Annotated in this window: 44 protein-coding genes and 2 pseudogenes (2 of these 46 cut by a window edge); 24 read left to right on the forward strand and 22 right to left on the reverse strand. The window is 72.1% G+C overall.

The annotated features are described in order from the left end of the window. The 4 genes from P2Q00_RS22970 to P2Q00_RS22985 form a co-directional block, all read left to right on the forward strand. Positions 1–1,369, forward strand: partial view of a SpoIIE family protein phosphatase gene (locus P2Q00_RS22970; RefSeq protein WP_275774536.1) — the end only. It extends 1,508 nt beyond the left edge of the window; only the last 1,369 of its 2,877 coding nucleotides appear in the window; its start codon lies off the left edge, out of view; it ends in the stop codon at positions 1,367–1,369. Between the two features lie 136 nt (positions 1,370–1,505). Then, positions 1,506–3,053, forward strand: a complete 1,548-nt coding sequence (locus P2Q00_RS22975) for a sugar ABC transporter ATP-binding protein (protein ID WP_275774537.1) — start codon at positions 1,506–1,508, stop codon at positions 3,051–3,053. After that, positions 3,050–4,156, forward strand: a complete 1,107-nt coding sequence (locus P2Q00_RS22980; RefSeq protein WP_275774538.1) for an ABC transporter permease — start codon at positions 3,050–3,052, stop codon at positions 4,154–4,156. The genes P2Q00_RS22975 and P2Q00_RS22980 overlap by 4 nt, the downstream gene beginning before the upstream one ends. 56 nt (positions 4,157–4,212) lie before the next feature. Continuing rightward, a complete protein-coding gene (locus P2Q00_RS22985; protein WP_275774539.1) occupies positions 4,213–5,373 on the forward strand; it encodes a substrate-binding domain-containing protein in 1,161 nt (386 codons plus the stop codon). Between the two features lie 19 nt (positions 5,374–5,392). Here P2Q00_RS22985 and P2Q00_RS22990 read toward each other — a convergent pair whose 3' ends face one another. Both P2Q00_RS22990 and P2Q00_RS22995 read right to left on the reverse strand, forming a co-directional pair. Next, positions 5,393–7,891 (reverse strand): SpoIIE family protein phosphatase, encoded by a 2,499-nt coding sequence (locus P2Q00_RS22990; protein ID WP_275774541.1) that lies wholly within the window; start codon positions 7,889–7,891, stop codon positions 5,393–5,395. Positions 7,892–8,391: 500 nt separating this feature from the next. Next, positions 8,392–8,841 (reverse strand): hypothetical protein, encoded by a 450-nt coding sequence (locus tag P2Q00_RS22995; RefSeq protein ID WP_275774542.1) that lies wholly within the window; start codon positions 8,839–8,841, stop codon positions 8,392–8,394. 355 nt (positions 8,842–9,196) lie between these two features. Here P2Q00_RS22995 and P2Q00_RS23000 point away from each other — a divergent pair, with 355 nt between their 5' ends. Together P2Q00_RS23000 and P2Q00_RS23005 are read left to right on the forward strand one after the other, a co-directional pair. Next, entirely contained in the window at positions 9,197–10,459 is a 1,263-nt protein-coding gene (locus P2Q00_RS23000) for an MFS transporter (RefSeq protein ID WP_275774543.1), read from the forward strand. 48 nt (positions 10,460–10,507) lie between these two features. Beyond that, entirely contained in the window at positions 10,508–11,869 is a 1,362-nt protein-coding gene (locus P2Q00_RS23005; RefSeq protein WP_275774544.1) for an MFS transporter, read from the forward strand. 143 nt (positions 11,870–12,012) lie between these two features. Here the strand turns inward: P2Q00_RS23005 and P2Q00_RS23010 are convergent, their stop codons facing one another. From P2Q00_RS23010 to P2Q00_RS23030, 5 genes are read right to left on the reverse strand one after another with little or no spacing between them, the layout of a single operon-like run. Beyond that, positions 12,013–12,795 carry a class I SAM-dependent methyltransferase gene (locus P2Q00_RS23010; RefSeq protein ID WP_275774545.1) on the reverse strand — a complete coding sequence of 261 codons (783 nt, stop codon included), beginning with the start codon at positions 12,793–12,795 and terminating at the stop codon, positions 12,013–12,015. Further along, positions 12,792–13,742 carry an HTTM domain-containing protein gene (locus P2Q00_RS23015; RefSeq protein ID WP_275774546.1) on the reverse strand — a complete coding sequence of 317 codons (951 nt, stop codon included), beginning with the start codon at positions 13,740–13,742 and terminating at the stop codon, positions 12,792–12,794. Before P2Q00_RS23015 ends, P2Q00_RS23010 begins: the two co-directional genes overlap by 4 nt. Beyond that, complete coding sequence (locus tag P2Q00_RS23020) at positions 13,735–14,076, reverse strand: hypothetical protein (protein ID WP_275774547.1); 342 nt, start codon at positions 14,074–14,076, stop codon at positions 13,735–13,737. Before P2Q00_RS23020 ends, P2Q00_RS23015 begins: the two co-directional genes overlap by 8 nt. Before the next feature lie 20 nt (positions 14,077–14,096). Continuing rightward, positions 14,097–14,675 (reverse strand): DUF5825 family protein, encoded by a 579-nt coding sequence (locus tag P2Q00_RS23025; protein ID WP_275774548.1) that lies wholly within the window; start codon positions 14,673–14,675, stop codon positions 14,097–14,099. Further along, entirely contained in the window at positions 14,657–16,585 is a 1,929-nt protein-coding gene (locus P2Q00_RS23030; protein ID WP_275774549.1) for a RiPP maturation radical SAM C-methyltransferase, read from the reverse strand. Before P2Q00_RS23030 ends, P2Q00_RS23025 begins: the two co-directional genes overlap by 19 nt. Positions 16,586–16,624: 39 nt before the next feature. Here P2Q00_RS23030 and P2Q00_RS23035 point away from each other — a divergent pair, with 39 nt between their 5' ends. Next, positions 16,625–16,819 carry a hypothetical protein gene (locus P2Q00_RS23035; protein WP_275774550.1) on the forward strand — a complete coding sequence of 65 codons (195 nt, stop codon included), beginning with the start codon at positions 16,625–16,627 and terminating at the stop codon, positions 16,817–16,819. Between the two features lie 21 nt (positions 16,820–16,840). Here the strand turns inward: P2Q00_RS23035 and P2Q00_RS23040 are convergent, their stop codons facing one another. The 4 genes from P2Q00_RS23040 to P2Q00_RS23050 all read right to left on the reverse strand — a co-directional run bounded on the left by P2Q00_RS23040 (position 16,841) and on the right by P2Q00_RS23050 (position 20,235). Beyond that, on the reverse strand, positions 16,841–18,064 hold the full coding sequence (locus P2Q00_RS23040; RefSeq protein WP_275774551.1) for a cytochrome P450: 1,224 nt from the start codon (positions 18,062–18,064) through the stop codon (positions 16,841–16,843). A gap of 64 nt (positions 18,065–18,128) precedes the next feature. Further along, on the reverse strand, positions 18,129–18,215 hold the full coding sequence (locus P2Q00_RS51265; protein WP_461696010.1) for a hyalucidin A family RiPP precursor: 87 nt from the start codon (positions 18,213–18,215) through the stop codon (positions 18,129–18,131). A gap of 6 nt (positions 18,216–18,221) precedes the next feature. Then, on the reverse strand, positions 18,222–19,391 hold the full coding sequence (locus tag P2Q00_RS23045; protein WP_275774552.1) for a cytochrome P450: 1,170 nt from the start codon (positions 19,389–19,391) through the stop codon (positions 18,222–18,224). A gap of 82 nt (positions 19,392–19,473) precedes the next feature. After that, a complete protein-coding gene (locus P2Q00_RS23050; protein ID WP_275774553.1) occupies positions 19,474–20,235 on the reverse strand; it encodes an IclR family transcriptional regulator in 762 nt (253 codons plus the stop codon). A gap of 249 nt (positions 20,236–20,484) precedes the next feature. Between P2Q00_RS23050 and P2Q00_RS23055 the strand changes: the two genes are divergently transcribed. The 11 genes from P2Q00_RS23055 (at position 20,485) to P2Q00_RS23105 (ending at position 32,179) form a co-directional block, all read left to right on the forward strand. Next, positions 20,485–23,484: an AfsR/SARP family transcriptional regulator gene (locus P2Q00_RS23055; protein ID WP_275774554.1), complete on the forward strand. Its 3,000-nt coding sequence runs from the start codon at positions 20,485–20,487 to the stop codon at positions 23,482–23,484. Positions 23,485–23,528: 44 nt separating this feature from the next. Next, positions 23,529–25,244 carry an FAD-dependent oxidoreductase gene (locus P2Q00_RS23060; RefSeq protein ID WP_275774555.1) on the forward strand — a complete coding sequence of 572 codons (1,716 nt, stop codon included), beginning with the start codon at positions 23,529–23,531 and terminating at the stop codon, positions 25,242–25,244. 162 nt (positions 25,245–25,406) lie between these two features. After that, the gene (locus P2Q00_RS23065) at positions 25,407–25,877 is read left to right on the forward strand and encodes a hypothetical protein (RefSeq protein WP_275774556.1); all 471 of its coding nucleotides are present in this window, start codon (positions 25,407–25,409) and stop codon (positions 25,875–25,877) included. Positions 25,878–25,995: 118 nt separating this feature from the next. Continuing rightward, positions 25,996–26,703, forward strand: a complete 708-nt coding sequence (locus P2Q00_RS23070) for a class F sortase (RefSeq protein ID WP_275774557.1) — start codon at positions 25,996–25,998, stop codon at positions 26,701–26,703. 112 nt (positions 26,704–26,815) lie between these two features. Then, the gene (locus tag P2Q00_RS23075) at positions 26,816–28,051 is read left to right on the forward strand and encodes a SchA/CurD-like domain-containing protein (RefSeq protein ID WP_275774558.1); all 1,236 of its coding nucleotides are present in this window, start codon (positions 26,816–26,818) and stop codon (positions 28,049–28,051) included. A 74-nt stretch (positions 28,052–28,125) separates the two neighbouring features. Continuing rightward, positions 28,126–28,536, forward strand: a complete 411-nt coding sequence (locus P2Q00_RS23080; RefSeq protein WP_275774559.1) for a cupin domain-containing protein — start codon at positions 28,126–28,128, stop codon at positions 28,534–28,536. Beyond that, positions 28,533–29,801 carry a beta-ketoacyl-[acyl-carrier-protein] synthase family protein gene (locus P2Q00_RS23085; protein ID WP_275774560.1) on the forward strand — a complete coding sequence of 423 codons (1,269 nt, stop codon included), beginning with the start codon at positions 28,533–28,535 and terminating at the stop codon, positions 29,799–29,801. Before P2Q00_RS23080 ends, P2Q00_RS23085 begins: the two co-directional genes overlap by 4 nt. Then, positions 29,798–31,096: a beta-ketoacyl synthase N-terminal-like domain-containing protein gene (locus P2Q00_RS23090; RefSeq protein WP_275774561.1), complete on the forward strand. Its 1,299-nt coding sequence runs from the start codon at positions 29,798–29,800 to the stop codon at positions 31,094–31,096. The genes P2Q00_RS23085 and P2Q00_RS23090 overlap by 4 nt, the downstream gene beginning before the upstream one ends. Then, a complete protein-coding gene (locus P2Q00_RS23095) occupies positions 31,089–31,343 on the forward strand; it encodes an acyl carrier protein (RefSeq protein WP_275774562.1) in 255 nt (84 codons plus the stop codon). Before P2Q00_RS23090 ends, P2Q00_RS23095 begins: the two co-directional genes overlap by 8 nt. A 1-nt stretch (position 31,344) precedes the next feature. Next, positions 31,345–31,824, forward strand: coding sequence for an SRPBCC family protein (locus tag P2Q00_RS23100; RefSeq protein ID WP_275774563.1), 480 nt, complete (start codon positions 31,345–31,347; stop codon positions 31,822–31,824). Between the two features lie 22 nt (positions 31,825–31,846). Beyond that, a complete protein-coding gene (locus P2Q00_RS23105) occupies positions 31,847–32,179 on the forward strand; it encodes a TcmI family type II polyketide cyclase (RefSeq protein WP_275774564.1) in 333 nt (110 codons plus the stop codon). A gap of 78 nt (positions 32,180–32,257) precedes the next feature. Here P2Q00_RS23105 and P2Q00_RS23110 read toward each other — a convergent pair whose 3' ends face one another. Next, positions 32,258–33,286, reverse strand: a complete 1,029-nt coding sequence (locus tag P2Q00_RS23110) for a methyltransferase (RefSeq protein WP_275774565.1) — start codon at positions 33,284–33,286, stop codon at positions 32,258–32,260. Positions 33,287–33,335: 49 nt separating this feature from the next. Beyond that, entirely contained in the window at positions 33,336–34,394 is a 1,059-nt protein-coding gene (locus P2Q00_RS23115) for a right-handed parallel beta-helix repeat-containing protein (RefSeq protein ID WP_275774566.1), read from the reverse strand. A 205-nt stretch (positions 34,395–34,599) separates the two neighbouring features. On the opposite strand from P2Q00_RS23115, the gene P2Q00_RS23120 reads away from it, so the two are divergent. Then, the gene (locus tag P2Q00_RS23120; RefSeq protein WP_425579501.1) at positions 34,600–35,208 is read left to right on the forward strand and encodes a LuxR C-terminal-related transcriptional regulator; all 609 of its coding nucleotides are present in this window, start codon (positions 34,600–34,602) and stop codon (positions 35,206–35,208) included. A 15-nt stretch (positions 35,209–35,223) separates the two neighbouring features. Here the strand turns inward: P2Q00_RS23120 and P2Q00_RS23125 are convergent, their stop codons facing one another. The 5 genes from P2Q00_RS23125 to lanKC form a co-directional block, all read right to left on the reverse strand. After that, positions 35,224–37,053, reverse strand: a complete 1,830-nt coding sequence (locus P2Q00_RS23125; RefSeq protein WP_275774567.1) for an ATP-binding cassette domain-containing protein — start codon at positions 37,051–37,053, stop codon at positions 35,224–35,226. Further along, the gene (locus tag P2Q00_RS23130; RefSeq protein ID WP_275774568.1) at positions 37,050–37,223 is read right to left on the reverse strand and encodes a hypothetical protein; all 174 of its coding nucleotides are present in this window, start codon (positions 37,221–37,223) and stop codon (positions 37,050–37,052) included. The genes P2Q00_RS23125 and P2Q00_RS23130 overlap by 4 nt, the downstream gene beginning before the upstream one ends. Continuing rightward, positions 37,220–38,950 carry an ABC transporter ATP-binding protein gene (locus tag P2Q00_RS23135; RefSeq protein ID WP_275774569.1) on the reverse strand — a complete coding sequence of 577 codons (1,731 nt, stop codon included), beginning with the start codon at positions 38,948–38,950 and terminating at the stop codon, positions 37,220–37,222. Before P2Q00_RS23135 ends, P2Q00_RS23130 begins: the two co-directional genes overlap by 4 nt. A gap of 77 nt (positions 38,951–39,027) precedes the next feature. Beyond that, positions 39,028–39,147, reverse strand: coding sequence for a SapB/AmfS family lanthipeptide (locus P2Q00_RS23140; RefSeq protein ID WP_275774570.1), 120 nt, complete (start codon positions 39,145–39,147; stop codon positions 39,028–39,030). Between the two features lie 7 nt (positions 39,148–39,154). Further along, positions 39,155–41,770: a class III lanthionine synthetase LanKC gene (gene lanKC, locus P2Q00_RS23145; RefSeq protein WP_275774571.1), complete on the reverse strand. Its 2,616-nt coding sequence runs from the start codon at positions 41,768–41,770 to the stop codon at positions 39,155–39,157. 222 nt (positions 41,771–41,992) lie between these two features. Here lanKC and P2Q00_RS23150 point away from each other — a divergent pair, with 222 nt between their 5' ends. Then, on the forward strand, positions 41,993–43,168 hold the full coding sequence (locus P2Q00_RS23150) for a cytochrome P450 (protein ID WP_275774572.1): 1,176 nt from the start codon (positions 41,993–41,995) through the stop codon (positions 43,166–43,168). Between the two features lie 41 nt (positions 43,169–43,209). Beyond that, entirely contained in the window at positions 43,210–44,064 is an 855-nt protein-coding gene (locus P2Q00_RS23155; RefSeq protein WP_275774573.1) for an isocitrate lyase/PEP mutase family protein, read from the forward strand. A gap of 22 nt (positions 44,065–44,086) precedes the next feature. Here P2Q00_RS23155 and P2Q00_RS23160 read toward each other — a convergent pair whose 3' ends face one another. From P2Q00_RS23160 to pdhA, 4 genes and pseudogenes are all read right to left on the reverse strand, one after another. Further along, positions 44,087–44,518 (reverse strand): VOC family protein, encoded by a 432-nt coding sequence (locus P2Q00_RS23160; RefSeq protein ID WP_275774574.1) that lies wholly within the window; start codon positions 44,516–44,518, stop codon positions 44,087–44,089. 48 nt (positions 44,519–44,566) lie between these two features. After that, entirely contained in the window at positions 44,567–45,679 is a 1,113-nt protein-coding gene (locus P2Q00_RS50800) for a dihydrolipoamide acetyltransferase family protein (protein ID WP_338059335.1), read from the reverse strand. Continuing rightward, a pseudogene (locus P2Q00_RS50805) lies at positions 45,656–46,624 on the reverse strand (alpha-ketoacid dehydrogenase subunit beta); the annotation flags it as partial. The pseudogene P2Q00_RS50805 and the gene P2Q00_RS50800, both read right to left, overlap by 24 nt. A 1-nt stretch (position 46,625) precedes the next feature. Further along, on the reverse strand, positions 46,626–47,738 hold the full coding sequence (pdhA, locus tag P2Q00_RS23170; RefSeq protein ID WP_275774576.1) for a pyruvate dehydrogenase (acetyl-transferring) E1 component subunit alpha: 1,113 nt from the start codon (positions 47,736–47,738) through the stop codon (positions 46,626–46,628). Between the two features lie 251 nt (positions 47,739–47,989). On the opposite strand from pdhA, the gene P2Q00_RS23175 reads away from it, so the two are divergent. The 3 genes and pseudogenes from P2Q00_RS23175 to P2Q00_RS23185 form a co-directional block, all read left to right on the forward strand. Continuing rightward, entirely contained in the window at positions 47,990–49,288 is a 1,299-nt protein-coding gene (locus P2Q00_RS23175) for a cysteate synthase (protein ID WP_275774577.1), read from the forward strand. Next, positions 49,285–56,937: a non-ribosomal peptide synthetase gene (locus tag P2Q00_RS23180; protein WP_275774578.1), complete on the forward strand. Its 7,653-nt coding sequence runs from the start codon at positions 49,285–49,287 to the stop codon at positions 56,935–56,937. Before P2Q00_RS23175 ends, P2Q00_RS23180 begins: the two co-directional genes overlap by 4 nt. Positions 56,938–56,943: 6 nt before the next feature. Then, positions 56,944–57,671 (forward strand): annotated as a pseudogene (locus tag P2Q00_RS23185) (amino acid adenylation domain-containing protein); its annotated part runs 3,718 nt beyond the window's last position; the annotation flags it as partial.

Below are 57,671 nucleotides of genomic sequence, written 5' to 3' on the forward strand. Positions count from 1 at the left end.
GAGCGGACAGGCAGTGCTGGAACCGGACCTGAAGGCTGCCGCGGGCTGGTTCGCGCAGGACCCTGAGCACTCGGCACAGCTGCTGAGCCACGTCCACTCCCTCATCGCGGTGCCCCTGGTCGCCCGCGGCGCAGTCCTGGGCGTGGTCGGCTTCTACCGCGCGCAGGACTCGCCACCGTTCGGGGACGACGACCGGTCGCTGGCCCAGGAACTGGCCGCCCGTGCCGCACTGTCCATCGACAACGCCCGGCGCTACACGCGCGAACGCGCCATGGTCCTGGCCCTGCAGCGCAGCCTGCTCCCGCACGGTGTGCCGGATCAGGACGCCGTCGAGGTCGCCCATCGCTACCTGCCCGCCGAATCCGACGTGGGAGGGGACTGGTACGACGTCATACCCCTGTCCGGCAGCCGCATCGGGCTCTTCGTCGGCGACGTCGTCGGCCACGGCATGCTCTCCGCCGCCACCATGGGGCGGCTGCGCACGGCCGCCCGCAGTTTTGCCGAACTCGACTTCCCCCCGGACGAGGTCCTCACCCACCTCGACAAACTCGTGGGACGCCTGGACCGGGAGGACCCCGGCGCCGTGGACGCAGGCATCATCGGCGCGACCTGTCTCTACGCCATCTACGACCCGACCACACAGCAGTGCACCATGGCCCGCGCCGGCCATCCCCCGCCCGCTCTGGTCCGCCCCGACGGCACCGTGTGGTTCCCCGACCTGCCCGCCGGACCGCCGCTCGGCCTCGGCGGTCTGCCGTTCGAAGCCGCCGAGCTCGACCTCCCTGAGAACAGCCAGCTGGTCCTCTACACCGACGGGCTCATCGAGGACCGTCACCGCGACGTCGACGTGGTCCTCGATCAGCTGAGCGCCACGCTGGCCCAGGCGAACGGCACGCCCGACGAGACCTGCGAGGCGGTACTCGACACCGTGGCCCCCGCCCACCCCTGCGACGACATCGCCCTGCTCGTCGCCCGCACCCACGCCCTGGACCCCCAGCGGATCGCCACCTGGGACCTGCCCGCGGATCCGGCCCTGGTCAGCGAGGTGCGCGCCTCCGCCACCCGGCAACTGACCGACTGGGGACTCGACGAGGCCGCGTTCGCCGTTGAACTGGTGCTCAGCGAGCTGGTCACGAACGCCATCCGCCACGGCGCAGGGCCCATCCGGGTACGGCTGCTCCACGACCGCACCCTGATCTGCGAGGTCTCCGACACCAGCAACACCGCCCCGCACCTGCGCCGAGCGGCCAGCACCGACGAGGGCGGCCGCGGCCTGTTCCTCGTCGCGCAGCTGACGCAGAGCTGGGGCACGCGCTACACCCAGCAGGGCAAGGTCATCTGGGCCGAATGCGGGCTCGAGGGGGCCTGAGGCGCCGACCCCGGCGATTCGCTGCTCCGTTGGGGTCACAGCGGGCGGCCACATGTCGGAAAATGTGCAACATGTGCCGCTAATGTCACTGATGCACATCGGGAAGAACACGACAGGTCCAACCCCGGAGAGGTCCGTGCACGAGGCCCACGACACCTCTGCGCATGCGGTCCCGCCCTTCGGGGCGGAACCTCTGGTCCGTGTCCGCGGACTTGCCAAGCGCTTCGGGGGAACCCTCGCGCTCGCCGGGGTCGACCTCGATGTCCACGCCGGCAGCGTCCTCGCCCTCCTTGGTCCCAACGGAGCCGGGAAGTCCACGCTCATCAAGGTGCTCGCCGGCGTCCACCACGCCGACTCGGGGCAGGTCACCGTGGCCGGGCACCCGCTCGGGAGTCACGCCGCTTCCCGGCACATGTCCTTCATCCATCAGGATCTCGGCCTGGTGGAGTGGATGACGGTAGCCGAGAACATCGCTCTGAGCGCCGGGTATCCGCGCCGCGCCGGACTGATCTCCTGGCGGCTCACCCGAGAACACTGCACCGAGGCCCTGCGGGTCGTCGCCGGACATCTCGACCCCGACACGCCGATCTCCCGCCTCGCCCCGGCCGAGCGTTCGCTTGTCGCCGTCGCACGAGCCCTGGCGGCACGGGCGAGACTCATCGTCCTCGACGAGCCGACCGCCCGCCTGCCCGCCGCGGACTGCACCCGGCTGTTCCGGGTGCTGCACACCCTGCGCGAACGGGGGCACGGCATCCTCTACGTCACCCATCGCCTGGACGAGGTGTACGAGGTCGCCGACACCTTCGCCGTGCTGCGCGACGGGCGCCTGGTCAGCCACGGCTCGCCGGCGAGCCACACTCCTGCCCGCCTGGTGCGCGCCATCACCGGCGAGGGGCCGACCGATCACCGCCCCGCCACCACCCCGGCCGGCGGCCCGGCCATCCTGACCCTGGACGGGGTGCGCACCCCCGACGCGGGACCGGTCAGTCTGGAGCTCAGGCGGGGGGAAGTCCTCGGCCTGGTCGGCCTCACGGGCGCCGGACACATGGGCCTCGCCCGAGCCCTTGCGGGCGCCCGGCCCCTCCTCGGCGGACGGGCCCTTCTCGGCGGTCGCCCGTACCATCCCCGTACGGTCGCGGACGCCGTCGGACAGGGTGTCGCCCTCGTACCCGGTGACAGACAGCGGGAGGGTTGCCTCGCCGAGCTGACCGTACGGGAGAACCTCCTGGCCAACCCCCGGGCGGGAGGCATGTCGGCGCTGTGCTGGATCAGCCCCCGCCGCGAACGCGCCGAGGCCGGCACCCTGATCGAACGGTTCTCGGTGCGTCCCGACGACAGCGAGGCTGCCATCGCCACCCTGTCCGGGGGGAACCAGCAGAAGGTCATGATCGGCCGGTGGCTGCGGCTGGCCCTGCGCCTGCTGATCCTCGAGGAACCGACGGCGAGCGTGGACATCGGTGCCAAAGCCGCGATCCACCGCCTGCTCGACGAGGCGCTCGCCGCCGGCCTCGCGGTCCTCCTCATCTCCAGCGACTTCGAGGAGGTCGCGGGCGTGTGTCGGCGCGCCCTGGTCTTCGTCCGCGGATCCGTGACGACCGAACTGACCGGCCCGGCCCTCACGGTCACCGAGCTCACGCGGGCGGCTTCGGCCCTGCCCTCCTCCGGAACCGCGGCGAATCCGTGACCGGCTCCCCCTCTCCGGCTGCGCCCCCGCCGCGGCCGCGTCGCTCGGGACCACCGAGGCGACTCGCCCGACTGCACGGCCGTAGCGGGCAACTCATCGGCGCCTACGGCCTCCTGACCCTCACCGCCCTGCTCTTCCTGATCTTCTCCCTCACCCTGCCGCGTACCTTTCCCACCCGGGACACCGTCGACTCGATCCTGTCCAACCAGTCGATCCCGGCCGTCCTCGCACTCGCCGCGATGGTCCCCATCGTGACCGGCGCGTTCGACCTCTCCATCGGCTACGGTCTCGGCCTGGCGCACGTCATGGTGATGCAGCTCGTCGTGGGCGACGGGTGGCCCTGGCCGCTCGCCTGCCTCACGGTGATCGCCGGAGGGGGTGTCGTGGGCGTCCTCAACGGTGTCGTCGTCGAATTCGGACGGATCGATTCGTTCATCGCCACGCTCGGAACCGGCAGCATTATGTACGCGGTGACCGGATGGGTCACCGGCGGCGGCCGGATCGTCCCCGGCCCGCAAGGCCTCCCGGCCGCCTTCACCGACATCTACGACTCGACGTTCCTCGGCCTGCCGGTTCCCGCCTTTTACGTGCTCGCGCTCACGGTCGCCCTCTGGGTGGTTCTGGAGCGGCTGCCGCTCGGCAGGTACCTGTACGTCGTCGGGTCGAACCCGCGCGCCGCCGACCTGGTCGGCATCCCGACCCGCAAGTACACCGTCTACGCCTTCGCCGCGTCGGGACTGATCGTCGGCTTCGACGGAGTGCTGCTCGCGGCCCAGCAGCAGATCGGCAATCCCAGCGTCGGCCTCGACTACCTGCTGCCCGCGTTCGTCGGGGCCCTCCTCGGCTCCACCGCCATCAAACCCGGGCGCCCCAACGCCCTGGGCACCCTCGTCGCCGTCGCCGTCCTCGCCGTCGGCCTCACCGGCATCGCCCAGATGGGCGGCGATTTCTGGACGGTCCCGTTGTTCTACGGCGGCACCCTGCTCCTCGCCGTCGGACTGGCCGGCTACTCCGCTCGTCGCCGCCTGCGCACCGGTGCGGTCGTCGCCCGCGATTCGCCCGCCGTGACACAGGACGACGGCACGCCGGGCAGCCCTCCATGACCCACGCCGCGGGCACCGCCAGAGTGCCCGGGCGGCATCCTCCGCAAGGAGCTTCCGTGCACCGCAACCGCAACACCCCCACCGTCCGCAACGCGCGGTCCACTGCCACCGCCCTGGTGGTCGCGGTCTTCGTGCTGGCCGGCTGTGAACGCGGCTCGTCGAGCGGCCCGGCGCACTCCACCTCGGGTTCGAGCGGCTGCCCCGCGGCCCAGACCAGGGCCCAGGCCGCCGTCAGCCGGGCGGAGCGGACCGACATCCCCTGGAACGGACCGACCAGCGGTCCCACCGCGGTGGCCGGCAAGACCATCGTCTACGTCGCCCAGACCATGACCAATCCCGGAGTCGCGGGCGCCGCGGACAGCGTGCGGAAAGCCGCGCGCGTCATCGGCTGGCACGTCCGGGTGATCGACGGTGGCGGCACCCCCGCCGGCATCCAGGCGGCGATGAGCGAGGCCGTGGACGTCAGACCCTCGGGCATCGTCATCGGGGGCTTCGACCCGGGCTCGACCTCGCAGCAGGTGGCGCGTGCGAACGCGGCAGGCATCCCGCTCATCGGCTGGCACGCGGTCGCTTCCCCCGGCCCCAGCCGGCGCCCCAGGCTCTTTACCAACGTCACGACCAAGGTCGAGGACGTGGCCAGAGCCAGTGCGCAGTGGGTCATCTCGAGCTCCGACGGCACAGCCGGGGCCGTGGTCTTCACCGATGCCTCGATCCCCTTCGCCAAGTACAAGTCCGACCTGATCAGGAAGGAGCTGGCCACCTGCGCGGGGGTAAAGCTGCTGGCGTACGAGAACATCCCGATCCCGGATGCCAGCAGCCGTACGCCCCGGGAGATCTCCTCACTGCTCTCCCGCTTCCAGGGGAGATGGACCCACTCCGTCGCCATCAACGACCTGTACTTCGCCGATGCCGCCCCGGCGTTCCGCGCGGCCGGCAAGAAGGGTTCCGGCCCGCCCTTCAACATCGGCGCCGGTGACGGCGACCCCTCCGCCTTCCAGCGCATCAACAGCAAGCAGTACCAGGCGGCCACCGTGCCAGAGCCGCTGTCCCTGCAGGGCTGGCAGATCGTCGACGAGTTCAATCGCGCCTTCTCCGGCCGGCCGGCCAGCGGGTATGTGGCCCCCGTCCACATCAGCACGGCCGACAACAGCCACGGCGCCACGACCTGGGATCCGGCGGGATACCGGGAGGCGTACCGGAAGATCTGGGGCACGTGACAGTGGCGGCAGGGACTGGTCAACGTGGCGGGGCGTACTCGGTGAGCAGGAGCGCGATGTCGTCCGCCCTGTCGGGGGAAACGTGGCAGGCATCCCGCAGCAGCCCGTCGGCCAGTTCGTCCAGGCCACCCCCGCCAAGCCGGGCCAGCGACCCCCGGAGTCGCTCGACGTCGGAGCCGATGTCCGAGTCGCGCCTCTCGATCAACCCGTCCGTATAGAGGGCCAGGACCGACCCGGGAGCGAGACGCAGCTCCGACTCCGGAAAGCGTGCCGTCGCGTCGATGCCGAGCAGTGGGCCGCCGGGCACATCCAGGATCTTGGTGTGCCCGTCGGGCAGGCGCAGCAGGGGCGGGAGATGGCCCGCGCGGACGATGCGCACGATCCCCGAGCGGGGATGGAACTGGGCGTAGCAGCAGCTGGCGAGGAGCACCGGGTCGAGGTCCATGTGGAGCCGGTTGGTGCCGGCGACGACGTCGCTCGGTCGGTGGCCGGCGGCGATGAATGCCCGCATGGCGCTGCGCAGTTGGCCCATGGCGGCCGCGGCGGGGACGTTGTGCCCCTCGACGTCCCCGACGATCAGTGCGACTTCGTCGCCGGTGGGGATGACGTCGTACCAGTCGCCGCCGATGTCCATCCCCCTGGTGCCCGGAAGATAACGCCCGGTGACGTGCAGCCCCGGCAGAGTGGGCAGCCGGTGCGGCAGCAGCGCGTCCTGCAGGCCGCGGGCGAGGGCGAATTCGGCGTCGTAGAGTCTGGCGCGTTCCAGCGCCTGGCCGATCAGGCCGCCCAGCGCGGTGAGGACTCCGCGCTCCTCGTCGGGGAACCGGTGGATGTCGTCGAAGCCGAGAATGCAGGCGCCGACCGGGTGGTTCGAGGCGATCAGCGGCAGGAACGCCCAGGAGTTGGTGTGACCCACCATGAGCCCGGGGTAGCTCTCGCGGAGCTGCTCCCGGGACTCGACGAACAGCGGGACCCCGGAGGTCAGCGCGTCCGTCACGGGCAGCCGGGCGTGCAGCGGGGTGCCTTCGAACCGGGCGAGAAAGCGTTTCGAGTAGCCGCGCTGAGCGAGCAGGTGCAGGCGCTGTTCCTCCACCACAGCGATCGCCAGCTTCTGGCCGCCGAAGGCCGGCAGCAACTGTTCGGCGACGGCATCGAACACCTCGTCCGCGGTGGCCGCCGCGGTGAGGGCGCTGCCCAGCGTGAGCACCCGGTAGAGGGAACCCACGCGGGGGGCCGCGGGCGGAGGCGCCGAGGAGATGGGCGGCCCCTCCTCGGTGACTGGTGCACCGGGTCCGGTGCCGGCCGGTACGGGCTGCCGCACTCGTGAGGCCCATCCCGTCATGCCCTGAGCGCCCGGGTGAAGGGAGAAGACCAGCCACTCGTCCGGCGGGCGGCGGACCAGGAAGGAGACCGGTTGCTGGGAGACGGCGGCGGCCCGGTAGCGGTCCTCGTACACGGGATCGGCCAGCCAAGGCAGGATGTCCCAGGGGCGCCGGCCGAGCAGTTCGTCCTGGCGGACCCGCAGCAGATCCTCCAGGCTGTGGTTGGCGTAGGCGAGGCGTCCGTCGGGAGAGAGCGCGAAGAAACCGTCCGCGAGCCGCTCGATCGCCGCCACGGCGGCCATGCCGCTCCCGGAGTCCAGCACGGCGCCGACCAGGTGGCAAGAGGCCTCCGAGTCGTCGGGGCTCTCCGGTACCCGGCCCCACAGCTCGACGACGCGGTGTCCACCACGGCCGTCCAGGATGCGTAGGCGGTGCGCCAGTAGGTGTCCCTCCTCGACCGCGGCGCGGGCGGCGGACCCGAAACCGGGCAGATCCGCCGGCTCGATGTAGGCCGCCAGTGTGGCCGCCCGACCGTCGAACGCGCGGGGCGCAATCCCGAAGATCGCGCACAGCTCGTCGTCGGCAGTGAGGGCTCCGGTGTCGAGGTTCCAGTCGAACAGGCCCACCCGGATCGCCGGAGCGGACGGCAGCGGGACCAGTACTGGAGCCGTCCGCTCGTCGTACTCACCGAGCGTGCCGCGGGCCCGCAGTCCGGCGAGGGCGGTGCCCAGCCGGTCGGCGGCGGAGCGCAACTGCCCGCGCTGCGCCCTCGACAGTCCGGTCCCGTCCGGCCTGGGCGTCCACACCACGGCGATGGCGCCGAAGGTCCGCTCGCCCGCCCGTACGGGGACCGATGCAGAGCCGAACGGGTAGGGCAGGGCGATCGAGAGCTGGGGGAAGCGCCGCATCGTCTCCTCCGCGCCGGCCAGGTGGACCATGCGCCCGGAGCGACACGCCTCCGCCACCGGCATACGGCTGTTGACCGGGATCCGACGCCACCCGCTGAGCAGGGAGGGCGGTGTCCCGCAGGACGCGGCCACGACGAGCGAGCGATGGTCGCCGGAGAGCAGGAACACGCTTCCGGTATGTGCTCCGGTGACCTCCACGGCATGGACCACGGCCCTCACCAACGCGTCGTCGCGCTCGGGCGCTGCGCCGACACCCGCGGCGCTGAGCGGGTATGAGCTCGATGCCATACCGTTGGCCGACACGCTGCCCTCGATCATCCATGGAGTGCTTTTCCCAGTTTAGGGTCATTCGCACCTCTCTGTGGATGAATGTCGGGCCGGTATGGGTGAGCCGATTTTGTCCCCGCAGGCCAGACGGAGCGGGGGAACGTTCGCCAGGTTGCCCGATCATGAGCGAGAGCGAGTCGGCCGCCCCCGCGGAAGCTCCTCTCACCACGGATGCGGGCGTGCTCGCGCCGTTGGGGCGGCCGGCACCTCGGGGCTCGGGCGTTGGCTGCGTGTCCTGGCGGAGTGCTGGATGCGGCCCGTATTGCAAGAACCGAGCCGTGTGTACTCGCCCTGGACGTAGTCCTGTCGTGGATGCAGGGTTCCCGACGAGTTGGAAGGTTCTCTGAACCAGGGGTTGCCCTAACGGAGTTTGGCGGATACGAACAGGGACAATTTCGAGCGAAGGGTGCGGCTTTCCTTTCTGGGCGGATCGTGATCCCGGTTTGGGGCGACTGAGCCTCTCAGGCGGTTCGATCCGGAGTGGTGCCCCCGGAGGTGTGGATCGTCGTATTCGTGAAGTTGCGCCCCATGAACACCGGGGCGTGTTGTGTGCCACCGCTGATGCTGTTGTGCACCGTGCCCGCAGGATCGGGCTGGGCGGCGGGGGCGAACTCGTCGACGAGGCGCCGGAGTTCGTCGGCCGCGTCGGGGTGCTGCTCCAGCAGGCGGCGCAGACTGAACCGTAGCGACGCCGTCAGGTCGGAGGTGAGGCCCTCCTCGTCGGCGGTCCCGGTCGCCGTGACCAGGGTGTTGCGGGACTCTTCCAGTTCCCCGGCCACGGTGTCGGCCTCGCCGCCGTGTGCGAACAGCCGCACCACGCGCTGCTTCGCCTGCTCCCATGCGTCGGTGACCATGAGACCGATCACCGTCGTCGCTCCGGTTCCGACCAGCGTCACCAGTTCCGCTTCCACGGGGCTCCCTCGTTCGTTGTGAGTGGTCCTTGGCCTGTTGCTCGGGCGGCCCACCGTGAGCTTCCTGCACACGACGGCCGAGCGAAAGGCAGCCGGGAACGCCGTGATCACGGGCCGCCCGATCGCGGACGCCCTTCGAGGGTCGCACGGGCCAGGCATCGTCGTCCTCTCCGGACTCGGGGGAGTGGGCAAGACCCAAGTGGTGGCGCAGTGGGTCGACGGGACAGAGGAACTGCCCGCCTGTGAACAGCGCGACGGTTTTGGCCAATTGTGGTTCGTGTTTTGCCGGTGCCTGCATTGCTCGCCCCCGTCGTACGGACCTAGCCTGACCTGCTAAACCGTGGGAAGGGTCGGCATGCTGAAGACCGTCCGGGAGCAGGCTTCGGGTCTCACGAAGGATCAGCGCAATGCTTTTGTCGCCGCCTACCTGGGCTGGGCGATGGATGCTTTCGACTACTTCCTGGTGGTTCTCGTCTACAGCGAGATAGCCGACGACTTCCATGTCTCCCTCACCGACATGGCATTCCTCACCACCGCCACCCTGATGATGCGTCCGGTCGGTGCCCTGCTCTTCGGCATGTGGGCGGACCGCCGGGGCCGCCGGCTGCCGCTCATGGTCGACGTGATCTTCTACTCGATCGTCGGATTCGCCTGCGCCTTCGCGCCCAACTACGCCGTGCTGCTGGTGCTGCGTCTGCTGTACGGCATCGGCATGGGCGGGGAGTGGGGCCTGGGTGCGGCGCTCGCCATGGAGAAGATCCCGGCCGAGCGGCGCGGTTTCTGGTCGGGGCTGCTGCAGAGCGGCTACTCGCTGGGCTATCTGCTCGCCGCCGTGGCGTTCTTCGTCATCGAACCCGCCTTCGGCTGGCGGGGGTTGTTCGCCTTCAGTCTGGTGCCCGCCCTGGTCGCCCTGTGGGTGCGCACCCGGGTGGAGGAGAGCGAGGTGTGGGAGAAGAGCGTGGCGCTCAACCGCACCCCCGCGTATCAGGTGTTCAAGAACCCGGCGGTGCTCAAGCGCTTCGTCTACCTCGTGGCGCTGATGACCGCCTTCAACTGGATGTCGCACGGCACCCAGGACGTCTACCCGACCTTCGTCAAGAAGGGCCTGGGCCTGTCCCCGGACACCGCGATCTCCATCGCTGTGGTCTACAACATCGGCGCCATCATCGGAGGCACGCTGCTCGGCGCCTACTCCGAGAAGCTGGGCCGCCGTCGCACGATCATGGTGGCGGCGGCCGGGGGCCTGGCTGTAGTGCCCTTCTTCGTGCTGTCCACCGCCGTGGGCTGGCTGATGCTCTCCTCCTTCCTGATGCAGATGTGCGTACAGGGAGCCTGGGGTGTCATCCCCGCGCATCTGACCGAGATGAGCCCGGACGCGATCCGGGGCTTCTACCCGGGTGTCACCTACCAGTTGGGGAATTTGATCGCGGCTCTCAACCTGCCCATCCAGGAGGCCATCGCCGAGCGGCACGGCTATCCGGCGGCGATGACGTGGACCGTGGTGCCTGCCCTGGTCGTGGTGATCGCACTGAGCGCTGTCGGCAAGGAGGCCAAGGGCATCCGGTTCGGCAGCACGGGCACCCACGCCCCGAGCACCGAGGCGGCCGGCACCACCTAGCGGAACACCGATCGACACCCTGCGAGCCGCGCCGCTAGCTTCGACGACGTGGCCCATGAGGAGGATCGGCCCCAGCACGGGGAGTCCCCCAAGGCTGCGCCCTTGTGGCGCAACCGGGACTACACCCTGTGGTGGAGCGGTACGGCACTGTCCGACCTCGGCACCGGTGTCTCCACGCTTGCCTTCCCGCTGCTGATCCTTGCCACCGCCGGCTCCGCCGCGGCGGCCGGGACCGTGGGGACCTGCGCCGGCGCCGGGCTGCTGGTGGGCCTGCTGCCGGCCGGCGTCCTCGCCGACCGCCGGTCGCGCCGGGCCATCCTGATCGGGGCCTCCCTCGTCCAACTCGCCACCATGGCAACGGTCTTCTGGCTGGTGGCGGCCGAACATCCCTGGCTGCCGGCGATTGCGGCCCTCGCCCTGGTGCAGGGGCTTGCCTCGGCCGCCTTCCGGGGAGCGGCCGCCCCCGTGGTCCGGCGCGTCGTCCCCACCGCTCAGCTCAAGGCGGCCTACGCCGGCGCCGAAGCACGCGACTACGGCGCCCAGTTGGCCGGTGCCCCGCTGGGCGGGCTGCTGTTCTCGCTGGCCCGCTGGGCGCCGTTCCTCGCGGACGCCCTCTCCTTCGCCGCCGTGACGATCGCCTCCGCCCTGCTGCGCTCCGAGCTGGGCCCCGATCCCGGCACCACTGGGCCGGGGGTGCGCTCCTCGGCCCTGCGCGATCTGGGCGCGGGGCTCGCGCACATCCGGGGCCGCGCCTTCCTCCGGTACGCCCTGCTGTGGCTGGCGTTGATGAATCTGTTGCTGGGGGGCGTCGGTTTCATGTTCGTCGTCGCGCTGCGGCAGCACGGCGCGTCGTCGACTCGGATCGGTGCCGCCGAGGCGCTCGCCACGGCCTGTGCGCTGGGCGGGGCGTTGGCTGCCGGTTGGGTGGTCCAGCGTGTGCCGGGTCGTCAACTCGTGCTCGGTGTCTCGTGGATGATGCCGGTCGGGGTCGCGGCACTCGTGCCACTGGCGGGGCGCCCCTGGCTCGCGGGGCTCTGCCTGGGGGTGAGCACGGTGCTAGTCACCCCGTTGAACGTGGTGCTCACCAGCCACGTCATGGCGACGACCGAGGACGCGCTGACCGCCCGCGTCGCCTCCGCGCTGGGGTTCGCCTCGATGGGGCTGGGCTGGCTCGCCCCGCTGGTGTGCGGGGCACTGGCCGACGCGTTCGGTGCGGGCGTCCCGCTGATCGCCGTCGCCGTGGGGCTGGTGCTGATGGCGGGCGCCAACCATCTTCTGCCTGCCGTACGGGAGTTGAGCGCGGAACCCGGCGACGGCGGGGACGGCGGCGGCGAGGACGGCGGCGGTGCGGCCCGGACGGCGGAGCGGCCGCGTGATGCGGAGCCGCCGCGTGATGCGGTGCCGGACTGAGAGCCTGCGAACAAGCCCCCGCCGTCCGCCTCAAAGGCGTAGCGCAGGCGACGGTTGGTTCACCGGCTCTGTCGGTCGGTCGCCGCACGATGAGGTCCCCGACCGACGGTCGCCCGCCCCGTGACGTGATGCCGGGGAGCCGGTCAGTCTCCGGCGGATGCGCCCAGGGCGACGCAGCGGTACGTGACGGGCACGCGGCCGTCGTGCGCGGTGTCGAGACAGCGGGCCGTCTCGTGCCACAACCGTCGGCGGGATGCCTTCGGGAGCGCCAGATGGCGGCTGTCGGTGGCCAGCAGCCCGCACCACTGACGGGAGGTCAGTGTGGCCTGCCAGGGCACCACGGCCCTGCGCACGTGCGGGAAGCCGTGCGCGTGCAGCTCTTGGACGTACGCGTCGAGGTCGGACTCCGCGAGGGTCTGCCGGCCGCCCTCGCCGGTCGGCAGACCCTGCGGCAGGACGGAGACGTAGACCTCGGTGAGGTCGGCCGTGACGGCCGGGGGCAGGGCGCTGAAGTTCCAGGCGAGCAGGATCCGCCCGCCGGGACGCAGACACCGCGCGGCCCGGTCCACCCGCTCGCCCGGCCGCAGCCAGTGCCACGCCTGGCCGCACGCCACCACGTCGAACCGCCGCTCCGCCGGGTCCCACTCCTCGAAGGCGGCCACGTCGACGGCCAGCCCCTTCGCCGCGGCCACGGCCGCCATGCGCGGATCGGGTTCCAGGCCGGTGACCCGATGGCCGAGCGTGTCGAGCGCGGCGGCGAGCTTTCCGGTCCCGCAGCCGACGTCGAGAGCCTCTCCCCGCCGGTCCTCTGCGCTCTCCCCGAGCGCCTGGGTCAGCGCTTCGAGGGGATAACCGGGCCGCAGCCGGTCGTAGGCGCGGGCATGGGCGCCGAAGGAGGTGGGGGCCCAGCGCGTGGCGTGCGTCATGTCAGTGCCTCGATCAGGGTCACGAACGTGTGCGGGGGCAGGAACAGCGCGTATGTGCCCACGGCAGCCAGGCCGAAGGGCACCAGGCGCTTGGGCAGGATCGTGGTGAACGCGGTGTGCATGAGCACGCCCGCCACGACGCCGGCCGGCCAGGTGACGGGAAAGACCAGCAGGAGGGGCACCGCCGCCTCCACGCCGATGGCAGCCAGCGAGGGAAGCCGCCAGCGGCGGGCCACGACGGCGGGGTCCGCGGTGGCGAGGCGGCGGGTGAACCAGTCGGGGAAGTAGTAGTCCCGCGGTGCGCCGTCGCGTGCTTCGGCCCCCACCACCGCCAGTTGCTCGAACGTCTTCTGCAGGGCGTCCCCACTGGTGAACTGGCGGGAGGACGCCTTGAGCCAGGCGCTGCTCCAGTACACCTGGAACATCAGCACCACCACGGCCGCCTGCGGCCAGGACGGTGCGGTCCCGTGCGGTGTCGCAGGCGGCCGGAGAAACGCACGCGGGGAGGATGCGTCCAGCAGGGACTGGAGGCTGAGATAGGCGTCCGTTCCGGTCGCCACCACGAACGGCAGGCACAGCATCCCCAGGAACAGGGTGTTGAACTTGCGGTCGAAGGTGAACTCGAACATGCACCACGCGGCCACCACCCCCGCGGCCAGGGGGACGAGGACCCCCGCCGGCAGGCACAGCACCGCCACCGCCCGGGCGGCGTAGAACACCTTGAATGCGGCCGGGCTCAGCAGCAGTTTCACCGCCATCTCGTCGTGCTCGTAGCGCCAGCGCAGCAGGGACTTGGGGCGCAGGTCGAAGAAGCGCGCCATGCCGAACGCGTGGTCGGCGGTGATCTTCCACAGCAGCGCGGTCCCCAGGACCACGCGGAAGGCACACAGGGCGGGGCCGGCCACGGTGCCGTGCACCGGCAGTGCGGCCGCCAGCAGGTCAGGCACGGAGCACCCGGCCGCCGCGGACCGCGATTCTGACTGAGGTGAACGGCAGCAGCGCAACCCCCTCGCCCACCACGCGCCGTCCGTGCTCCTCCTCCAGGTAGCGCACCAGGTCGTCGAGGCCCTCGACGCTGTTGAGGAAGCCGTGGCGCGGCTCGTACGTCCACGGGCAGACGGGCTGCCCGTCGGCCGCGTCGTACAGACGGACCCGGTAGGCGTTGGTGTGGGAGAACATCGCCCAGGAGCCGAACGAGCCCGGCGGCGTGCAGAAGCCCCGCCACACCAGCCAGACCACGGCCCCGGCACCGAGCACCGCGGCGGCGACCGTGTCGACCATGTCTCCTCCAGCCGTGGGGATCACAGGAGCATGGACGGTGCCGGCCAGCGGTCGATCAACGACGGTGCCCACCAGTCGAGTTCGCCGAACCTGAGCACCAGGTGTTCGGCGCGCAGCGCATCGAGCACCTCCGGATCCACCTCGCCCGGCCGCTGCTCCTCCAGGAGCGCCACCGCCCGTACGTACGCGGGCTCGGTCAGGTCGAACCGCTGGAGCACCCCGTCGCGGCGGTCGCGGATCTGGACGAAGCCCGGACCGCGCCGCCACACGCAGCGGCCGACGTAGAAACGCTCCCGCCACTGCGCCAGCCGCTCCGCCTGGCCGCTGCCGTCCAGGGAGACGGGTGGCTGAAGATGCGTCAGATGCCGTGCCGTGAGCGCGGGGTCCGCACGCCGCCCCGCGCGCAACTGCCAGCGCACCAGCAGTCCGCGCGCGGTGGCGATGCGTACGAAGTCCAGTGCGCGCAGGTCGCGCGGGGCCGGGGTGCGCAGCTGGACGGGCTCGTCGAGGGTGACGCAGCGCACCCCGCGCTCGTAGAGGCCGCGGACCTGCCCGACGGCGGGGGAGGGGGCCGGTGGGGTCAGGAGATCGTCAGGCATGTGGGCTCCTCGGCTTGGTCCAGTGCCACCTGGTATCCGTACTCCTGCGACGAGGCGCGCCGGATGCGGCACAGCAGCTGGTTCTCGTCCGCGGTCGCGAGCTGGACGGCCCGGTCGGCGTCGACGAAGACCAGCCCCTGCCGCCGCCAGTCGGCGAGCAGTTCCCCGACGCGGTCCTCGTCCCAGCCGCCGTCCGTCCGGGCGGCGCGGCGGGCCAACTCCTTCACGGAGCGCGGGTTGTGCAGCGCCCGGAAGATCTCCGTCTCGGCCGGGTCGGACAGGGTCAGGGACCGCCATGCGAAGCCGGGACGGGAGTTGGTCAGGTGGATGCGGTCGCCGGAGTCGGTGAAGGTCAGCCGGGAGCGGGGATAGTTGTCCGTCCATTCGTCGAGGGCCGTCTCCAGGCGTTCGGCGAGCTTGTCGTCGATGCCCTGGTTGGCGGTGGTGAACAGGTAGGCCAGATCGGCCAGTTCGGACTCCGGCAGATCGTAGGTGAGGGGGTAGTGCACCTGCGGATGCCGCTCGGGAAAGCCCAGTTCGGGACGGTTGAAGTAGGGGGAGAACCGCTCCAGTGCGATGCGGTTGGCCCCCGTGGGGTGATGCAGGTGGTGCAGCGCAGGCAGCTGTTCGATCACCGGGAGGTAGTCCTCCGGGGTCTCGCCCGGGAATCCGTACAGATAGTTCCAGGCCACGGACAGGCCGTTGCTCTCCGCGTCGCGCAGGAAGCGGACGTTGAGGGTGCCGGTCACCCCCTTGTCCATGATCTTCAGGACCTGGGAGTTGAGGCTTTCGATGCCCGGCTGGACGCTGACCACGCCCGCCTCGCGCAGCCGCACGATCTGCGGCAGGTTCATGTTCGACTTGATCTCGTACTGGATGCGCAGGTCGTACGGTGCCTCGGCCAGCTTCGCCAGCACGGAGTCGAGGTAGGACATCTCCAGGATGTTGTCGACGGCGTAGAAGTCGAGGACGTGGTGGCGTTCGGCGAGCGTGAGGATCTCGGTCAGATATGTCTGCGGGGACTTGCTGCGGAAGGCCATGGCCGAGCCGTTCAGCCCGCAGAACGTGCAGTGGTGCTTCTCGCCCCACCAGCAGCCGCGGGCGCCCTCGACCACCAGCACCGGCTCATACCACGACTGCACGCGCGAACGCCCCAGCCGCTCGAAGTAGGCGTCGAAGTCCGGCATCGGGATCTCGGACGGCGCCAGCAGCTGTGCGGCCTGCGGTGTGCTCACGCTGGATCCGTCGCGGCGCAGGCACAGCCCCGGGATGCGCGGGATGTCCTCCGGCCGGCCGTCCCGCAGGGCTTCGAGCAGCTGGGGGAAGGACCGTTCGGCCTCGCCGCGTACGACGTGGTCGACGAAAGCGAAGTTGCGGTGCAGCGCCTCGCCCTGAGGGCCGTCGCAGTTGGCCCCGCCCATCACGGTGACCGTGTCCGGGGCGAGTTCCTTGATACGGCGCAGCAGGGCGAGGGAGGCGACGTTCTGCTGGAAGGTCGAGGTCGCCCCCACGACGTCCGGGGCGTCGGCGACGATCCGGCGGGCCAGGGCGTCGACGAACCCCGTGACTGTGCGATGCAGCCGCAGACAGACATCCATCCGGGTCTTGTCGACCCGCTTCTCCATCGTCCGCGTGAACTCCGCCACGCGCCAGGAGGGGTCGTCGTAGAGGGCCGAGGAGAACACCCAGTCCCCACAGCCCAGGAAATAACTCTGCAGGGAGAAGTAGTCGTAGTCCGAGGCGCCGTAACCGCCCTGCTGGTCCATCCAGTCGGCGAAGTCGATATTGGCGTACCGTGTATTCGTCTCGACATCCGGTAAGGCGTCACGGATTCGCCGTGAAAGGATTCCGAGAGCGAGGGACGGGGTGGCCAGTGTGGCCCATGGCATGGTGACCAGGGTGACCTTCATACGTCCGGTCCATTTCTGCTTTCCGGTGAAATTCCTTCGGTGGTGCTGCTCGCCGACCCCCGGCGCGACGGGAATTCCGGCCGCACCGGGGGGATGGGCACCCTTCGACATCCTTCCGGTGACGGCTCAGAAGCCGATACCGACGGTGACGACGATCTGACCGTGGTTGTTCGCCTGCGGGTCGTTGACCACTACGGTCTTCTGCATGGTTCACCTCCCTTCTGGAATCGGTGAATCGACTGGCGGACAGCCCTGTTACCGCAGAGCCAGTCGACCGCGGAAGTGCTCCGGTACCGGTGCGAACCGGAGGGCCATCGTGATGTCCTCCGGCCGTTCCACGTCCAACCGGTAGCGGGTGCAGAGGAGATGGCACAGCGCCATCAGCTGGACCGTGCCGAGGTTCGCGCCGATGCATTTCTTCGGCGCCCAGCCGAACGGCACATAACAGGTGCGGTCCGACGGGCCGTGCGGCGCGCCCGGCAGGAAACGGTCCGGGTCGAAGACGTCGGGCTGTTTCCAGATCCGCTCGTCACGGTGGATCATGTGCGGGCTCAGCAGATACCACTGCCCGGGTTCCAGGCGGGTGGCTCCCAGGTCGAAAGCGAATTTGGAGCGCCGCACCAGCAGCAGCGGCGGGCTCCACATCCGCAGCACCTCTTTCACGAACCGGTGGGTCACCGGGGCCACATGGGCGGGGGCCGCGCGGAATTCCGCCGGATCCACGGCGCACAGTTCGTCGGAGAGCCGCTGCTGCCACTCGGGATGCCGGACGAACTCGTACAGCAGGCTCGCGGCGGCCGTGCCCGGCGGGCCCCCGATGGCGGTCAGGACGGCGGTGACGACGTCCAGCGCGCGGTCCATGCCGAGCTCCGGCAGCAGATCCACGAAGGGGTCGGCGAGGTCCGGCTCGCGTCTGCGCCGGCCACGGGCGCGCTGCCGCAGGACCCTGCGCACCACCAGCCCCGAGCGCACCTGGACGCAGATGAACCGCAAGTGGTGCCAGGTGCTGCCCGGTTCGGGCGAGACCAGGCGCAGCAACTTCATCTCCAGGTCCCGGCGCACCAGTTCCGCCTCGCCGGAGGTGAGGCCGGTCAGTGCGACGGGCAGCAGCGACCGCAGCGTCACATCCTGCGTGAGCATGGTCAGGTCGACGTCCTGTCCGACCCGGGCGTCCAGGATCCGCTGCATGCGCTCGATCAGCCGGCCGTGGTGTTCGGCCGTCGCGAGGGTGTGCAGCTGGGTCAGCCATGCGGAGCGGATGCGGCTCCACTTCATCTCCGGGCTGTGCCGTCGGCGCACCATGTCGACGAGGCGGTCGTGCATCACGAACCGGTGCCAGTTCGTGGCGCTGACGTGGCGCGCCGCCTCCGGCTCGAAGATGCCGAGCCGCTGGTCGTCCACCCAGAAGATCCCGTCCTCCTGGGCGCTGCGCATCCGCATGAAACGCAGGAAGTCCTCGGGGTGTTGCGGGGTGGTCATCGTGCACGTTCCCCTCGTGGGGCGCGGGGAGCCGACCGCCGGGCGCCTCCCCGCGCAGGGCCGGTCAGATGTGGTGGTACAGGTACCAGAAGTATTCGTACTGGCCTCGGATGTTGAGGACCGACTTCGCCTTGAGGTACAGCGCGCGCATGCGGGTTCACCTCCTTTCGGGACGGTCGTCGGGGAGGCTCAGCGTCGCGGTGAACCGCGGCGGAGCCAGCGCCGGACCCACCTGGGGCCCGCCGCCGTCATGGGGGGCGACCGACACGCGCCAGTCATGTGAGAGAAGACCTACGAGGTCCTCCAGCAGCCGCACGGTGACGGTCGCGCCCGCGCAGGTGTGCGGCCCGTGTCCGAACGGCAGATACGCCGCGTCGGGCACCCCCGTGGCCCAGCGCTGCGGGAGGAACTCGTCGGGCCGCTCCCAGTGACCTGGGTGCCGGTGCACCAGATAGCTGCACACCACCAGCCGGTCCCGGGGCGTCACCCACGTCCCGCCCAGCTCCTGCACCCGGCTCGGCGTCCGGGCGAACAGCCACGCCACCGGCCACAGCCGCAGCGCCTCGCGCACCGTCCAGCTTGGTTCGGCCGCGGCGCGCTCCGGGTGCGTGCCCAGCAGATAGACCGACCAGCCCAGCGCGAAACCGACCGATCCGACCACGGCGAACAGGAAGGACAGGTAGACCTCGACGAGATCCTGCGGATCCGCCGTCGGCCCGCCCCCGTCGACGACGACGTCGACGAGGTCGCGCGGCCCGGCGGGGCCGCCGAACTGCCGCAGCCGCTCCTGCCGGGCGCACATCTCGGTGTGCAGCGCCCGCAGCGCACGGCGGCGGAAGAGCAGCCGGGAGGCGGCCGAGTGGCGCCGCCGTGCACCCGCCAGCACCGCACGGGCGACGATCGCCTCCACGGTCGTCTGCAGGTGGGCCGGGGCGTCCCGGTGCAGCAGCACCTCGCGCAGATGCCGCAGCACGAGCAGGTTCCCGGCGTCCGGCCACTCGCTGTGCGGCGCGAGCCGCTCGGCGACCAGATCGGGCAGGTCCTGGCGCCGCGCGTCGAGATGACGGCGTACCAGGTTCCGGGCCGCACGGCCGATGGTGATCTGCGCGGAACGCGGCCCGAAGACGCCGTGCCGGTTGTGGAAGAAGTCGGACGTCTCCGCGACGGCGCCGTGCCGGTTGCCCAGCACCGCTCGCACCGCCTCGGGCCCGGCCACGCACACCCCGCCCATCGCCGAGCGCCACACGTCGTGCCCGCCGTCGAACTCCGCTGTCAGCAGGGCCAGTTGGTCGCCGGGGTGGCCCTGCGAGGTCGGCGACGACTTCATGGTGCCCTCCGTAAGTGGTGGTACGGCAGTGCGGTTCCCGGTCGGCGTCACATGCGGCGCGGTGGCGCCCGATCCGACGGGCTCAGCCTGCTGAGGGGACCTCGGCCTGTCGCCCGCTGTGCCGCTGAGCGGAACGGCCGAGCCCCGCCGTGATGGCGGATGCCGCGCGGCGGGCCGGGTCGGCCAGGCGCTCCAGGCGATGGCCCGGGCCGGTCAGGACGCTCAGCGCGGCCACCGGGACGCCGTCCGCCGCGTACACGGGCACGGCGGTGCAGCACACCCCCTCCAGCACCTCCTCCCGGTCGTAGGCGGCCTCGCGCTCCCGGATCCGCCGGGCCTCGTGCGGCCAGGCCCGGGGCAGCGGACCGAGCGGCAGGCCGGGGTGGGCCCAGGCGGTCAGCACCTTGCCGGCCGCCGTGTACCACGGCCAGGTCTGCCGGTCCTCGGGCAGGGGCCGCGGGACGTCCGGGGCGGCCGACCAGTTCAGGATCAGCGTCTGCCCCTCGTGCAGTACGGCGAGGCCGACCGTCATACCGGTGACGGCCGCCAGCCGCCGCAGCGGCCGCTCGGCGGCCTTCCTGAGCCCCGGGTAGGGCTGCCAGCCATGGCCCAGTCGGAACATGCCGGGGCCGATGCGGTAGTGGCCCCCACTGCGTTCGACGGCCCCCAGCTCCGCGAGCTGGTCGAGCAGCCGATAGGCGGTCGTCTTGGGCAGACCGCACGCCGAGGCCAGCACCGTCACACCGGCCCCCTCCTCCTGGCGCAGCGCGTTCAGCAGGGCGAAGGCGCCCTCCAGGACACCGCGTCCGGCCGTCGCGGACAGCGGTCCGTCCGGGTCGGGCAAGGGCGCGCCGTCCAGCGGTCCGATCCGGGCAGGCGAAGAGGCCGTCGCTGTCGCCGTGTTCGATCGATGCACGTGTCAACCCCCGTGGTCACGTGTGAGCCCCGCGCAGTGACTGTGCGGGTCGCGGTCGCGCGTGGCCCGCACTGCGGTACCGGCGCGGGCGCCGCTCCCCCCAGGGTGGGGGTCGGGGGTGGTCCGAGATTTTGCCGAAAGCTTGTCGCCCTGCTCGGCGATGTGAGGAGACTGTGGATGCGATGTGAACGGGGGGTGGGTGCAGTGCTACGGCTGTGTCTGTCGGGACCGGTGGAAGTGCTGGTGCGGGAAGCGCCGGTGGACCTGGGGCCGCCCCAACGGCGGGCGGTATTGGCCGCGTTGGCCGTGGACGCCGGCCGGCCCGTACCGGTCGACGTGCTCATCGACCGGATCTGGGGCGCCGATCCGCCGGAGGGCGCGCGCCGCTCCCTGTATGCGCACATCGCCCGCATCCGGCGGCTGGCCGAACGCCTGGAGGACCTGGGCGACGGGCGATTACCGGTGTTGCGCCGGTCCGGCGGCTACCAACTGGACCTCGACCCCGACCTGATCGATCTGCACCGCTTCCACCGCCTGGCCGCGCAGGCGCGCGACGGCACCCAGCCCGACCGGACCCGTGCCGCACTGCTGCGCGAGGCCCTCGACCTGTGGCGCGGCGAGCCCTTCGCCGGTCTGCCCGGCACCTGGCCCGCCCGGATGCGCGAGACCTGGCGGCGGCAGCGCGTGGATGCCGCCGTACGACTGGCGGACATCGAGATCCGCGGCGGCGACCCGGCAGCCTTCGTGGGCCAGCTGGCCGACCTGCTGGACGAGTACCCGTTGACGGAACCCCTCGCGGAAGCCCTCATGCGGGCCCTGTACGCGGCAGGCGACAGCGGCGAGGCACTGCGCTGCTATGCACAGACCAGGCAGCGCCTGGTGGAGGAACTCGGTACCGAACCCGGGCGCCGGCTGTGGGAACTGCACCAGGAGATCCTCCGGGAGCGCCCCCTCGGAAACGAGCACGAGCACGAGGCGGTGCCCGCCCTCCCGGCCGCGTCGGCGACCCGGCCGCCTCCCCCCGCCCCCACCGCCCCGCCTCGGGCTGGGCGGGCGGCACCGCCCCCTCCGAGCGGCAGCGTCCCGTACACCGTCCCCGCTCAACTCCCCATGGGCGTACCGGGTTTCATCGGCCGTACCGACGAACTCGCCCGTCTGGACGCGCTGCTGGCGGACGCCGGACGGCGTCCCGCGGCGGTGGTCGTGTCGGCGCTGTCGGGCATGGGCGGAGTGGGCAAGACCGCGCTGGCGGTGCACTGGGCACGGCAGGTGCGCTCGGACTTTCCCGACGGGCAGCTGTATGTGAACCTGCGCGGCTTCGACCCCGGCGGCGCACCCCTGGCCCCGGACCGGGCCGTACGCGGATTCCTCGACGCGCTGGGAGTGCCCGCCGCCCGGGTACCCGAGTCCCTCGACGCGCAGGTGGGCCTCTACCGCAGTCTGCTGTCCGGCCGACGGGTCCTGGTGGTCCTCGACAACGCCCGGGACGCCGATCAGGTACGGCCGCTGCTGCCCGGCGCGCCGGGCTGTCTGGCCCTGGTCAGCAGCCGCAGCCCGCTGACGGGACTGGCCGCCGCGGAAGGAGCCCAGCTGCTCGCCCTCGACCTGCTCACCGCCGAGGAGTGCCGCGAACTGCTCGCCGCCCGCCTGGGTGTCGCACGGGTGGCAGCCGAGGCCGCCGCGGTGGACGAGATCGTCGTGCGCTGCGCCGGGCTGCCGCTCGCGCTCGCGGTCGTCGCCGCCCGCGCCGCCGCCCGCCCCGCCGTGCCGCTGGCCGGCTTCGCCGAGGAACTGCGCACCGCCGAGCGGATCCTGGACCCGCTGGACACCGGCGATCCGGCCACCGCGGTACGGACGGTCTTCCACTGGTCGTACCGCACCCTCAGCCCTCAGGCGTCACGCCTGTTCCGGTTCCTGGGCCTGCATCCCGGCCCCGACGCCGACCTGACGGCCCTCGCCGCCCTCGCCGGCGCCGGGGTGGGCCAGGTGCGGGCGCCGGTCGCGGAACTGACCGCGGCCCATCTGCTGATCGAGCACGCACCGCAGCGCTACACCTGCCACGACCTGCTGCGGGCCTACGCCGTCGAGCTGGTCGCCGAGCACGACGACCAACCCACGGCGGGGGCCGCGACCCGCCGCGTTCTGGACCACTACCTGCACACCGCCTACGCGGCCGACGCCCTGCTCACCCGGCGGCACCACCCGATGACCCTCGCCCCGGCCGAGCCCGGCGCCCTTTCCCGCCAACTGGCCGACTACGACGAGGCGTTGGCCTGGCTGATCGCCGAACAGGCGGTCCTGCTGTCGGCCGTGGAGCGCCCGCTGCCCGGCTTCGACGGCTACACCTGGCAGTTCGCCGCGACCCTGACCACGTTCCTGGAACGCCAGGGCAACTGGCAGGCCCTCACCGACGTCCACACCGCCGCCCTGCACGCGGCGCTGAACCACGAGGACCTGGCCGGACAGGCGGCCGGCCACCGGGGCCTGGGGCTGGCCCGCTTCCAGCTGCGCGACCCGGAGGGGGCCCGCCACCACTTCACCCGTGCCCTCGACCTCTTCCGCCGGCTGGACAACCATCCCGGTCAGGCCCGCACCCGCCAGAACCTGGCCAAGATGGCCTGGGCCCACGGAGCACCCCGTGAGGCACTGCGCCACTCGCGCCGCTCGCTGGAACACTTCCGGCTCGCCCACGACCGCGGCGGCCAGGCGGTCGCCCTCAACGACATGGGCTGGTACCTCGCCGAACTCGGCGAACTGCGGCAGGCGCTCGCCTACTGCCGGCAGGCACTGCCGCTCGTCCAGGCAACGGGCGACCTGAGCGGCCAGGCGCACACCTGGGACAGCCTCGGCTACATCCACCGCCACCTGGGCCGCCACGCCACCGCCGTGGAGTGCTACGACCGTGCCCTCGCCCTCTTCCGCAAGACGGGCGACCGCCGCAGCGAGGCGATCGGCCTCAGCTACCTCGGCGACACCCACGAGGCGGCGGGCGCGCCCGGCCCCGCCCTCGACGCCTGGCGGCTCGCCCTGGACCTGTTCGACGAACTGGGCCTCCCGGAGGCCGACACCCTGCGCACCAAAATCCGGGCACAGGCACCGGCGGACCCCGGCGCCCCCGACGCGGCAGAGCGTCGTATGAGCCATACCGACCATCGGCTCGACCTGCCCACCGGGTGACAGCCGGGTGAAGCCTGAGGTGCCGTGCGCTTCCCGGGGCATGCATGAGGATCCCGGACGGTTCCGGCCGGGATGGCGGGCACGATGCGCTGGAGGCGAGAGTGACGAAGGAACGGGCCGAGCGGGCCGGCCACGACACCCACAGGGTCCCGGTGCTCGTCGTCGGGGGCTCCCTGGTCGGCCTGTCGACCTCGTTGTTCCTGGGGCGGCTGGGGGTGCCCCACCTGCTGGTGGAGCGGCACGCCGGCACCTCCGTCCACCCGCGCGGCCGCGGCAACAACATCCGCACGATGGAACTGTTCCGGGTGGCGGGCGTCGAACCGGCCATCCAGGAGGCCGCCGCCACCCTGGCCGACAACCACGGCATCCTGCAGACGCCCACCCTGGCCGGCGACGTGGGCGAGTGGCTGTTCCGGGAGATCGACCCCGGCGGCGGACTGGCCCGCTTCAGCCCCGGCGCCTGGTGTCTGTGCAGCCAGAACGACCTGGAGCCGGTCCTGCTCGACCGTGCCCGGGCGCTCGGCGGCGATCTGCGCTTCGGCACCGAACTGATGTCGTTCGAGAGCGATCCCACCGGTGTCACCGCAGTGGTCAAGAGCCGGGAGACGGGCGAGCACACCACCGTCCGCGCGGACTACCTCGTCGCCGCCGACGGCCCCCGCAGCCCCGTCCGCGAGCAGCTCGGCATCGGCCGGAGCGGGCCCGGCGACCTGTTCCACAACGTCAGCATCACCTTCCGCTCCCGCCGCCTCGCGGCAGTCGTGGGCGACCGCCGCTTCATCGTCTGCTACCTCACCAGCCCGCACGCCGACGGTGCGCTGCTGCCGGTGGACAACCGGGAGAACTGGGTCTTCCACGCCCCCTGGCACCCCGAACACGGCGAAACGCTGGAGGAGTTCACCGACCAGCGGTGCATCGAGCACATCCGCCGCGCGGTCGGGACCCCGGACCTCGACGTGGAGATCACCGGCCGGGCGCCCTGGCACGCCGCCCAGCGCGTCGCCCGCAGCTACCGCTCCGGACGGGTCTTCCTGGCCGGGGACTCGGCGCACGAGATGTCGCCCACCGGGGCCTTCGGCTCCAACACCGGAATCCAGGACGCGCACAACCTCGCCTGGAAGCTGGCCGCGGTGCTCGGCGGCTGGGCCGGGGAGGGGCTGCTGGACTCCTACGACGCCGAGCGCCGCCCGGTGGCGGAGGCGACCAGCGCCCGCGCCGCCGACCGGTCGGCCGAGCACAGCCACCCCGGATTCACCCCACCGCCCGACACCGGCGGCGGCCCCCGGCGGGGCATCCTCAACGTCGCCCTCGGCTACCGGTACCCGCAGGGCGCCGTCCTCGGCACCGACCCCGCGGCCGCCGTCGTTCCCGAGAACCTCGACCTGAGCGGCGAGCCCGGCAGCAGGGCACCCCACATGTGGGTGCGGCACGGGGACGAACGGATCTCCACCCTCGACCTCTACGAACAGTCCCTGGTCCTGCTCAGCGACGCCGATGGCCCGAACGGATGGCACCGGGCCGCCATTCGCCTCGCCGTGGAGACGCCGGTGCCGATCAGGTCGTACCGGATGGGCACCGGACCTGGGGCCGAACTGGTCGTGCAGGGGGATGCGCACTGGACCGAGCGGCACGGGACGACACCCGGGGGTGCCGTGCTCGTCCGGCCCGACGGGTTCGTCGCCTGGCGCTCGCCCGGCCCGGAACCGGACGCCGAATCGGTGCTGCGTCAGGTCCTGAGGACCCTGCTGGCACTGGCTTGATCACCCATGGCGGCGCCCCTGGCCGATCACCCGGGCCCGTCACCCAGGTGATCGTCCCGACTGGTGGGGACGTGACGACTGACTGACGGTGGTTCACGTCGGGGTCCGGTCAAGTCAGCTGATGACGTACCAGCTGCCGGGCCTTGTCGGAAGGACGTTCCTATGCGTTCTGCTCGCATATTGCTGGCCACCGCGGCGGCCTCGGCCGTCCTCGCCATCGGCGCGCCCGGCGCGTTCGCAAGCGGTGGCGACTGGAACAACGACGACTCCTCGCACGACGGCTCCTCGCACGGCAAGGAGCACGACTGGGACCACGACCACGAGGCACCGCACGGTGGCATGCATACCGGTGGCGGTGCGCTGACCCGAGTGAACGACGACGGGGACTGGGGCGGCTCCAGGGATCCGAAGACGGACCCGGACACCTACCGGGACGACTCCTGGGGCCGGGACCACGAGCACGGCAGGGGCTCCTGGGGCGGCGGCCACGACAGGCCCAGCGGCGGTATGCACACCGGAGGCGGGGCGCTCGCCGAGCCGGCGGCGACCGGGGGCGGGCTGGCGGTGCTGGGGGTCGCCGCGGCCGGACTGTACGCGGCGCGTCGCAGGAAGCCGGCCGTAGGAATGGCCTGACCCGTGCCGGATGCGACAGCGCAGCCGCGGCCGTCATCCGTGCCTCGTGCGGCGGCCGCGGCTCGCGCCCCGCCCGTCCCGTCCGCTCTGCCGCCGTGCCTGAATGAGGTGCTCTCCGATGGCAGTTCCTCCTTCCTCCCCCTCCGACGACGAACCGCTGCCGACCGAGCAGGTCGCACCCCGCTCGGGGGTGATGATGATGTGCGCCGCGGCCTGCCTGGTGGTGGCGGCGAGCCTGATGAGCGGTCAGAACACCTCCGCCGACGCCTCCCGCCCGCCGTCCGCCCCGCAGCCTGTCGCGTCCGTCGTGCAGCCCACCGCGACGGCCGCGCCCGCCGGGCAGCCGATGGACAAGCACCTGCCCCGGTCGAGGCCTGTACGCCTGCGCATCCCGAAGATCTGGGTCGACGCCCCCTTCACCGGCCTCTCCATCGGCCCCACCGGGCAGCTGCAGCCGCCGCCCGGCAACGACACCAACCTCGTCGGCTGGCACACCAAGGGAGCCTCCCCCGGAGAGCCGGGGACCGCGATCATCGCCGGGCACGTCGACACGAAGACATCCGCGGCCGTCTTCGCCAACCTCGGCGAGCTGACCAAGGGCGATGTCTTCTACGTCCTGCGCGCCGACGGGCGCACCGCGACCTTCCGGGTCGACAGCGTGGAGACCTTCCGGAAGAACGACTTCCCCAGCGACCGCGTGTACGACGACACCCCGCAGGCCCAGGTGCGGCTCATCACCTGCGCGGGGAACTACGACCGGTCGGTCATGGACTACACGGACAACCTGGTGGTCTTCGCCCACCTCGTCCGAGCATCACCCGCGTAGGCCATACGAGTCGCGCACTGCGGGCCACGGGCACACGATCGAGGGACGCCGACGCCGCAGGACCGCGGCCGACGTCCGCTTCCGCCCCCCCCGCGAAGGAGATGTGCGCAGGATGACCACCACATCCGAACGTGTTTCCGGTCCGCTGACGCGACAGGTGTCGCCCCGGGTCTCCCAGTCCGTGTTCGACGGCTCCCGACTCCGGGTCGTCCTGCTCGTGGACGTCTACGACGGAGCCCAGCAGCAGTTCCTGGAGGCGTACGAACTCCTGTGCAACCAGGTCGCGTCCGTGCCCGGACACGTCAGCGACCAGCTGTGCCAGTCCATCGAGAACCCCTCCCAATGGCTCATCACCAGCGAGTGGGAGAGCGCCCCGCCGTTCCTCGCCTGGGTGAACAGCGAGGAACACGTGCGGATGGTGGAGCCGCTGCACAGCTGTGTCCGGGACACCAGGTCACTGCGCTTCCACATCGTCCGCGAGACCGGCAGCCCGGCCCCGAACGCCGAGCCCGGCAAGCGCCGCCTCCAGGCCTCACCCAGGATCGGCGACGGCCTGATCCGGCACGCCCTCACCTTCACCGTCAAGCCGGGCAGCGAGGAGAAAGTCGCGAAGATCCTCGCCGACTACGCCTCGCCCGAGCCGAAGGTCGACGACTCCACCCGGCTGTGCCGCACCTCGCTGTTCATGCACGGCAACCGGGTGGTACGGGCCATCGAGGTGCGCGGCGACCTGCTCGCCGCACTGCGCCATGTCGCCCGGCAGCCCGAGGTGCGCGCCGTCGAGGAGGCCATCAACCCGTATCTGGAACAGGACCGGGACCTCGACGACCCCGAATCCGCCCGCGTCTTCTTCACCCGGGCCGCGCTCCCCGCCGTTCACCATGTGACATCGGCGCAGCAGGACCCGCAGGAGGAGCGGCACGCCCTGTCCTATCCGGCACGGCCCGGCTGCGGCATGCGCCTGGCCGAGGTCCTGGCCCGGCACGACGAGGCCGCGGCGGACGACCCCCGCAGCCCCGTCCTGCGCAGCACGATCTTCCAGCGCGACGACATCGTCGTACGGCTGATCGATGTGAGCGGCGGGCTGGCAGCCGCCGACCCCGCGGCGGCCCTCGGCCTGTCCGACCCCCGGCAGGCGGCCGAACTGACGGCTTTCGCCGCGGACGCGTCCGCACCGCAGGGCGCTGCTGCGTCTTCCCGGGGGACGACCCCCGGACCCCCAGCAGAGAAGCAGGTCGGCCGGGATCACCGGGGCGGACATGACGAGGCGAAGCCGAGTGAACTCGCGCGCCGGCTCGAACTCGCGCGCATGGAGCTCGTCACCGACCGCCGGTCGCCCGACGCCTGATCGGCCATCACGTGGGCCGGGGCCCCAGCCCACGCCCCCGCCACGTCGGTCCAGCACACCATCGGAGGAACGCCGTGATCACATCCCGTCCCAGAATCGTGGATCTCAGCGAGGTCGAGCCCAACCGTCGGCGCGGCGGCGATCTGCGCGCCCTGCTCACCCCCGCCACGGTCGGCTCCACCAGCGGATTCATGGGCGTCGCCATCGTGCAGCCCGGCGAGCGCATCGGGGAGCACTACCACCCGTACTCCGAGGAGTTCGTGTACGTCCTGTGCGGGGACCTGGAGGTGGACCTCGACGGCGTCCCCCAGCCGCTGCGGCCCGAGCAGGGGCTCATGATCCCCGCCCATATGCGCCACCGCTTCCGCAACGTCGGCAACGTGGAGGCCCGCATCGTCTTCCACCTCGGTCCGCTGGCCCCGAGCCCGCCGCTCGGCCATGTCGACACCGAGGAGACCGATGCCGTCGAAGAGGTCCGTTCATGACCCGCAAGGTGGCGGTCACCGGCATAGGCGTCGTCGCACCCGGCGGCACCGGCGTACCGGCGTTCTGGGATCTGCTGGCCGCCGGGCGCACGGCGACGCGGGGCATCACCTTCTTCGACCCGGCCGGCCTGCGCTCACGCATCGCCGCCGAGTGCGACTTCGACCCGGCGCAGCACGGGCTGGACGCCGAGCAGACCGCCCGGTGCGACCGCTACATACAGTTCGCCCTCGCCGCCGCGGCGGAGGCGATACGCGACGCCGGCCTCGAACTCGGCCGGGAGGACCCCTGGCGGGTCGGGGTCTCCCTGGGCACCGCGGTCGGCGGCACCACACGCCTGGAACACGACTATGTGCTGGTCAGCCACCATGGACAGCGCTGGGACGTGGAACCCCGGGAGGCCGGCCCGCATCTTCACCGCGCGTTCGCGCCCAGCACCCTCGCCTCGACGGTCGCGGAGCGGTTCGGGGCCCGCGGCCCGGTGCAGACCGTCTCCACGGGCTGCACCTCGGGCCTCGACGCGGTCGGATATGCCTTCCACACCGTCGAGGAGGGCCGCGCCGACCTGTGCATCGCCGGCGCCTCGGACTCGCCGATCTCCCCGATCACCATGGCCTGCTTCGACGCGATCAAGGCCACCTCCGCGAACAACGACGACCCGGCGCACGCCTCCCGTCCCTTCGACGCCGACCGGGACGGGTTCGTCATGGGCGAAGGCGGCGCGGTACTCGTCCTGGAGGAGCTCGAACACGCCCGGGCCCGCGGCGCGCACGTGTACTGCGAGCTCGGCGGCTACGCCACCTTCGGCAACGCCTACCACATGACCGGCCTGACCCGAGAGGGCCTGGAGATGGCCAGGGCCATCGAGGCCGCCCTCGACCACGCCCGGCTGGACGGCACGGCGATCGACTACGTCAACGCGCACGGCTCGGGCACCCAGCAGAACGACCGTCACGAGACCGCCGCGGTGAAACGGGCCCTGGGCCCGCACGCCTACGACACGCCGATGAGCTCCATCAAGTCCATGGTGGGCCACTCCCTCGGCGCGATCGGCGCCATCGAACTCGTCGCCTGCGTACTGGCGTTGACCCACCAGGTCGTCCCGCCGACCGCCAACTACGAGACCCCGGACCCCGAGTGCGACCTGGACTACGTCCCCCGCGTCGCACGCGAGCGGAAACTCGACAGTGTGCTCTCGGTGGGCAGCGGGTTCGGCGGCTTCCAGTCCGCGGTGGTCCTGACCCGGCCGAGGGAGAAGTCACGATGAGCGAACCCCATCCACGGCGCGCGGCCATCACCGGAATCGGCGTGGTCGCACCCAACGGAGCCGGCACGGAAACCTTCTGGAAGTCCGTCAAGGAGGGCATCAGCGTCCTGGACCGGGTCACCCGCGAGGGCTGCGAGCAGCTGCCGCTGCGGGTGGCGGGCGAGGTCCGCGACTTCGACCCGTCGGCCGCGGTCGAGGAGCGCTTCCTCGTCCAGACCGACCGGTTCACGCACTTCGCGATGGCCGCGGCCGACCTCGCTCTGGACGACGCCCGGCTCGGCCGGCCCGAGACCGACGGCTCCCCGTTCTCCGTGGGTGTGGTCACCGCGGCCGGTTCCGGCGGCGGCGAGTTCGGGCAGCGGGAACTGCAGCAACTGTGGGGAAAGGGCAGCAGGTTCGTCGGCCCGTACCAGTCCATCGCCTGGTTCTACGCCGCCAGCACCGGCCAGATATCCATCCGCCGCGGCTTCAAGGGCCCCTGCTCGGTCGTCGCCAGCGACGAGGCCGGCGGCCTGGACGCCCTCGCGCACGCGGCGCGGGCCGTGCGGCGCGGCACCGACGTGATCGTGACCGGATCGACCGAGGCGCCGCTCGCCCCCTACTCCGTCGTCTGCCAGCTCGGCTACGCGGAGCTCAGCACCGAGGCCGACCCGGCCCGCGCCTACCGCCCGTTCACCTCCGCGGCCTGCGGATTCGTGCCCGCCGAGGGCGGCGCCATGTTCGTCGTGGAGGACGAGAGCGCGGCCCTGGCACGGGGCGCGCGCGTACAGGCGGTCCTCGCCGGACACGCCGCCACGTTCACCGGCGCCTCCCGCTGGGAGCAGTCCCGGGAAGGACTCGCCCACGCCGTCCGGGGCGCCCTGGACGAAGCCGGCTGCGCCCCCGAGGAAATCGACGTCGTCTTCGCCGACGCCCTCGGAGTGCCGGAGGCGGACCGCGCCGAGGCCCTCGCGATCGCCGACGCGCTCGGCGCGCACGGCACCCGTGTGCCCGTCACCGCGCCGAAGACCGGCATCGGCCGCGGCTACGGGGCGGCGGCGGTGCTCGACGCCGCGGCGGCGGTGCTCGCCATGGAGCACGGCCTGATCCCGCCCACCCCCAATGTCTACGACATCTGCCACGACCTCGACCTCGTCACCGGCCGGGCGCGCGCCGCCGAGCCGCGCACGGCGCTGATCCTCAGCCGGGGGCTCATGGGGTCGAACTCGGCGCTGGTGCTCCGGCACGGCGCCACCAGCACCTCATCACGAGGCGCGCGGAGCAGTAAACGCAGTAGAGGAGAACCGCATGACTGACCGAATAACCGTGGAAGAGCTGGCCGAACTCATGAAGAAGTCAGCCGGTGTCACCGTCACCCCCGAGGAACTCGGCCTGCACAACCCGGGCTTCGACACCCTGGGCGTCGACTCGCTCGGTCTGCTGGGCATCGTGGGCGAACTGGAGAACCGGTACGGCACGCCGATGCCCGCCGACGCCGAACGCTCCAAAACACCCCGGCAGTTCCTGGACCTCGTCAACAGTGCCCTCATGACAGGAGCGTGAGATGACCGGACACACGCAGAACGAGATCACCATCGCCGCACCGCTGGACCTGGTCTGGGAGATGACCAACGATCTGGAGAACTGGCCGCGGCTGTTCACCGAGTACGAGTCCGTCGAAGTCCTGGCCCGGGAGGGGCACAGGACCACCTTCCGGCTGACCATGCACCCGGACGAGAACGGCACCGTGTGGAGCTGGGTCTCCGAACGCGAGCCGGACCGCGAGACGCTCACCGTCAGGGCCCGACGGGTCGAGACGGGCCCCTTCGCCCACATGAACATCCACTGGCAGTACGAGGAGGTGCCGGCCGGCACCCGCATGGTCTGGACACAGGACTTCGCGATGAAGCCGGAAGCGCCGGTCGACGACGCGTGGATGACCGACAACATCAACCGCAACTCCAAGGTCCAGATGGGTCTGATCCGGGACCGCATCGAGAAGGCCGCCGCCGAGCGCGGGGCCACGCCGGGTCTGACCGACTGAGCGGGACGGAGCACAGGTCCCCATGCACCAAGCACTGATCGTCGCCCGCATGGCTCCGGGATCGGCCCCCGACATCGCCGAGGTGTTCGCGGAGTCCGACCGGGGAGAACTGCCGCACCTCGTCGGGGTGGTCCGGCGCAGCCTCTTCCACTTCGGCGACGTGTACCTGCACCTGATCGAGTCCGAGCACGAGCCCGGCCCCGCCATCGCCAAGGTCACCGGACATCCCGAGTTCCGGGACGTCAGCGAACGGCTGTCCGCGTACGTCAGCGCGTACGACCCCGAAACCTGGCGTTCCCCGAAGGACGCCATGGCGCAGCGCTTCTACCTCTGGGAGCGCGACCAGGCCGGCTGACCCCGCCGTACCACACCGGTCGCCGGGCCCGCGACGCTGCGGGCCCGGCGACCGGTGGTCTGCGGTGCCACGGCCGGATCAGCCCGGGACGTGACAGTCGAACGCGTGCAGATAGGGGTTGACCGGGCGGACGTCGTCGACGACCAGCCCTGCGTCGGTCAGCCGGGCGAGCATGCTGTCGGTGGTGTGCTTCGCCCCGCCGACGTTGAGAAGCAGCAACAGGTCCATCGCGGTGCTGAACCGCATCGAGGGCGAGTCGTCGACGAGGTTCTCGATGACCACGACCCGAGCCCCCTGGCCGCCCGCCGCGCGGACGTTGCGCAGCGTCCGAGCGGTGCTGTCGTCGTCCCACTCCAGGATGTTCTTGATGATGTAGACGTCCGCCGCGACCGGGACGGCCACCCTGACGTCGCCGGGCACGACGCACGCACGGTCCGCGAGGTCGCCTCCCGGCCGCAGCCTCGGCAGCGCGTTCTCCACCACCCGCGGAAGGTCGACCAGGGTGCCGTGCAGCGAGGGATGCTTGTCCAGCAGGCTCGCCACCACATGCCCCTGGCCGCCGCCCAGGTCGGCGACCGAGGAACTCCCCGACAGATCGAGGAGGTCAGCGACGTCCCGCGCCGACTGCACGCTGGAGGTCGTCATGGCCCGGTTGAAGACGTCGGCGGACTGCGGGGCGTCCTCGTTCAGATAGGGGAAGAACTCCTTGCCGTACAGGTCCTCGACGACATTGCGCCCGGTGCGCACCGCCTCGTCGAGCCTCGGCCAGGCGTCCCAGGTCCACGGCTCGGTGCACCACAGCGAGATGGCGCGCAGGCTGTTCGGATCGTCCTCGCGCAGCAGCCTGGAGACATCGGTGTGGGCGAAGGTCCCGTCCGGCAGCTCGGCGAAGACGCCGTAGCAGGACAGGGTGCGCAGCAGCCGTCGTAGCGGCCGGGCCTCGGCCTTCACCGCGGCCGCCAGGTCCTCCGCGGTCATGGGGCTGTCACCGAGGGCGTCGGGGACCCCCAGCCGGGCGGCCGCCCGGAGGGCGGCGGCACACGCCGCCGCGAACGCGAGCTCCCTCAGCCGCATGGACGGCGGCGGGGCTGTCGGTGCGGTCGTCATGTGCCGCTTCCTTCCTTCTCGGGCCCGCAGCGGGGCCATGACCGACGGGTCAGCACAGTCCCGCGGGCTGGGACGCCCGGCAGATGTTGCGTTCGAAGGTGTTGCCCGTGCCGTGGTCCGTATTGATGAGATCCGCCGGGTAGTTGCCCCCGAGCACGTTGTAGCTGATCCGGTTGCGGTCGCTGGTGACGTTCACGAAGCTCTTGAACAGCACGATGCCGCCCGACAGCGACGACTTGCCGACGTTGTTCCGGACCACGTTCCGCGTCACCAGGGTGTCCTCGGCGCCGGTCAGGACGATGCCGACGCCCTGCAGGGCGTCCAGCCGGGCCGTCTTCGGGCACGACCTGTTGTTCCGCACCACGTAGTTGTCGCTCACGGTCAGGGCGCCGGCCTTCGGCTTGTTCTCGTCACCGACCACGAACAGCGCCGCGCAGTTGTCCGCGAGGCGGTTGCGCGCGACGGCGAGGTTCCGCAGCCGACGGACGGTCAGGCCGACCCGGTTGCCCTCCATCCGGTTGTGGTCGATCAGCGTTCCCCCGGTGTCCGTGGCGCCCGCCTCGTCCTGGATGGTGTTGGCGAGGAAGATGCCCGCGTCGCCGTTGGCCAGGGCGGTGTTGTCCCGGATCAGCCCGCGCACCGAGCGCTCCTGGGCGATGCCCCACACCCCGTTCCGCGCCGCGGTCACATTGACGACGGCCAGCCGGTCGGTCGCCATGGCGAACACCCCGGTCCTGGCGAAGCCCACGACGGTCAGCGAGGCGATGGTGACGTCCGCGAGGTTACGGTCCTTGGCGCCCACGACACAGATGCCGTTGCCGCCCTCGGCACAGCTGTTGGCGGCCTTCTTCGCGCTCGGCTCGATCACTGTGCTGCGCCCCATGCCGCGCAGGGTCAGCCCGGGCGTGGTCACCTTGACGCTCTCGTGGAAGATGCCGGGAGCCACGAGCACGGTGTCTCCGGGCCGGGCGGCGTCCACCGCCTTCTGAATCGACTGGCCCGGCCAGACCACATGGAACGCATGGCGGGGGGCCGGCGGCGCGGCACCCAGTCCCGTCCCGACCACCACCGCGGTGCACATCAAGTACGCAATACGGTATTTCTTCATACTGCGAACGCTATGACCGGATAAGCCGCTTACCGCCAGGATGGGCCATTCGGCGGCGTGTCCTGCGCGCCTCCTGCGCCCGCGGCGGGCCCGGGGCGGGGCGGCGTCCGTCAAATAGGGCGATAACCGGAGATACTTCCTACGGCGCCGTCGGAGTGTCCGGGGCGCGTCGCGCGAGCAGGCCGCTGCGGGCCGGGCGGGAGCGATGTTGATCCGTGTTCTTCTCGTCGAGGAGACCGACCTGGTGCGCGGGGCACTTGCCGCCCTGCTGACACGTGAGGAGGACATCGAGGTGGTCGCGGCGGCACCGGGGTGCGGGCAGGCCGTCAGCCGGGCGCTGTCGTACCGGCCCGATGTCGTCGTCATCGACTGCGACGGCGGTGATGACGGGGCGCTCGGCACCTCGCTGGAGCTGAGCGAGCGGCTCCCGGAGTGCCGGATCGTGCTGCTGGCCGGCAGCGCGACGCCCGAGTATCTGCGCCAGGCGCTGGCGCTGCGCGTCGCGGGTCTCATCGGCAGGAACAGCCCCTGCGACTTTCTGGCCCAGGGGGTGCGCAAGGTGGCGGCGGGCGAGCGATTCATCGACCCGGAGCTGGCGCTGCTGGCGCTGTCCTCGGCCAAGAGCCCGCTGACCCCCAGGGAGCTCGAAGTGCTGCGGCTGGCGGCGGACGGCACACCGACGCGGGAGATCGCGGCCCGGCTGTCGCTGTCGGTGGGAACGGTCCGCAACCATCTGAACGCGGTCTCCAGGAAGACCGGTGCACGCAACCGCATCGACGCGATCCGGATCGCCCGGCAGTCGGGATGGCTGTAGCCGGGGCCCGAGCTCTCAGGTGACTTCCAGCGTCCCCTCGGGGGAAGCCGATCGTGCCGGCTCCGCCCGTTCGTCCCAGTGGCCGATCAGGTCTCGGTACAGGGCGCAGTCGGCCATCAACCGGTCGTGTGTGCCGAGGCGGCAGTGGGAGCCGTCCATGACGAGGACGAGGTCGGCGCGCAGGGCGGAGCTGATCCGGTGGGCGCAGACGATCAGGGTGGCCGGGCGGCCGGTGAACGCCCGCTCGGCGACGGCCTCTGCGGCCGGGTCGAGATGGCAGGTGGCCTCGTCCAGCAGGACCAGCCGGGCCGGCGGCAGCAGGGCCCGGACGAGGGCGATCAACTGGCGCTCACCGGCGGAGAGCACGGCCGGGTCCACCGTCGCGTCGTAGCCGCCGAGACGTTGCACGAGCGCCTGCGCACCGATGGCGTGGACCGCCGCGTCCAGGTCGGGCGGGGTGGCCGTGGGGTGAAGGTAGGCGAGGTTCTCGCGCAGGGTGCCGGAGAACACGTAGGCCTCCTGAGGGATCAGCACCCGGGACCGGGACAGCCGGCCGCGATCCAGGTCCCGGACCGGCACACCCCCCAGGCGGATACGGCCGGCCTGCGGTTCCAGCACCCCGGCGACGAGCGCGGCGAGGGTGGACTTGCCCGCCCCGCTGGGGCCGACGACCGCCAGGTGGGTGCCCGGCGCGAGGACGAGGCCGAGATCCCGGACGACCGGTTCGGCGGAGCGGGCGTACCCGTAGGTGACCCCGCACAACTCCACACGGCCGTCGCGGGGGGCGGGTGGGGCATTGCCCGGCTCGGCGGCCCTGCGCCTCCCCGAACCCGCAGTCGCAGGCGGGGCGTTGCCCGGATCGGCGTCGCCGGGATCCGCGGCCTCTGTCTCCGTCGGACCGGCTGCTTCCAGGATCCGGGTGACGGTGACCAGCAGCCACAGGCCGCTGCCGCCGAGGCCCTGGACGAAGCCCCGCAGGGCCGGTTGCAGGGCCTGGGACACGTACGTCAGCGCGCCCAGGACCGCGCCGGTCGTCACGCCGTCACGGACGAGCCAGGGGGCTCCGGCGAGGATGAGCACGAGCGGCAGCCAGCCGCCGACGCCCAGTGCGGCGGTCCGAACGGCGGTGAGCCGGGCCAGGGCGCGCGCCGCGCCCGCCGCCGCGTCGATGCGGGCGCCGACCCGAGCGCGTACGACGTCCTCGGCGCCGCAGGCCGTGACGTCCCGCAGCCCGTCGGCCACCGCGCCCACCTGCTCGGCGATGGCCTCGTCGGCCAGCACGACCGCCCGCTGCCGGGCGGCCATCGCCCGCAGGGCCAGCAGGAAGAGGGCAAGCCCGGCCGCGAGCGGCGGCAGCACGAACAGCAGAAAGGCGGGATCGAGCGCGGCCAGCCCGAGCAGCACGCTCACGGCGGTGACCGAGAAGGTCTGCACGAACATCACGATCGCCCCGTACGACTCGCGGGCGATCTCGACCTGTTCGGTCAGCCGTGCCACGCCCGCCGTGTCGGTCGGCCCGGCGCGGCGGGCGGAGCGGTGCAGCGTGCCGGTGGCGACGAGGGTGACCAGGTCGTCGCGGAACGGTTCGACGACGCCGGCCAGTTGGAGCGTGGCCTGCCGGGTGCCCCAGGCGCCGAGCAGCACGGTGCAGGCCAGCAGCCCCAGCCAGCCGAGGCCCACGGCGCTGCGGTCGGCCAGAAAGCCGTTGTCGACGGCCCGGGCCACCAGCCAGCCGGACAGCAGCGCGGGCACCGCCTGAACCAGCGACCAGCCGGTGAGGCGGACGAACTCTCGACGTCGGGCCCGGAGGGTGGAGCGCAGTAGGGCGTGCGCCGGCCGGTTCATTGCGGGCCTCTGTCCGGCGGCGGCTCGGGGCCGAAGGCGGCTCGGGCCATCAGCTGGCCGGGCGGCAGCGTGGGCACGGCCTGGAGCAGTGACCAGCCGGTGAGGCGGACGAAGTCCCGGTGTCGGGCACGGAGGGTGGAGTGCAGCAGGGCGTGCGCCGCGCGGTTCATCGTGGGCCCCTGTGCGGCGGCGGGTCCGGGCCGAAGACGGTCCGGTACTCGGGGTCCGCCCACAGTTCGCGGTGTGTGCCCTGCCCGCGGACGCGGCCCGCGTCGAGCCAGACGACGTGGTCCGCGCGGGCCGCGGTGGACGCCCGGTGGGTGGCCACGAGCCGTGTACGGCGGGCGAGTTGGCCGGTCCCGGTGAGTGCCTGGCCGATGTGGTGTTCGGTGACGGTGTCGAGGCCGGATGTCACGTCGTCGAGCACGAGGAGCCGGCCGGACGGGCCGGACTGGACGAACGCCCTTGCCAGGCCCACCCGTTGGGTCTCCCCGCCGGACAGTGGGGCGGTGGCCGGCCGGGTGCCGTACCCCTCGGGCAGGGTCTGCAGGAAGGTGTGGGCGCGTGCGGCGGTGGCTCCTGCCAGCACCTCGGCGTGCGTAGGGGAGCGGGCTCCGAAGCCGATCGCTTCGCCGTATGTCTCGCCCAGCAGCACCGGGCGGTCGAAGCCGTATGCGACGGCCCGCCGCAGCGCCGCGCGGTGCACCTCGCGCAGCGGCACGCCGTCGAGCAGTACCTCGCCCTCGTCCGGGTCGGCCAGCCGTCCGGCCAGCGCGGCGAGCAGCGACTTGCCGGATCCGGAACGCCCCACGACGGCCGTCAACCTGCCTGGTGGCGGGGCCAGGTCGACTCCGTCCAGCACCGTGCCGCCCTCGGCCGTGCGGACGGTCACCCGGCGGAACTCCAGCCGGCCCCCACCTCCGGCCGGCAGCCGTGCGGTGCCGTACGCCACCGTGGGTTCGGCCAGTACCTCGGCGACCCGCCCCGCGGTCGCGCGCGCGAACGCGAGCCGGTGCGCCGAGGCCACCAGGGAGCTCACGCCCGTGGCCAGCAGGACGTACTCGCTCGCGGCGAGCATCTGACCCGGTGTGATGCGGCCCCGGGCGAGTTCGAGGCCGGCCACCGCCAGCACGGCGACCTCCAGCAGAGGGACGACCGCCGAGTCCCGCGCCGAGACCCGGGCGTACGCCCGCCACATCCCCATCCCATGGCGGTGCAGCTCCGGCAGCGGCTGCAGGATCCGGTCGGCCTCGCGGGCCGTGGTCCCGGCGGCGGCGATGGAGCGGATACCGGTCAGCGCGTCGACGAGCCGGGCGGCGATACGGCCCTGCGTGGCGAAGTAGCGGTCGTTGACGTCGGACACATCACGGACGAAGGCGCGGACCACCAGGACGACCAGCGGCAGTCCGGCGAGGAACGTGAGGCAGAGCCAGGGGTCGATGAGGGCCAGCGCCACCACGGCCCCGACCGGAGGGAGCAGTTCGGTCACCGCCCACACCAGACCCGACGGGGCGCTGCCGGTGCGGGCGGTGTTGCCCACCAGGCGCGTCACCAGATCGCCGGGAGTGTGGCGGCGGGTGGCGCCGGGGCCCAGGTCGAGGACGTGCCCCAGCAGGGAGTGCCTGAGCCACGCCGTGGAACGGGAGTTGGCGACCGCGCCCGCGTAGTCGTCCGCCGCGTCGCAGACCACCAGCAGCACGACGGCGACGGCGGACAGGGTCAGCCACAGGGCGGCGTCGCCACGCCCCAGCACGGCGTCGACCGTGCGGCCCATGACGGCGGGCAGGACGACGTAGACCCCGGCGAGCACGAGGGACGTGGCGGCCAGGACGCCGCCCCAGGTGCCGCCCCGCCGGGCCGCCGTCAGCAGCAGACGGTCCGCCGCGCGTCGGTCCACAGGCCGCTCCCGTCGTCGGATGGTTCCAGCGGAAGGGGCGGGGACACCCGGAGGTGTCCCCGCCGTTGTGATGCGGACTAGCAGAGCAGCAGGCTGAGGCGGCTGCCTCCGCAACCCTTGCTGGCACGGCTGCCTGGCGGCGGAGCGGCGCCGGTCTCGGTTTCGATGGTGAGGCCCTGCAGTTCGAGGAGCGACATGATGTCCTCACCTCCTCTCTGGTACTTGCGTGGTGGGGACGGGGAGGTCTTGAGCGGGCAGGCCGGGTGTCAGGAACGGCAGCCCGGCCGGCCGGGAGTGGAAGGCGGCACCCAGGGCGAGCAGCACGCCCGCGCCGCCGGTGGCGAGGTCCATGGACAGCCGCAGCAACTGCTCGCCGGGGAAGGCCAGTCGGCCGTCGAGCAGACAGGCGTGGCGGGCAAGGCGGCGTACCTGGTCGGCGATCAGGGGGTCCCGTGCGGCGGCCGTGCCGGGCGGGTGCGGGCGGCTGAGGTGGAGGATCATTCCGGCGAGGCCGTCGAAGAGCCCCGGCTCGATGTAGAAGGACGCCCTGGCCGCCTTGCGGATCGCCGCGGCGGCGTCCGAGAACTCCTCGTCCGCTCGGTGGGCCAGGAACTCCTCCAGCACCATGCCGATGCCCACGCTGCCGTCGGCGAGGTAGGGCATGGTGCGCCAGCCCTCGTTCACCTCCATCGACCCCTCCTCGCGCACGACGCAGCGGCGCAGGTCCTGGCGCAGCGCGGTGGCGGCCAGGTCGAGGAGGGCCGGGTCACGGCTCCGCTCGTACAGGCGCAGGAACAGCAGCGCGGGCCCGGACGCCCCGAACATCAGCCCCGCCCTCGGGTGGGCACCGCCACTGGTCTCCGGTACGGCGTCGGCCGGGCCCAGCCGGTCGGCGACGACCTCCGCCACCCGGCAGGCGGTGTCACGGCAGGTGGCGTCGCCGGTGGCGGTCGCGAAGTGCAGCAGGTTGAGCCCGATACCGGACAGGCCGCCATTGAGGTCGAGGGGCAGCGGCTCCCACCGTTCGCCCAGGCACATGTCGAGGACCTTGACGGCCTCCTCGTGGTGCCCGAGGTGTTCGAGGACGTACGCGACGCCGTGCAGGCCGTCGTAGAAGCCGAGACGGGTGCCCGATGCCGGGTCGAGTGCGTGCCGGATCAGCCAGTCCTCGTGGTCGGGGTGGCGTCCCGAGCCCGTCACGTCCAGCGCGTACAGCACGCCTGCCGCGCCGTGGGCGACGCCGAGGCCGCCGCCCGGCAGCAGGAACTGCTCGATGTCGCCCGGGAAGAGCCGGTCGTGGCGCTCCGGTGTGGCGGAGGCCAGGACGGCGGAGGCGATCGAGTCCCGGGCGCGCAGCCAGCCCGCCCGGTCGGGCTCCAGCCGGGGCTCCTCGCCCGCCCGGGCATCGAGGCCGCCGTCGCCGGTGATGGTGCGTACGGCCTCGTCCAGGAACCGGCGGGGTACCGGGAACAGCCGGGCGGCCTCCCTGGCGAGCTGCCCCGCCTTGCCGACGTCCAGTTCGATCAGGCCGGTCAGCGGCAGGAACAGGAACAGCCGCAGACAGGCCAGCGCATACCGGTCGATGTCGAAGCCGGTGGCGCCGTGCGGGGCGATGAAGCCCGGCGCGGCGAGGACCTGGCGCCGCGCCTGCGTCACGTCCTGCGCGCCCTCGAAGTCGACCAGCACCACCCTGCCGTCCGGGCGGACCAGGATGTTGTCCGTGTGCACGTCCCCGATCACGATGCCCCGGTCGTGGACCGCCGCGACCGCCTCCTCCACCTGCCGGTGGATGTCGAGGGCCCAGTCGGTGTAGTCGGCGAAGGCGGCGGCGTCCGGAGCCAGAGCGGCGAGCGGATAGCGCTTGACGAACTCGTTGTGCAGAGCCTTCGCCTCGACGAACTCCTCGACGAGGAAGTGGTGGCCGCCCAGCTCGAAATGATCGCGGACCGCGGGGACGAAGGGCAGGCCGGCCAGCCGGTCCAGGGCCTCCCGCTCACGCTGCAGGCGGGTGACGGCGTCCGCGCCGTCCGGGGTGAGGCCCGCGTGCGGCCGCCCCTCCTTCAGGACGACGCGCTCCTGCGTCCGCGTGTCGACTCCCGAGTACAGTCCGCCGCCGTTGGAGAAGTGCAGCGCCTTCTCGATCCGGTAAGGCAGGTCGGCGACCGTGGTCCGTCGGCTCTCCGCGAGGTGGGGTTCGAGGAAGCCGGGCAGCTGCACCCACTCGGGTATCCGGAAGGTGGGGCCCCGCACATCGGGCACCAGACGGCCGGAGGGGTCCTCCACCGCCTGCTCCAGCACGCCCTCGTCCGACACGCAGTACCGGTCGGCGAAGGCCCCGTACCTGACGTAGAGCGGGCCCTCACCCCAGCGCAGATCGCTGAGAATGTACGGGCCCTCCCGGCCGTCGAGGACGGCGCCCAGCTCGGTCAGGATGCGCTCGCACTGCGCCTCGTCCAGGGGGTAGAGGGTCACGAACTTGCCGCTGGAGCCGCGGTGCGCGTACTTCGCGTTGGCGAGGAACAGGGCGTCCATGCCGGGGAGGAACTTGAAGGCGATGCGGCGCGGGACGCAGTAGTCCCACACCTCGTCCAGGATCGACTGCGCGTTGTCCGGACACGCCGAGACATGGATCTTCCAGCCCTGCCGGGGGAAGGCGGTACCAGTGGGGCGGCACACCACCCAGTCGCCGAGTTCCTCGCGCACCCACGCATCGGGAAGCCGACGGCCCGCCTGCCGGAAGCAGCCAGGCGTCCGGCCGTGGTGCGGTGCGTCGTAGAAACGGGGGTGCGTGAGGCAGTAGACCTCGTACCGCTTGTCCACGAGGGTCTCCAGTGGGTTCGTCCGCCTCCCGAGCGCCTCTCACCTCCCACGATGGCAGAAGGCGCAGGCCCGGACATCGTGCGTCTGTCACCGGACCGACGTGGGATTCACACAGACCCCCTGTGCCGATCGCACATCCCGCACGGGGATAATCCCGACCGTAAGCGTTTTCGAACCTCCGAGGGGGCGTGTCATTCCCGCCATGCACAACGGTCCCGCACGATGAGCGTCGTCGACTCCTTCCCGCTCGGTGCCGCGACCACGCTCACCGAACTCGCCCGCGATCCCCATCCGCGACTGGCGCTGCTGCGTGCGCACGAGCCCGTGTCCTGGCTGCCGGAGCTGGGCGGCTGGCTGGTGACCCGCCGCGACCTCGCCCTGCACGTGATGCGGGACGCCGCGACTTTCACGGTCGACGACCCCCGGTTCTCCACCGCGCAGGTCGTCGGGGAGAGCATGCTCTCCCTGGACGGGGAGCAGCACACCCGCCACCGCGAGCCCTTCAACGCCCCCTTCCGTCCCCGGCAGGTGCGCGACGGCTTCGCCGCGTTCATCGAGCAGGAGACCGACCGCCTCATCACCGCACTCCGACCGGCGGGCGCCGCCGAACTGAGGCGTGCGTTCGCCGGACCACTGGCGGTCGCCGTCGTGACCGAGGCACTCGGGCTGGTGGGCACCGGCACGGACGCGGTCCTTTCCTGGTACGACACCATCGTGCAGTCGGTCTCCGACATCACCGCCGGAGTCGAGGCGGGGCCCGCCGGAGCCGCGGCGTACGCGGAGCTGCGGGCAGCCGTGGAAGACACCGTCGCCGACCGGGGCAGCTCCTCGCTCCTGGTCTCCGCCGCCGGTCGGCTGACGCTGCCCGAGGTGGCGTCCAATGCCGCGGTCATGATGTTCGGAGGCATCGAGACAGTCGAGGCGATGATCAGCAATGCGCTGCTGCATCTGCTCCGGGATCCGGACCAACTCGCCCTCGTACGGGGCGACTTCGAGCTGCTGGACGGTGCCATCGAGGAGTCGCTGCGCCTGGAGCCCGGCGCGGCCGTCGTGGACCGGTACGCGCTGTGCGACACAGCACTGGGCCCGGCGATGATCCGCAAGGGCGACCTGGTCACCGTCTCCCTGGCCGGAGCCAACCGCGACCCGGCCGTCTTCCCCGACCCCGACCGCTTCGACGTCCGCCGCACCAACGCGCGCCTCCAACTGGCCTTCGCCCATGGCCCGCACCACTGCATCGCCGCCCACCTGGCCCGCCTGGAGACCCGCATCGCCCTCCAGCGCCTGCTCGAACGCCTCCCCGCCCTGCGCCTCGACCCGGACCGCTCCACTGCTCCGTACGGACTGGTCTTCCGCAAGCCGCCCGCCCTGCATGTGCAGTGGGACAGGCACCTCTGACCGATCACCTCTGACACCGTCTTTGGACGTAGGTTCTCTCTGTGACAAGCGACAGCCGAGAACGAGCGGAACAATTCGTCCAGTTGCACCAGGAGGGCTGCTTCCTGCTCCCCAACGCGTGGGACGTGGGCAGCGCCCGGATCCTGGAGGCGGCCGGCTTCCCCGCCGTGGCGACCACGAGCGCGGGAGTCGCGTTCTCCCTCGGGCGCCCGGACCACGACTTCTTCAGCGAGCAGGCACCCGAGGGCCGCGTCGGCCGCGAGACGATGATCCGCCGGGTCCGCGAGATCGCCGACGAGGTCGCGGTGCCGCTGAGCGCGGACCTCGAGGACGGGTACGGCGAGGCGCCCGAGACCGTGGCGACCACCATCTCGATGACGCTCGCGGCCGGCGCGGCGGGCGGCAACATCGAGGACTTCACCGGCGACCGCACCCGCCCGCTCCACGACGAGGAACTGGCCGCGGACCGCATCCGTGCCGCCCGCGCCGCCGTGGACACGAACGGCAGTCCCTTCGTCCTGGTCGGCCGGACCGATGTGCTGCTGGTCGGCGGTTCGCTCGACGAGGCCGTCCGGCGGGCCAACGCGTACCTGGCGGCCGGCGCCGACTGCGCCTTCGTGCCGGGTGCCGCCGACGCCGCCACCATCGGCACGCTGGTGCGCGAGCTCGACGGCCCGCTCAACGTGGTGATGGGGCTGACGGGCGGCGCGCTGTCGCTGGACGACCTGCGCGCGCTCGGCGTACGCCGGGTCACCGTCGGCGGCAGCATCGCCCGAGCGATGTACGGCCACCTGCTGCGCACCGCGCGGGAACTCGCGGACCAGGGCACCTTCTCCTACGCCGACGCCCAGATCCCCCAGGGTGAACTGAACCGCCTTTTCCAGTCCGGAACTTGAGAAGCCTCGACCCGGAACACCTTCATGCGGCGAAGACCTGGGAGTCGTCCGCGAACGCCTTGAACTCCAGGGCGTTGCCGGCCGGGTCGAGCAGGAACATCGTCCACTGTTCTCCGGTCTGGCCCTCGAAGCGCACGTAGGGCTCGATGACGAACTCGACGGATGCCGCGTGCAGCCGGTCGGCGAGCTTGTGGAAGGCCGGGACCGTGAGGATCAGGCCGAAGTGCGGCACCGGGACGTCGTGGCCGTCGACGGGGTTGTGGATGTGCCGGCCGCGCTCCGGCGCGAGGTGGGTGACGAACTGGTGGCCGTGCAGGTTCCAGTCCACCCAGGTCTCCGCGCTGCGGCCCTGCTCCAGGCCCAGTACCTCGCCGTAGAACTGGCGTGCGGCGGCGAGGTCGTCGACCGGCATGGCCAGGTGGAACCTGGGGATCGGTGAGTCGAGAACGGTCATGGCCCTTCCCTTCCGAGACGGTGGCTGTCCGATGGCGGCGGGATGCCCTCAGGAGCAACTCCCCAGTTTCCCAGGCGAAGTGAGGCTGTCCACGACGTGTCGCAGGAACCCGGCCGCTGTGCCGCCGTCGCACACCCGGTGGTCGAAGGTCAGGGACACATTGACGACCTTGCGGACCTCGACGCGACCGTCCTTCACCCAGGGGCGGTCGGTGATCCGGCCCACCCCGATCATCGCCGCCTGGGGGTGGTTGAGGATCGGCGTGGCGCCGTCGACCTCGAAGCCGCCGTAGTTGTTGAGGGTGAACGTGCCGCCGGTGAGGTGCTCGGCAGGGAGTGTTCCGCGGCGGGCGAGGGCGGTCAGCCGCTGCAGTTCCGCGGCGAGCTCGTCGAGGGGGAGGCGGTCGGCGTTCCGGACCACGGGGACGACCAGGCCGTGGTCGGTCTGTGCGGCGAAGCCGAGGTGCATCTGCGGCAGGCGGACGAGCTCCTGACGGTCGGCGTCCACACGGGAGTTGAGCTCCGGGAACGCGGCGAGGGCATCGAGGCAGGCCCGGGCGAGCAGCGGCATCAGGCCCGTGCCGTGGGTGGTACGGGCGGCGAGCAGGCTGTCGGCCTCGGTGTCCGCCCAGATGGTCACGGCGGGTGTGTCACGGTGGCCGCGGACGAACTTGTCGGCCGCGGGGCCCAGCGGGATCCCGGTGGCGGACCGCTCGACTTCGGCCGGAGCGTCCGCAACGCAGGCTGTCCCAGCCGTGGTTGCCGACCTGGACGAGGGGCGGCGTCCGGGGCGTGTCGACGTCCCGTAACCGGTCAGCACGGCGCCCGAACCGAGTGCCTCCGCCACCTCTCCCACGGTGAGCAGCGGCGCCCCGACCTGGACCGCTTCACCGGCGCGACAGTGCAGGACAGTCACGGTTCCGGCGTACGGACTGGGCAATGTCACCACGGACTTGGCCGTCTCGACCTCCGCGACGACCTGGTCGTGCTCGACGGGGTCGCCCACCGCGACCTTCCACTCCAGGACCTCCGCCTCGGTCAGCCCTTCTCCCAGGTCGGGGAGGAGGAACGTACGGCCGGGCGCGGAGTTGCCGGTGGACGCCGGGATGCCGTGGGCCCGTCGTGCGGTGGCGGGCAGCAGGCGGTGCAGGGCGTCCAGCACCCGGCGCACGCCCGGCAGATGGGCGTCCTCCAGCAACGGCGGCGGATACGGGATGTCGAACCCCGTGACCCGCAGCACCGGCGCTCGCAGCGCGTCGAAGCACCGCTCCTGGACACGCGCCGCGATCTCGGCGCCGACCCCGGCGAAGCCCTGCGCCTCGTGCACCACCAGGCACCGGCCGGTCCGCCGCACCGACGCCGTGAGCGCGCCGTCGTCGAGGGGGACGAGGGTGCGCAGGTCCAGCACCTCGACGTCCAGGCCTTCCGCGGCGGCCAGTTGAGCGGCTTCCAGGGCCACGGCGACCGACGGACCGTAGGCGACGAGCGTGGCGTCGCTTCCGGCGCGGCGTACGGCCGCGGTGCCGAACGGCTCCGTGCGGACCGGGAGTTCGAGCGGCTCCCTGGTCCAGTAGCGGCGTTTCGGCTCCAGGAAGATCACCGGGTCCGGGTCGTCGATCGCCTCCCGCAGCAGGGAGTACGCGTCTGCCGCCGTCGCCGGTGTCACGACCTTCAGGCCCGCCGTGTGCGCGTAGTACGCCTCGCTGGAGTCGCTGTGGTGTTCCACGCCGCCGATGCCGCCGCCGTAGGGGATCCGCACGACCAGCGGGAGCGGGAGGGCGCCCCGGGTACGGTTGCGCATCTTCGCCATGTGGGAGGCGATCTGCTCGAGCGCCGGGTACGCGAACGCGTCGAACTGCATCTCCACCACCGGCCGCCACCCGGCCATCGCCATGCCGACCGCGAGCCCCGCGATGCCCGCCTCGCTGACCGGTGTGTCCATGCAGCGCCGGTCGCCGAAGGCGTCTCTCAGCCCGTCGGTGACCCGGAAGACTCCGCCGAGGCGGCCGACGTCCTCGCCGAGGACCACGACGCGTTCGTCCGTGCCCAGCGCGTCCCGCAGGGCGGCGTTGAGGGCCTGGGCCATCCCGGTGTCGACGGCGGTCATGTCAGCAGTCCTCCAACTCGGCCCGCAGAAGGGCTTGTTGATCGGCCAGGTGCGGGGGCGGCGAAGTGAAGACATGGTCGAAGAGGGCCTCGGGGGTCAACTCCGGCTCTGCGGAAAGCCGTTCGCGTACGTCGGCGGCGTACGCCTCCGCCTCGGCCGCCGCGGTCTTCGCATCGGCGTCGGTGAGCAGGCCGCGCTCGCGCAGGGCCGACTCCAGCCGGGCTATCGGGTCGCGCTCGCGCCATCGGTCGGCCTCCGCGGCCGTGCGGTACCGGGAGGGGTCGTCGGCGCTGGTGTGCGGGCCCAGGCGGTAGGTGTGCGCCTCGACGAGCCACGGGCCGCCGCCCGCCCGGGCGTCCTCCACGGCCGTGGTCAGTACGGCGAGCACGGCCGCCGCGTCGTTGCCGTCCACCTGCTCCGAGCGCACGCCGTAGCCGACTCCCTTGTACGCAAGGCTCGGTGCCGCGCACTGCTCGGAGAGCGGGACGGAGATGGCGTACCCGTTGTTCTGCACCAGGAACACCACCGGAGCCTTCAGTACGCCCGCCAGGTTGAGGGCTTCATGGAAGTCGCCCTCGCTGGTCGCGCCGTCGCCCACGAGCGCGAGGGCGACCGTGTCGGTGCCCTTGAGCCGCTCGCCGTGGGCCAGCCCCGCGGCGTGTGCGGCGTGGGTGGCCAGCGGGGTGCACTGCGGTGCCGTGCGGTGCCGTACCGGGTCGTAGCCGCAGTGCGCGTCGCCGCGCAGCAGCGTCAGCGCCTCGACCGGGTCGATCCCGCGGCTGACCAGCGCGACGCAGTCGCGGTAGGTGGGGAACAGCCAGTCCGTGGCGCGCAGGGCGAGCGCCGCGCCCACCTGGCAGGCCTCCTGGCCGAGGCTGGAGGGGTGGACCGCTAGCCGGCCCTGCCGGGCGAGCGCCGTGGCCTGCTCGTCGAAGCGGCGGCCGAGGACCATCTTCCGGTACGCCGTCAGCAGCGACTCGGGTGAGGGCTCGGGGTACGTCCTGCTCGCCGTCCCGCCGTCCGGCGACAGAAGGGAAACCGGAACCGGGGACGGGAGCCAGGGCGAGGGCTCCGCCCCATTCCCCGCTTTCGTACCCATCGGCCTATTGCTCATGTGTCCGCCACCCTTTCCGAACGGCTTGCGCACTTCGGATGATCTCCATGGCATGCGCTTTCTCAACTGTCCGGCAGATAAGTGCAGATGAAGCGGAACTGAACAGTCCATCGTTCCGCATAAGGAGGTAGTAAGCGCTTCCTGTCCGTCAACTGGGTGTCGCCAAAAGGTAATTCGCTCGTCGCCCGCCCGTCCCGAACCGCCGGTTCCAATTGATCAGCGAATCGCGGCACTGCGGAAGGCAAGCGAACATGTCCGGAGTACGCCCGGGAACACGTCACTACACAGTTGTCTGTTCCTCATGCGGAACCCGATACGAGGACGACGGCCTCCTACTGGACTGCTCCCGTCGGCACGAGCCGGCATTCCTGCACACCGACTACGACAGAACCGGAACCCGCGCCGGGGAGAGCACCGGCCTGTTCCGGCACGCCCCGCTGCTGCCGGTGGTGCGCACCTTCCCAGACGTCCCCGGACCGGTTGTCCACCCCGCCGAACGGCTCGGCCGCAGCATCGGCCTCGACCGGCTGTGGATCGCCTTCAACGGGTACTGGCCGGACCGCGGGGCGTACCTGCCGACCTGTACCTTCAAGGACCTGGAGGCCTACACGGTGCTCGGCCGGCTGCCCGCCGACCCGCCCGTGCTGGTGATTCCCTCGGCGGGCAACACCGCCGCCGCCTTCGCCTGGGCCGCCACCCGCCACCAGGTGCCCTGTCTGCTCGTCGTGCCCGCGCCGGCCCTGGAGCGGATGCGTTTCCCCGCCCCGCTCCACCCCTGTGTCCGGATCGTCGTCCTCGACGGCACCGCCACCTACAGCGACGCCATCGCCTGCGCCGACCTGCTCTCCGCGCTGCCCGGCCACCACGCCGAGGGCGGCTCGCGCAACGTCGGCCGCCGGGACGGCCTGGGCACCGTCATGCTGGCCGCGGCCGACGCCCTCGGCCGGCTGCCGGAGACCTATGTGCAGGCCGTCGGCAGCGGCACCGGAGCGATCGGCTGCCATGAAGCGGCAGGCCGGCTGCGCGCCGAGGGCGAGGCGTCGCCCCGTCTGCTGATGTGCCAGAACGCGCCGTTCGCCCCGCTGTACGAGGCCTGGCGATGTACCGGCGCGGCGCCCGCCGACCTCGAACACGAACCGCTGGCCCGTGAACTGACCAACCGGCGCCCGCCGTTCACCGTCCGTGGCGGGGTCCGCGATGTGCTCACCGAGAGCGGCGGCGACGTCCTGTGCACTGACAACGTTGCTGCCCTGGACGCCATGGCCCTCTTCGAGGAGACCGAGGGCATCGACATCGAACCCGGCGCCGGTGTGGCCCTGGCCGCCCTCGCCGAGGCCGTACGCGACGGCCATGTCCGCCGCGACGAACTCGTCCTCCTCAACATCACCGGCGGCGGCCGGGCCCGCCAGGCCCACGACCTGGCGCTGATACCCGCCGAGCCCTGGTTGCGTGTGCCCTGGCCCGGCCGGGAGGAGGGCCCGCGGGCCGTCGCCGAGCTCGTGGCAGGGCAGTCGACCGGCCTCGCGACCGCCACGGAGGCCGCCCGATGACCGTTCCGCGCCCCCTGGACGTGTCCGTCGCCCAGCGCTCGATGTGGTTCGGGCAGCGGCTCGACCCCGCCGGGCCCGCCTACAACGTGGGCGAATACACCGAGATCCACGGCCCCGTCGATCCCGTCCGCTTCCGGGAGGCCGTCGAGCAGGTGGTGGCGGCCACCGAGACGCTCCGGGTCCGGTTCGCGGCCGATGACGACTCCGTCCGCCAACTCGTCGAGACCGACCCCGCCTGGGACCTGCCCGTCGTCGACCTCGCGGACGAACCCGAGCCCCGGTCGGCCGCCCAGGCCTGGATGATCGCCGACTTCGCGACGCCGTTCGACCTGGAGCGGTCCCCGCTCTTCCGGTACACGCTGCTGAAGCTCGCGGACGATCACTGGATCTGGTACCAGCCCTACCACCACATCGCCGTCGACGGTTACAGCTGCTCCCTCATCGCGAGCCGCGTCGCCGACGCCTACACCGCCCTCGTCGCGGGCACGCCCCACACCCCGCCACTTTCGCCCCTCGCCCCGCTGGCCGAGGCGGACGAGGCCTACCGTGCAGGCGAACGGCACGCGTCGGACCGGGAGTTCTGGACGACCGCGCTCGCCGACCGCCCCGAGCCGGTGAGTCTCTCCGCCCGACCGCCGCACGTCGCCGGGCACTTCCTCCGCCGCACCGGTCATCTCCCGCAAAATGCAGGGGACTTGGTGCACCAGGCCGCCGAAGAGGCCGGCACGCGCTGGTCGCGCGTCCTGCTCGCTGCGACCGCCGCCTATCTGCACCGGCTCACCGGAGCCCGGGACATCGTCCTGGGCCTCGCCGTCACCGCCCGCGAGAGCGAGACCGAACTCGCGACACCGGGCATGGCGTCCAACGTGCTTCCGCTGCGGCTGTCCGTACGGCCCGACACCGCCGCCCACGACCTCGTACGCCAGGCGGCCTCCGCCACCCGCGAGCTGCTGGCGCACCAGCGCCACAGGGGCGAGGACCTGCGCCGCGAGCTGGACTGGCCCCAGGGCGGGAGGCGCTTCTTCGGGCCCGTCGTCAACATCATGGCGTTCGGGCCGGAGTTGCGGTTCGCCGGGCACGCCACCACCCGCCACAACCTGTCCACGGGGCCCGTCGAGGACCTCGCCGTCAACGTCTACGACCGCGCGGACCGCCACGGCTTCCGCATCGACCTGGATGCCGGCCCCGGTCACTACAGGGACGCCGAACTCACCGCTCACCACCGGCGTTTCACCCGCTTCGTGGAGCACTTCGCCGCAGCGGTGGTCGCCGATGCCCCGGTCGGACGGGTCGAGGTGACGCTGCCGGAGGAACGGGCGGAGGCGCAGCTTGCCGGCCCCCCTGCGTCCGGTGCGGCAGCGACCGTCCCCGAACTGTTCGCGGCCCGGGTCGCGGCCGCCCCGGAGGCCACCGCGATCATCCAGGGTGAACGGACCACGACCTACCGGCAGTTGAATGCCCGCGCCAACCGCCTTGCGCACCGGCTGATCGCCCTCGGTGTCCGGCCGGAGGACCGCGTCGCGGTCCTGATGGGCCGTTCCGACAGCCTTCTCACCGCGCTTCTGGCCGTACTCAAGACCGGCGGTGCCTACGTCGGCCTCGACCCGCGCGCACCGGCCGCCCGCGCCCGGCACATCCTGGCCGAGACCGGCGCGAACGTCCTGCTCGCCGACACTGTGCCCACCGAGTCGTACGACGGCACGGTGGTCGTCAGTGCCGACGACCCGACGCTCGCCGCCGAACCGGACACGGACCCCGCCGTGCCACTGGACCCGGTCCAACTCGCCTACGTCAGCTACACCTCCGGTTCCACCGGCATTCCCAAGGGCGTCGCCGTCACCCATCTCGACGTCACCGCCCTGGCCGCAGACTCGGCGTTCGGTGAGGGTGGGCACGCGCGCGTGCTGGTGCACTCGCCGACCGCCTTCGACGCCTCCACGTACGAGATGTGGGTGCCGCTGCTGAACGGCGGCACCGCGGTGGTCGCCGGGCCGGACGAGGACGTGGACGCCCACGTCGTCGCGCGCCTGACGGAGCGTCACGGGCTGACCGCGCTGTGGCTGACCGCCGGGCTGTTCCGGCTGGCCGCCGAGGAGGACCCGGGCTGTTTCGCGGGGCTGCGCCAGGTGTGGACCGGCGGTGAGGCCGTCCCCGCCGACGCCGTGCGTCGAGTCCTGGCAGCCTGCCCGGGGCTGACGGTCACCGACGGCTATGGCCCGACCGAGACCACCGCCTTCGCCACCTCCCGCCCCTGCACGGCGAACACCCTGGTCCCCGACCCGCTGCCGATCGGCCGCCCCCTGGACGGCATGCGGACGTACGTCCTCGACTCGGCCCTGCAGCCGCTCCCGCCGGGCACGGTGGGGGAGTTGTACGTCGCCGGTCCCGGCGTGGCCCGCGGCTACCTGGGCCGCCCGGGCGCGACCGCCGAACGCTTCGTCGCCGACCCGTACGGCCCGCCCGGCGCCCGTATGTACCGCACCGGCGACCACGCGCGTGTGACGCCCGACGGCGAGCTGGAGTTCCACGGCCGCGCCGACGGCCAGATCAAGCTCCGCGGCTTCCGCATCGAACCCGGCGAGATCGAAACGGCCCTCGCCGCCCACCCGGAGGTCACCCAGGCGGTGGCCGTCATCCGCGAGGTCCGGCCCGGTGATCGACGGCTGGTCGCATACGCGGTGTGTGCAGAGGGCACCACTACCGCCTCGGACGCCCTGCGCGACCATCTCGCCGCCTGCCTCCCCGACTTCATGGTCCCCTCGGCCGTCGTCGTCCTCGACAGGCTGCCGCTGACGCCCAACGGCAAGCTCGACCGGGCCTCGCTGCCGGCCCCGCCCGCAGCTGCCGCCCCGCAGCCGCACGCCGCCCCGCGCACCCCGCACGAACAGCTCCTGTGCGCCCTGTTCGCCGATGTGCTCGGGCTGCCGGAGGTCGGCCCCCGCGACGGGTTCTTCGCGCTCGGCGGTCACTCGCTGCTCGCCCTGCGTCTGCTGGGCCGCATCCGCAGCGTCCTCGGCGTCGAACTGGCCCTGCGGGACGTCTTCCAGGCGCCCACTCCGACCGGGCTGGCCCGGCTGCTGGCCGATGCCGGGAAGGCCGTACGAACAGCTCCGCGGCCGATTCCCCGCAAGGGCCTGGGCGAGGTTCCGTTGTCGTCCGCTCAGCGGCGGCTGTGGTTCCTGCACCGTCTGGAGGGTCCGAGCGCGGCCTACAACATCCCTCTCGCCGTACGGCTGACCGGCGCCCGCCTCGACAGGGACGCCCTGCGCGCGGCCCTCGCCGACCTCGTCGCCCGCCACGAGATCCTGCGCACCGTCTACCCCGACGCCGACGGTCTTCCGTGCCAGCGGCTGCTGGCGCCCTTCACGCCGGACCTGGATGTCGTCGACCATCCGACCGATGCCGAACTGTCGTATCGACTGGGGCAGTTGGCGGGGGAGGGGTTCCGGATCGAAGAGGAAGCCCCGTTCCGGGCGCACCTCCTCGTGCTCGGCCCCGAGGATCACGTGCTCCTGCTCGTACTGCACCACATCGCCGGCGACGGCTGGTCCATGGACCCCCTTCTGCTCGACCTGGCGACCGCCTGTCGGGCACGGCTGGAGGGGCGCGAGCCGGGCTGGGCGCCGCTGCCCGTCCAGTACGCCGACTACTGCGTCTGGCAGCACGAGATGCTCGGCGACGAGCAGGACCGACAGCTCGACCACTGGCGTGAGGCGCTCGCCGGACTCCCCGACGAACTCCCGCTCCCGGCCGACCGTCCGCGTCCCGCCCGCGCCACCCACCAGGGCGGCGACATCCCCGTCCGGCTGGACGCGGACCTGCACCGGCGGCTGCGCGCGCTGGCCGCCGAGACCGGCACGACGGTGTTCATGGTCGTGCAGGCGGGGCTCGCCGCCCTGCTCACCCGGCTGGGCGCGGGCACCGACATCCCGCTCGGCACACCGGTCGCGGGCCGCGCCGACGAGGTGCTGGACGACCTGGTCGGCTGCTTCGTCAACACCCTCGTCCTGCGCACCGACACCTCGGGCGACCCCGGCTTCCGGGAACTGCTCGGCCGGGTCCGGGAGACCGATCTGGCGGCCTACACCCACCAGGAGCTGCCGTTCGAGCACCTGGTGGAGGCCCTCAACCCGCCCCGCTCGCTCGCCCGGCACCCGCTCTTCCAGGTGATGCTCGCCTTCCGTCCCACCGCCGGACCCCGCCTCGGCCTCCCCGGACTGCACACCCGCACGCTGCCCGTGGAGACCGGAGCCACCAAGATCGACCTGACCTTCAACCTGGGCGAACACCGCACCGCCGACGGCTCCCCGGACGGCATCGAGGGCATCCTCCAGTACAGCGCCGACCTCTTCGACCGGAGTACCGCAGAGGAACTGGCCGCCCGGCTGGAACGTCTGCTGCGGGCCGCGGTCCGCGCACCCGACCGCGCCATCGGCGCCCTTGACATCCTCGCGGACGGCGAACGCCACCGCCTGCTGGCCGAGTTCAACGACACGGCACGTGAGGTGCCGGACACCACCTTCCCCCGGCTCTTCGAAGCGCGCGCCGCCGAGGCGCCGGACGCCGTCGCGGTCGAGGACTCAAGGACGTCTCTGACGTACCGTCAACTAGATGTCACGGCCGACAGGTTGGCGCGCGCCCTCACCTCCCACGGTGCCGGTCCGGGGCGGATCGTCGCGTTCTCGCTGCCCCGGTCGGTCGACCTCGCCGTCGCCGTGCTCGCCGTCCTCAAGGCGGGCGCGGCCTATCTGCCGCTGGACCCGGAGCATCCGGCCGAGCGCACCGTCCATCTGCTCGCCGACGCGGATCCCGTGTGCCTGATCGCCAGGGACCGGCTCGGCTTCGAGGCCGGCTGTCCCACGGTGGATCCGGATGCGGCCCCGGACGCCCCGGACATGCCCCTTCCCTGGGCCCGGCCCGCCGACCCCGCCTACCTGATCTACACCTCCGGCACCACCGGCCGCCCCAAGGGCGTCGTCGTCGAGCACCGCAACCTCACCACCTACGTGGCCCGCTGCGTCGAGGCCTACCCGAGCCTGCGCGGCACCTCGCTGCTGCACGCCACGATGTCCTTCGACGCCACCGTGACCACCCTGCACGGGGCGCTCGCCGCCGGCGGCCGGGTGCACATCGCCGGCTTCCACAGTGCGGGCGCGGCGCCGGTGAACGGTGGCTACGCCTTCCTCAAGGCGACCCCCAGCCACCTCCCGTTGCTGCCCGCCCTGCCGCACGACCTGTCGCCGGGCGAGGAGTTCATGCTCGGCGGCGAGGCACTGGTCGGCGAGGCCCTGCGCGCCTGGCGTCGGGACCACCCCGACGTACGCCTGATCAACCACTACGGCCCGACCGAACTCACCGTCGGCTGCACCGACCACCGCATCGAGCCCGGCGACGACCTGCCGACCGGGCCGGTGCCCATCGGCCGCCCCATGTGGAACACCCGGGCGTATGTGCTCGACACCCGCCTCAACCCCGTACCGGTCGGTGTCGAGGGCGAGTTGTACGTCGCCGGCGGCCACGTGGCCCGCGGCTACTGGAGGCGGCCCGGCCAAACGGCCGAGCGGTTCGTCGCCGACCCCTTCGATCCGACCGGCGGGCGCATGTACCGGACCGGCGACCTGGCCGTGTGGCGGGCCGACGGCACCCTGGAGCTGCGCGGGCGGGCCGACGGCCAGCTCAAGATCCGCGGCCTGCGGATCGAGCCCGGCGAGGTCGAGGGCGTGCTCACCTCCCATCCCGCCGTCGCCCAGGCCGCGGTCGTGGTGCGCGAGGACCGGGCCGGCGTACGGCGCCTGGTCGGATACGTCGTCGGAGCCGCCGAGGCCGACTTCCCCGCCCTGCTGGCGCACGCCGCCCGGCAGCTGCCCGCCCACATGGTCCCCGAGGCGCTCGTGGCGCTCGACGCGCTGCCGATGACGCCCAACGGCAAGCTGGACCGCGCCGCCCTGCCGGCACCGGCCACCGCCCGGGAGACGACCGGCCGGGCTCCGCGCACCCCCGAGGAGCAGGTACTCAGGGACCTGTTCGCCGAGGTCCTCGGGGTCTGTGCCGAGGGCATCGGCGTCGACGACGGCTTCTTCGACCTGGGCGGCGACAGCATCATCTCCATCCATCTGGTGAGCCGAGCCCTCACCGCGGGGCTGCGGCTGACCCCGCGGGACGTGTTCGAGCACAGGACGGTCGCCTGCCTCGCCGCCACGGCGGCAGCCCGGCCGGGCACCGGTCCGGTCCAGGAGCAGGACGCGCCGACCGGCATGCTGCCCCTCACCCCGGCCATGCACCGGCTGCTCGACCGCGGCGGCCCGATCGAGGCGTTCAGCCAGTCCGTCCTGCTCGTCACCCCCGCGGGCGCGGACGAGAAGCGGCTGACGGCCGCCCTGCAGGCGGTACTCGACCATCACGACGCGCTACGGCTGCGCCTGGCGCCCGACGGACGGACGGCGGAGGTTCCGCCGCCTGGGACGATCGAAGCGGCCACGGTGCTTGAACGCATCACCGGACCGGTGGACTTCGGTGATGTGGCGAACAGATCTGCAGCACAACTCGACCCGGAAAGCGGTGAGTTGGTGCATGCAGTGTGGTGCGATACCGGCCCCCACCGCCCCGGCCGACTACTGCTGACGATCCATCACCTGGTCGTGGACGGTGTGTCCTGGCGCATCCTGTGCTCAGACCTGGCCGCGGCCTGGCGCGAGGAGGAGCTGCCCGAGCGGGGCACCTCCTACCGGCACTGGGCCCGACTGCTGGAGCGGGAGGCCCACAGCCCGGCGCGGGCCGCCGAAGTGGACGTATGGCGGGCGATGTCGGAGGCTCCGGCCCCTCTGCTGGGTGCCCGTCGGCCCGACCCGCGGCGAGACCTCGTGGGCGGGATGCGGCACCTCACCCGGCAGCTCCCGGCCGAGACCACCACCGAGCTGCTGACCACCGTGTGCGCAGCCTTCCATGCCGGACCCGACGACGTCCTGATCGCCGCGCTGGCCGCCGCGTTCGTCCGATGGCGGCGGGCCAGGGACGGTCATCCGGGCCTGCTCCTGGACGTCGAGCGGCACGGACGGGAGGAGATCGCCGAAGGCATCGATCTGTCGCGGACGGTCGGCTGGTTCACCAGCGTCGTACCCGCGCGCCTCGACCTTGCAGGAGTCGACCCCGCAGACCCGGCGCAGGTCCTCAAGACCGTCAAGGAACAGCTGAGATCCGTCCCGGACCACGGCATCGGACACGGCCTGCTCCGCCACCTCGACCCGAACAACGGGCCGCTTCTCGCCGTCCTTCCGGCGCCGGAGGTCGGGTTCAACTACCTGGGGCGGACGGCCCGTTCGGGAGGCGGCGACTGGTCGCCGGCGCCGGAGGTGCTGCGCAACCTGGGTGCCGTGCACGACCCCGCCATGTCCGTGGCCCACGGCCTGGAGATCACGGCCGTGACCACCGAGGGCGGCCGGCTCGACACCACCTGGTCCTGGGCCCCCGGCATCTGGTCCGAGGACGACGTGAGCGCCCTCGCGGACCGCTGGTTCGAGGAGCTGACCGCGCAGGCCGAGGGCGGCACCGGCGCGGCGGGCGGGCACACCCCGTCCGATCTGCCCCTGGTGTCCCTGTCCCAAGCAGAGATCGACGAACTCGAAGCCGAGTTCGGCAATGAGTGGAGGTAACCCACGGTGACTCGGTCCGGTTCCGGAATCGCCGACATCCTGCCCCTGTCGCCGCTGCAGGAAGGCCTGCTCTTCCACGCTCTGTACGACGACGAGCAGTCCCCCGACCTCTACGCCACCCAGCAGATCCTGGAGCTCACCGGCCCGGTCGACCCCGCCGCCGTGCGCGCCGCGGGACAGGCCCTGCTCGACCGGCACCCCAACCTGCGCGCCTGCTTCCGTCGACGGGACGCCGGACGGCCGCTGCAGATCGTCCCCACCGACGTCGAACTCCCTTGGGCCGAGGCTGACTTGTCCACCCTCGGCGACGGCGAGCGCGACAAGGAGTGGGAGCGGCTGCTCGACGAGGAGCGTGCCCGACGCTTCGACCTCGCCAAGCCGCCGCTGCTGCGGTACCTGCTGGTCAGGTGGGACCAGGACCGCTACCGCCTGCTCGTCACCAACCACCACATCCTGCTGGACGGCTGGTCGAAGCAGCTGCTGCTGCGCGAGTTCGGCGCCCTGTACGCGGGCGAGCACCCGACCGCCCTGCCGTCGGCGCCCGCCTACCGCGACTATCTCGCCTGGCTGGGACGGCAGGACCGGACCGCCGCCGAGGCCGCCTGGCGCGACGCCCTGGCGGAGAGGGGTGGACCCACCCTGCTCGCCCCCGGCCGGACCGGCGCGGGCACCGTCCTGCCCCATGAACTGGTCGTCGAGCTCCCCGAGCGGCTGACCAGTGCCGGTGAGGGCAC

Source organism: Streptomyces coacervatus, from assembly GCF_029223485.1.
In the GTDB taxonomy this organism is placed as follows: Bacteria; Actinomycetota; Actinomycetes; order Streptomycetales; family Streptomycetaceae; genus Streptomyces; species Streptomyces coacervatus.

Coding starts and splice junctions, on each gene's coding strand:
- P2Q00_RS22990 (WP_275774541.1), bottom strand. CDS start 7,891: ATGGCATCGAGCTCATACCCGCTCAGCGCCGCGGGTGTCGGCGCAGCG.
- P2Q00_RS23000 (WP_275774543.1), top strand. CDS start 9,197: ATGCTGAAGACCGTCCGGGAGCAGGCTTCGGGTCTCACGAAGGATCAG.
- P2Q00_RS23010 (WP_275774545.1), bottom strand. CDS start 12,795: ATGACGCACGCCACGCGCTGGGCCCCCACCTCCTTCGGCGCCCATGCC.
- P2Q00_RS23020 (WP_275774547.1), bottom strand. CDS start 14,076: ATGGTCGACACGGTCGCCGCCGCGGTGCTCGGTGCCGGGGCCGTGGTC.
- P2Q00_RS23025 (WP_275774548.1), bottom strand. CDS start 14,675: ATGCCTGACGATCTCCTGACCCCACCGGCCCCCTCCCCCGCCGTCGGG.
- P2Q00_RS23030 (WP_275774549.1), bottom strand. CDS start 16,585: ATGAAGGTCACCCTGGTCACCATGCCATGGGCCACACTGGCCACCCCG.
- P2Q00_RS23040 (WP_275774551.1), bottom strand. CDS start 18,064: ATGACCACCCCGCAACACCCCGAGGACTTCCTGCGTTTCATGCGGATG.
- P2Q00_RS51265 (WP_461696010.1), bottom strand. CDS start 18,215: ATGCGCGCGCTGTACCTCAAGGCGAAGTCGGTCCTCAACATCCGAGGC.
- P2Q00_RS23045 (WP_275774552.1), bottom strand. CDS start 19,391: ATGAAGTCGTCGCCGACCTCGCAGGGCCACCCCGGCGACCAACTGGCC.
- P2Q00_RS23055 (WP_275774554.1), top strand. CDS start 20,485: ATGCGATGTGAACGGGGGGTGGGTGCAGTGCTACGGCTGTGTCTGTCG.
- P2Q00_RS23060 (WP_275774555.1), top strand. CDS start 23,529: ATGAGGATCCCGGACGGTTCCGGCCGGGATGGCGGGCACGATGCGCTG.
- P2Q00_RS23065 (WP_275774556.1), top strand. CDS start 25,407: ATGCGTTCTGCTCGCATATTGCTGGCCACCGCGGCGGCCTCGGCCGTC.
- P2Q00_RS23070 (WP_275774557.1), top strand. CDS start 25,996: ATGGCAGTTCCTCCTTCCTCCCCCTCCGACGACGAACCGCTGCCGACC.
- P2Q00_RS23075 (WP_275774558.1), top strand. CDS start 26,816: ATGACCACCACATCCGAACGTGTTTCCGGTCCGCTGACGCGACAGGTG.
- P2Q00_RS23085 (WP_275774560.1), top strand. CDS start 28,533: ATGACCCGCAAGGTGGCGGTCACCGGCATAGGCGTCGTCGCACCCGGC.
- P2Q00_RS23090 (WP_275774561.1), top strand. CDS start 29,798: ATGAGCGAACCCCATCCACGGCGCGCGGCCATCACCGGAATCGGCGTG.
- P2Q00_RS23095 (WP_275774562.1), top strand. CDS start 31,089: ATGACTGACCGAATAACCGTGGAAGAGCTGGCCGAACTCATGAAGAAG.
- P2Q00_RS23100 (WP_275774563.1), top strand. CDS start 31,345: ATGACCGGACACACGCAGAACGAGATCACCATCGCCGCACCGCTGGAC.
- P2Q00_RS23105 (WP_275774564.1), top strand. CDS start 31,847: ATGCACCAAGCACTGATCGTCGCCCGCATGGCTCCGGGATCGGCCCCC.
- P2Q00_RS23110 (WP_275774565.1), bottom strand. CDS start 33,286: ATGACGACCGCACCGACAGCCCCGCCGCCGTCCATGCGGCTGAGGGAG.
- P2Q00_RS23115 (WP_275774566.1), bottom strand. CDS start 34,394: ATGAAGAAATACCGTATTGCGTACTTGATGTGCACCGCGGTGGTGGTC.
- P2Q00_RS23120 (WP_425579501.1), top strand. CDS start 34,600: ATGTTGATCCGTGTTCTTCTCGTCGAGGAGACCGACCTGGTGCGCGGG.
- P2Q00_RS23125 (WP_275774567.1), bottom strand. CDS start 37,053: ATGAACCGGCCGGCGCACGCCCTACTGCGCTCCACCCTCCGGGCCCGA.
- P2Q00_RS23130 (WP_275774568.1), bottom strand. CDS start 37,223: ATGAACCGCGCGGCGCACGCCCTGCTGCACTCCACCCTCCGTGCCCGA.
- P2Q00_RS23140 (WP_275774570.1), bottom strand. CDS start 39,147: ATGTCGCTCCTCGAACTGCAGGGCCTCACCATCGAAACCGAGACCGGC.
- P2Q00_RS23150 (WP_275774572.1), top strand. CDS start 41,993: ATGAGCGTCGTCGACTCCTTCCCGCTCGGTGCCGCGACCACGCTCACC.
- P2Q00_RS23160 (WP_275774574.1), bottom strand. CDS start 44,518: ATGACCGTTCTCGACTCACCGATCCCCAGGTTCCACCTGGCCATGCCG.
- pdhA (WP_275774576.1), bottom strand. CDS start 47,738: ATGAGCAATAGGCCGATGGGTACGAAAGCGGGGAATGGGGCGGAGCCC.
- P2Q00_RS23175 (WP_275774577.1), top strand. CDS start 47,990: ATGTCCGGAGTACGCCCGGGAACACGTCACTACACAGTTGTCTGTTCC.
- P2Q00_RS23180 (WP_275774578.1), top strand. CDS start 49,285: ATGACCGTTCCGCGCCCCCTGGACGTGTCCGTCGCCCAGCGCTCGATG.